At 66.0% G+C, this 55,792-nt stretch carries 54 protein-coding genes (1 of these 54 running past the window's edge); 22 read left to right on the top strand and 32 right to left on the bottom strand.

Annotation, left to right across the window (positions count from 1 at the left end; all coding sequences use genetic code 11):
• Positions 1-199 precede the first annotated feature (199 nt).
• Positions 200-685, top strand: a complete 486-nt coding sequence (locus tag ACO2Q2_RS02240; protein WP_423254145.1) for an asparaginase domain-containing protein — start codon at positions 200-202, stop codon at positions 683-685.
• Positions 686-822: 137 nt separating this feature from the next.
• Here ACO2Q2_RS02240 and ACO2Q2_RS02235 read toward each other — a convergent pair whose 3' ends face one another.
• The gene (locus ACO2Q2_RS02235; RefSeq protein ID WP_423254144.1) at positions 823-2,985 is read right to left on the bottom strand and encodes a M4 family metallopeptidase; all 2,163 of its coding nucleotides are present in this window, start codon (positions 2,983-2,985) and stop codon (positions 823-825) included.
• Between the two features lie 537 nt (positions 2,986-3,522).
• A complete protein-coding gene (sufT, locus tag ACO2Q2_RS02230) occupies positions 3,523-4,080 on the bottom strand; it encodes a putative Fe-S cluster assembly protein SufT (RefSeq protein WP_423254143.1) in 558 nt (185 codons plus the stop codon).
• A gap of 205 nt (positions 4,081-4,285) precedes the next feature.
• On the opposite strand from sufT, the gene ACO2Q2_RS02225 reads away from it, so the two are divergent.
• On the top strand, positions 4,286-4,711 hold the full coding sequence (locus ACO2Q2_RS02225) for a hypothetical protein (RefSeq protein ID WP_423254142.1): 426 nt from the start codon (positions 4,286-4,288) through the stop codon (positions 4,709-4,711).
• A 13-nt stretch (positions 4,712-4,724) separates the two neighbouring features.
• Here the strand turns inward: ACO2Q2_RS02225 and ACO2Q2_RS02220 are convergent, their stop codons facing one another.
• Positions 4,725-6,158, bottom strand: a complete 1,434-nt coding sequence (locus tag ACO2Q2_RS02220; protein ID WP_423254141.1) for an NAD(P)(+) transhydrogenase (Re/Si-specific) subunit beta — start codon at positions 6,156-6,158, stop codon at positions 4,725-4,727.
• Positions 6,158-6,469 carry an NAD(P) transhydrogenase subunit alpha gene (locus ACO2Q2_RS02215; RefSeq protein ID WP_423254140.1) on the bottom strand — a complete coding sequence of 104 codons (312 nt, stop codon included), beginning with the start codon at positions 6,467-6,469 and terminating at the stop codon, positions 6,158-6,160. Before ACO2Q2_RS02215 ends, ACO2Q2_RS02220 begins: the two co-directional genes overlap by 1 nt.
• 138 nt (positions 6,470-6,607) lie before the next feature.
• Here ACO2Q2_RS02215 and ACO2Q2_RS02210 point away from each other — a divergent pair, with 138 nt between their 5' ends.
• The 3 genes from ACO2Q2_RS02210 to ACO2Q2_RS02200 are packed head-to-tail and all read left to right on the top strand — an operon-like array spanning position 6,608 to position 8,127.
• Positions 6,608-7,201: an RNA polymerase sigma factor gene (locus ACO2Q2_RS02210; protein WP_423254139.1), complete on the top strand. Its 594-nt coding sequence runs from the start codon at positions 6,608-6,610 to the stop codon at positions 7,199-7,201.
• A complete protein-coding gene (locus tag ACO2Q2_RS02205; protein ID WP_423254138.1) occupies positions 7,198-7,590 on the top strand; it encodes a hypothetical protein in 393 nt (130 codons plus the stop codon). Before ACO2Q2_RS02210 ends, ACO2Q2_RS02205 begins: the two co-directional genes overlap by 4 nt.
• A 3-nt stretch (positions 7,591-7,593) precedes the next feature.
• Positions 7,594-8,127 (top strand): DUF3106 domain-containing protein, encoded by a 534-nt coding sequence (locus tag ACO2Q2_RS02200; RefSeq protein WP_423254137.1) that lies wholly within the window; start codon positions 7,594-7,596, stop codon positions 8,125-8,127.
• Between the two features lie 72 nt (positions 8,128-8,199).
• Here ACO2Q2_RS02200 and ACO2Q2_RS02195 read toward each other — a convergent pair whose 3' ends face one another.
• Positions 8,200-9,300: an NAD(P) transhydrogenase subunit alpha gene (locus tag ACO2Q2_RS02195; RefSeq protein ID WP_423254136.1), complete on the bottom strand. Its 1,101-nt coding sequence runs from the start codon at positions 9,298-9,300 to the stop codon at positions 8,200-8,202.
• A 163-nt stretch (positions 9,301-9,463) separates the two neighbouring features.
• Here ACO2Q2_RS02195 and cdd point away from each other — a divergent pair, with 163 nt between their 5' ends.
• From cdd to ACO2Q2_RS02170, 5 genes are all read left to right on the top strand, one after another.
• The gene (cdd, locus tag ACO2Q2_RS02190; protein WP_423254135.1) at positions 9,464-9,877 is read left to right on the top strand and encodes a cytidine deaminase; all 414 of its coding nucleotides are present in this window, start codon (positions 9,464-9,466) and stop codon (positions 9,875-9,877) included.
• Positions 9,878-9,890: 13 nt separating this feature from the next.
• Positions 9,891-10,478, top strand: coding sequence for a nitroreductase family protein (locus tag ACO2Q2_RS02185; protein WP_423254134.1), 588 nt, complete (start codon positions 9,891-9,893; stop codon positions 10,476-10,478).
• A complete protein-coding gene (locus ACO2Q2_RS02180) occupies positions 10,475-11,380 on the top strand; it encodes a 5'-3' exonuclease (protein WP_423254133.1) in 906 nt (301 codons plus the stop codon). The genes ACO2Q2_RS02185 and ACO2Q2_RS02180 overlap by 4 nt, the downstream gene beginning before the upstream one ends.
• A 188-nt stretch (positions 11,381-11,568) precedes the next feature.
• Positions 11,569-12,144, top strand: coding sequence for an NUDIX hydrolase (locus tag ACO2Q2_RS02175; RefSeq protein ID WP_423254132.1), 576 nt, complete (start codon positions 11,569-11,571; stop codon positions 12,142-12,144).
• 114 nt (positions 12,145-12,258) lie between these two features.
• A complete protein-coding gene (locus ACO2Q2_RS02170) occupies positions 12,259-12,606 on the top strand; it encodes a hypothetical protein (protein WP_423254131.1) in 348 nt (115 codons plus the stop codon).
• A gap of 16 nt (positions 12,607-12,622) precedes the next feature.
• Here ACO2Q2_RS02170 and ACO2Q2_RS02165 read toward each other — a convergent pair whose 3' ends face one another.
• Positions 12,623-13,696, bottom strand: coding sequence for a CBASS cGAMP-activated phospholipase (locus ACO2Q2_RS02165; RefSeq protein ID WP_423254130.1), 1,074 nt, complete (start codon positions 13,694-13,696; stop codon positions 12,623-12,625).
• A 245-nt stretch (positions 13,697-13,941) separates the two neighbouring features.
• Here ACO2Q2_RS02165 and ACO2Q2_RS02160 point away from each other — a divergent pair, with 245 nt between their 5' ends.
• The gene (locus ACO2Q2_RS02160) at positions 13,942-15,471 is read left to right on the top strand and encodes a DHA2 family efflux MFS transporter permease subunit (RefSeq protein WP_423254129.1); all 1,530 of its coding nucleotides are present in this window, start codon (positions 13,942-13,944) and stop codon (positions 15,469-15,471) included.
• Between the two features lie 117 nt (positions 15,472-15,588).
• Here the strand turns inward: ACO2Q2_RS02160 and ACO2Q2_RS02155 are convergent, their stop codons facing one another.
• From ACO2Q2_RS02155 to ACO2Q2_RS02120, 8 genes are all read right to left on the bottom strand, one after another.
• Positions 15,589-15,894 (bottom strand): STAS domain-containing protein, encoded by a 306-nt coding sequence (locus ACO2Q2_RS02155; protein WP_423254128.1) that lies wholly within the window; start codon positions 15,892-15,894, stop codon positions 15,589-15,591.
• 11 nt (positions 15,895-15,905) lie between these two features.
• Positions 15,906-17,087 carry a methyl-accepting chemotaxis protein gene (locus tag ACO2Q2_RS02150; RefSeq protein WP_423254127.1) on the bottom strand — a complete coding sequence of 394 codons (1,182 nt, stop codon included), beginning with the start codon at positions 17,085-17,087 and terminating at the stop codon, positions 15,906-15,908.
• Between the two features lie 14 nt (positions 17,088-17,101).
• Positions 17,102-18,193 carry a protein-glutamate methylesterase/protein-glutamine glutaminase gene (locus ACO2Q2_RS02145; protein WP_423254126.1) on the bottom strand — a complete coding sequence of 364 codons (1,092 nt, stop codon included), beginning with the start codon at positions 18,191-18,193 and terminating at the stop codon, positions 17,102-17,104.
• 321 nt (positions 18,194-18,514) lie between these two features.
• Entirely contained in the window at positions 18,515-19,183 is a 669-nt protein-coding gene (gene cheD, locus ACO2Q2_RS02140) for a chemoreceptor glutamine deamidase CheD (RefSeq protein ID WP_423254125.1), read from the bottom strand.
• The gene (locus ACO2Q2_RS02135; protein ID WP_423254124.1) at positions 19,180-20,073 is read right to left on the bottom strand and encodes a CheR family methyltransferase; all 894 of its coding nucleotides are present in this window, start codon (positions 20,071-20,073) and stop codon (positions 19,180-19,182) included. Before ACO2Q2_RS02135 ends, cheD begins: the two co-directional genes overlap by 4 nt.
• 3 nt (positions 20,074-20,076) lie before the next feature.
• Positions 20,077-21,807: a methyl-accepting chemotaxis protein gene (locus ACO2Q2_RS02130; protein ID WP_423254123.1), complete on the bottom strand. Its 1,731-nt coding sequence runs from the start codon at positions 21,805-21,807 to the stop codon at positions 20,077-20,079.
• An 11-nt stretch (positions 21,808-21,818) separates the two neighbouring features.
• Entirely contained in the window at positions 21,819-22,325 is a 507-nt protein-coding gene (locus ACO2Q2_RS02125) for a chemotaxis protein CheW (RefSeq protein WP_423254122.1), read from the bottom strand.
• Between the two features lie 184 nt (positions 22,326-22,509).
• Positions 22,510-24,606, bottom strand: coding sequence for a prolyl oligopeptidase family serine peptidase (locus ACO2Q2_RS02120; protein ID WP_423254121.1), 2,097 nt, complete (start codon positions 24,604-24,606; stop codon positions 22,510-22,512).
• Between the two features lie 158 nt (positions 24,607-24,764).
• Here ACO2Q2_RS02120 and ACO2Q2_RS02115 point away from each other — a divergent pair, with 158 nt between their 5' ends.
• The 4 genes from ACO2Q2_RS02115 (at position 24,765) to ACO2Q2_RS02100 (ending at position 30,459) form a co-directional block, all read left to right on the top strand.
• On the top strand, positions 24,765-25,190 hold the full coding sequence (locus tag ACO2Q2_RS02115; protein WP_423254120.1) for a pilin: 426 nt from the start codon (positions 24,765-24,767) through the stop codon (positions 25,188-25,190).
• A 350-nt stretch (positions 25,191-25,540) separates the two neighbouring features.
• Positions 25,541-25,960, top strand: coding sequence for a pilin (locus ACO2Q2_RS02110; RefSeq protein WP_423254119.1), 420 nt, complete (start codon positions 25,541-25,543; stop codon positions 25,958-25,960).
• Between the two features lie 419 nt (positions 25,961-26,379).
• Positions 26,380-28,305 (top strand): tetratricopeptide repeat protein, encoded by a 1,926-nt coding sequence (locus tag ACO2Q2_RS02105; RefSeq protein WP_423254118.1) that lies wholly within the window; start codon positions 26,380-26,382, stop codon positions 28,303-28,305.
• 96 nt (positions 28,306-28,401) lie between these two features.
• Positions 28,402-30,459, top strand: coding sequence for a tetratricopeptide repeat protein (locus ACO2Q2_RS02100; RefSeq protein WP_423254117.1), 2,058 nt, complete (start codon positions 28,402-28,404; stop codon positions 30,457-30,459).
• Positions 30,460-30,619: 160 nt separating this feature from the next.
• Here the strand turns inward: ACO2Q2_RS02100 and ACO2Q2_RS02095 are convergent, their stop codons facing one another.
• From ACO2Q2_RS02095 to ACO2Q2_RS02055, 9 genes are all read right to left on the bottom strand, one after another.
• Positions 30,620-31,261, bottom strand: coding sequence for a class I SAM-dependent methyltransferase (locus ACO2Q2_RS02095; RefSeq protein ID WP_423254116.1), 642 nt, complete (start codon positions 31,259-31,261; stop codon positions 30,620-30,622).
• A 185-nt stretch (positions 31,262-31,446) separates the two neighbouring features.
• Positions 31,447-32,385, bottom strand: coding sequence for a glycosyltransferase (locus tag ACO2Q2_RS02090; protein WP_423254115.1), 939 nt, complete (start codon positions 32,383-32,385; stop codon positions 31,447-31,449).
• The gene (locus ACO2Q2_RS02085; RefSeq protein ID WP_423254114.1) at positions 32,375-33,874 is read right to left on the bottom strand and encodes a lipopolysaccharide biosynthesis protein; all 1,500 of its coding nucleotides are present in this window, start codon (positions 33,872-33,874) and stop codon (positions 32,375-32,377) included. Before ACO2Q2_RS02085 ends, ACO2Q2_RS02090 begins: the two co-directional genes overlap by 11 nt.
• Positions 33,871-34,443 (bottom strand): acyltransferase, encoded by a 573-nt coding sequence (locus ACO2Q2_RS02080; RefSeq protein ID WP_423254113.1) that lies wholly within the window; start codon positions 34,441-34,443, stop codon positions 33,871-33,873. Before ACO2Q2_RS02080 ends, ACO2Q2_RS02085 begins: the two co-directional genes overlap by 4 nt.
• Positions 34,440-35,555: a DegT/DnrJ/EryC1/StrS family aminotransferase gene (locus ACO2Q2_RS02075; protein ID WP_423254112.1), complete on the bottom strand. Its 1,116-nt coding sequence runs from the start codon at positions 35,553-35,555 to the stop codon at positions 34,440-34,442. Before ACO2Q2_RS02075 ends, ACO2Q2_RS02080 begins: the two co-directional genes overlap by 4 nt.
• Positions 35,556-36,669: 1,114 nt before the next feature.
• Positions 36,670-37,626: a glycosyltransferase gene (locus ACO2Q2_RS02070; protein ID WP_423254111.1), complete on the bottom strand. Its 957-nt coding sequence runs from the start codon at positions 37,624-37,626 to the stop codon at positions 36,670-36,672.
• Positions 37,626-38,384 carry a methyltransferase domain-containing protein gene (locus ACO2Q2_RS02065; RefSeq protein ID WP_423254110.1) on the bottom strand — a complete coding sequence of 253 codons (759 nt, stop codon included), beginning with the start codon at positions 38,382-38,384 and terminating at the stop codon, positions 37,626-37,628. Before ACO2Q2_RS02065 ends, ACO2Q2_RS02070 begins: the two co-directional genes overlap by 1 nt.
• Positions 38,381-39,622, bottom strand: coding sequence for a glycosyltransferase family 4 protein (locus tag ACO2Q2_RS02060; protein ID WP_423254109.1), 1,242 nt, complete (start codon positions 39,620-39,622; stop codon positions 38,381-38,383). Before ACO2Q2_RS02060 ends, ACO2Q2_RS02065 begins: the two co-directional genes overlap by 4 nt.
• The gene (locus ACO2Q2_RS02055; protein ID WP_423254108.1) at positions 39,619-40,470 is read right to left on the bottom strand and encodes a glycosyltransferase family 2 protein; all 852 of its coding nucleotides are present in this window, start codon (positions 40,468-40,470) and stop codon (positions 39,619-39,621) included. Before ACO2Q2_RS02055 ends, ACO2Q2_RS02060 begins: the two co-directional genes overlap by 4 nt.
• Positions 40,471-40,660: 190 nt before the next feature.
• On the opposite strand from ACO2Q2_RS02055, the gene pilB reads away from it, so the two are divergent.
• The 4 genes from pilB (at position 40,661) to coaE (ending at position 45,350) form a co-directional block, all read left to right on the top strand.
• Positions 40,661-42,391, top strand: a complete 1,731-nt coding sequence (pilB, locus tag ACO2Q2_RS02050; RefSeq protein ID WP_423254107.1) for a type IV-A pilus assembly ATPase PilB — start codon at positions 40,661-40,663, stop codon at positions 42,389-42,391.
• Between the two features lie 135 nt (positions 42,392-42,526).
• The gene (locus ACO2Q2_RS02045) at positions 42,527-43,795 is read left to right on the top strand and encodes a type II secretion system F family protein (RefSeq protein WP_423254106.1); all 1,269 of its coding nucleotides are present in this window, start codon (positions 42,527-42,529) and stop codon (positions 43,793-43,795) included.
• Positions 43,796-43,861: 66 nt separating this feature from the next.
• Positions 43,862-44,719 carry a prepilin peptidase gene (locus tag ACO2Q2_RS02040; protein WP_423254105.1) on the top strand — a complete coding sequence of 286 codons (858 nt, stop codon included), beginning with the start codon at positions 43,862-43,864 and terminating at the stop codon, positions 44,717-44,719.
• 10 nt (positions 44,720-44,729) lie between these two features.
• Positions 44,730-45,350: a dephospho-CoA kinase gene (gene coaE / locus ACO2Q2_RS02035; protein WP_423254104.1), complete on the top strand. Its 621-nt coding sequence runs from the start codon at positions 44,730-44,732 to the stop codon at positions 45,348-45,350.
• 242 nt (positions 45,351-45,592) lie between these two features.
• Here the strand turns inward: coaE and ACO2Q2_RS02030 are convergent, their stop codons facing one another.
• From ACO2Q2_RS02030 to ACO2Q2_RS02015, 4 genes are all read right to left on the bottom strand, one after another.
• Positions 45,593-46,057, bottom strand: coding sequence for an REP-associated tyrosine transposase (locus tag ACO2Q2_RS02030; RefSeq protein WP_423254103.1), 465 nt, complete (start codon positions 46,055-46,057; stop codon positions 45,593-45,595).
• A 529-nt stretch (positions 46,058-46,586) separates the two neighbouring features.
• Positions 46,587-46,988 (bottom strand): 8-oxo-dGTP diphosphatase MutT, encoded by a 402-nt coding sequence (gene mutT / locus ACO2Q2_RS02025; RefSeq protein ID WP_423254102.1) that lies wholly within the window; start codon positions 46,986-46,988, stop codon positions 46,587-46,589.
• Positions 46,988-47,476: a dihydrofolate reductase gene (locus tag ACO2Q2_RS02020; RefSeq protein ID WP_423254101.1), complete on the bottom strand. Its 489-nt coding sequence runs from the start codon at positions 47,474-47,476 to the stop codon at positions 46,988-46,990. Before ACO2Q2_RS02020 ends, mutT begins: the two co-directional genes overlap by 1 nt.
• 124 nt (positions 47,477-47,600) lie before the next feature.
• Complete coding sequence (locus tag ACO2Q2_RS02015; protein WP_423254100.1) at positions 47,601-48,395, bottom strand: thymidylate synthase; 795 nt, start codon at positions 48,393-48,395, stop codon at positions 47,601-47,603.
• Positions 48,396-48,655: 260 nt separating this feature from the next.
• Here ACO2Q2_RS02015 and ACO2Q2_RS02010 point away from each other — a divergent pair, with 260 nt between their 5' ends.
• Entirely contained in the window at positions 48,656-49,666 is a 1,011-nt protein-coding gene (locus ACO2Q2_RS02010; RefSeq protein ID WP_423254099.1) for a TIGR00266 family protein, read from the top strand.
• Between the two features lie 176 nt (positions 49,667-49,842).
• Here ACO2Q2_RS02010 and lgt read toward each other — a convergent pair whose 3' ends face one another.
• From lgt to ACO2Q2_RS01985, 5 genes are all read right to left on the bottom strand, one after another.
• Positions 49,843-50,718 (bottom strand): prolipoprotein diacylglyceryl transferase, encoded by an 876-nt coding sequence (lgt, locus tag ACO2Q2_RS02005; protein ID WP_423254098.1) that lies wholly within the window; start codon positions 50,716-50,718, stop codon positions 49,843-49,845.
• Between the two features lie 60 nt (positions 50,719-50,778).
• Complete coding sequence (locus ACO2Q2_RS02000; RefSeq protein ID WP_423254097.1) at positions 50,779-51,282, bottom strand: TPM domain-containing protein; 504 nt, start codon at positions 51,280-51,282, stop codon at positions 50,779-50,781.
• Positions 51,282-52,181, bottom strand: a complete 900-nt coding sequence (locus tag ACO2Q2_RS01995) for a TPM domain-containing protein (protein ID WP_423254241.1) — start codon at positions 52,179-52,181, stop codon at positions 51,282-51,284. The genes ACO2Q2_RS02000 and ACO2Q2_RS01995 overlap by 1 nt, the downstream gene beginning before the upstream one ends.
• A gap of 4 nt (positions 52,182-52,185) precedes the next feature.
• Positions 52,186-52,806: a LemA family protein gene (locus ACO2Q2_RS01990; protein WP_423254096.1), complete on the bottom strand. Its 621-nt coding sequence runs from the start codon at positions 52,804-52,806 to the stop codon at positions 52,186-52,188.
• Positions 52,807-52,870: 64 nt separating this feature from the next.
• The gene (locus ACO2Q2_RS01985) at positions 52,871-53,245 is read right to left on the bottom strand and encodes a diacylglycerol kinase (protein WP_423254095.1); all 375 of its coding nucleotides are present in this window, start codon (positions 53,243-53,245) and stop codon (positions 52,871-52,873) included.
• Positions 53,246-53,532: 287 nt separating this feature from the next.
• Between ACO2Q2_RS01985 and ACO2Q2_RS01980 the strand changes: the two genes are divergently transcribed.
• Positions 53,533-55,092: a peptide MFS transporter gene (locus ACO2Q2_RS01980; protein WP_423254094.1), complete on the top strand. Its 1,560-nt coding sequence runs from the start codon at positions 53,533-53,535 to the stop codon at positions 55,090-55,092.
• Positions 55,093-55,126: 34 nt separating this feature from the next.
• Positions 55,127-55,792, top strand: the 5' portion of a protein-coding gene (locus ACO2Q2_RS01975; RefSeq protein ID WP_423254093.1) for an ATP-binding protein. It continues 612 nt past the right edge of the window; only the first 666 of its 1,278 coding nucleotides appear in the window; its start codon is at positions 55,127-55,129; its stop codon lies off the right edge, out of view.

Below are 55,792 nucleotides of genomic sequence, written 5' to 3'. Positions count from 1 at the left end.
CCGGCACATGGTAGGAGCCCACCCCTCGATCGAGTCGAGGGCAGGCTCTGTCGCGAATGCCTTTCGCTTTGATGCCGATCAGGAGCAAGAGCGTTCGCGCACAGGGTGCGCTCCTACAGCGACGAATGCCGCCGCGACGGAGCCCACAGGGTGCGCTCCTGCCGGCTAAAATGCGCTGTCTTCCACCTTGGCCACACGCATGCAGCACCTCACCATCGTCACCACCGGCGGCACCATCGACAAGATCTACTTCGACGACAAGTCGGACTACAAGATCGGCTCGCCGCAGATCGGCGAGATCCTGGGGCATCTCGGCGTGGCGTTCCAGTACGACGTGATCCCGATCCTGCGCAAGGACAGCCTGCACGTCACCGACGAGGACCGCGCGCTGATCCGCTCCACCATCGAGGCGCAGCCGCATCGGCACGTGCTGGTGACGCATGGCACCGACACCATGGTGGAAACCGCCAAGGTGCTGGCCGGCATCCCCGGCAAGGTGATCGTGCTCACCGGCGCGCTGAACCCGGCGCGCTTCCAGGGCTCGGACGCGGTGTTCAACATCGGCTGCGCGGTGGCCGCGGTGCAGACCCTGCCCGACGGCGTGTACATCGCCATGAACGGCCGCGTGTGGGATCCGGCCAGGGTGCGCAAGAACCGCGACGCCAATCGTTTCGAGCAGGCCTGAGCCACACGACGTCCGATGCCCTGCACGCCGGCCCATCCACGCCCGGAAAAAAACAGCGGCCCGGTCATCCTGACCGGGCCGCCGGGCTTCATGTGCAGCAGTTCGTCCCGAACCGCCTCAGCACACAATCATCGTGCTCAGTTCCAGGTGGCCTTGAGCGTCACGCCCGAGAACGCCGAGTAGCCGTTGAGCATGATGTAGTAGGTGCCCGTGGACGGCGAGGCGACGGTGCAGCTTTCGTTGTTGCCGGTGATGTACGGGCGGCAGTCGTAGCTGCTGGTGGTCGGTGTGGAGCCGAATTTCACGTACAGGTCCTCGTCGCCCGAACCGCCGGAGGTGGTGATCGCCAGGTTCCTGGCACCGGACGGGATCTTCACCGTGTAGTAAAGCTTGGTGCCCTTGGACCCGGACAGGTTGCTCACCGGCACCCCGTTCTGCAGCACGTTGGTACCGCCGCCACTGCTGGTGTTCCAGCTCGCCTTGATGGTCACACCGGAGAACGCGGCATAGCCGTGCAGCTTCACGTAGTAGGTGCCGGCCGAGGGCGAAGCCACGCTGCAGCTCTCGTTGTTGCCAGTGAGATAGGGCCGGCAGTCGTAGCTGCTGAGGGTCGGCGCCGAACCGAACTTGGTGTACAGGTCCGCGTCACCGGTACCGCCGGAGATCGCGATCACCAGATTCGACGCCCCCGTGGGCACGGCCACCGTGTAGTTGAGATCCGCGCCGGTCGCCGCAGCCTGGCCGGTCAATGCCACGCCGTTGGACAGCGAGGTCGTGCCGCCGCCACCGCCGCCCGAGCCTGGGCAGGTCACGCCCACGCCGGAGAACGCGGTGGCCACATTGGCCGCGCTGTAGCCCAGATCGGTGGCCGCCGACTCCACGCCGCAGGCGCCGGAGTCGAAGGTCGAGGTGGCGGTCCAGTACGACTTGTTGGCCAGCGCGAACACCTGGAACGCCTTCTTCACGTCCCAGCCGCTGGTCTTGGCGAGCAGGCAGAACGCCTTGTTGTACACGCCTGAGGAGTAGTGCACGTCGAGGCCGGAGGTGTAGTCGGCGGCGTTGTCGATCGAACCACCGTCCTGCGGCGGATTGCACATGTAGCGCAGTGCGTCGCCAATGCCGGCGCTGGTCTTGACGATGTCCTCGCCGACCTGGAAATCGGCGGCGCCGCGGTCATAGAACTCGGCCGCTTCGCCGGCGATGTCCGAGTAGGCTTCGTTCATGCCGCCGGACTGGCCGGTGTACTGCAGGTTGGAGTTCTGTTCGGTGTAGCCGTGGCTGATCTCGTGGCTGGTCACGTCCAGCGACACCATCGGGTAGAACGTGCTGGCGCCATCACCAAAGTACATCGCGGTGCCGTCCCAGAAGGCGTTCTCGTAGTTGGTCTTGTAGTGCACGTTCATGCGCAGCTTGATGCTCAGCGGCGCGGCGCCGGTGTAGGCCACGTACATGTCGTGCACCACGCCACCGAAGTGGTGGGCATCGTTTACCGGCGAATAGGCGCCGTTGATCGCATCGGTGTCGCTGTTCGGGCAGGTGAAGCTGACGATCGAGCCGCCGCTGGTGCCGTGGTTGAGGTTGTAGGTCACCACGTTGGCGTTGTTCAGCGTGCAGGTGCTGCCGGACTGGGTTACGTCGAGCGCGGCGTAGTCGGTGCCGTAGATGTACTTGCCGGTCTTCTGGTTGCCGCCCGGGCCGGTGGCGCTGGCGTAGGTCAGGCCGTTCCAGCTCTGGATCACTTCGCCGGTGTTGGCGTCGACGATCGCGGTGGGACGCGAGACCTGGCCATTGCCCGACACCACATAGGAGGTGCGGTAGACGAGCCGGGCCGGGCCGTTGTCCTGCGGATACACGAACAGATCGCTCTGCTCGTTGCGCACGGACACGCCAGCGGCCAGCAGGGTGTGGGCGTGGCTCTTGAGCGCGACAAGCGCCTTCGCCGGCGTGAGGCGCGGCGTCACCGAGACCAGATCGGCATCGATGTTCTGCGCCAGCTCCCCGGTGGCGCGCAGGGCGTGCCCGTTGGCGTCTTCCACCACGGCCACGCTGCGGCCGTACACCGGCACGCCGCGGTACATCTGCTGCTGACGAACCACATGGCGACCATTGGCCACGGCGACCGAGCTGCGCGCGACCAGCGCGCTGTTCGCGCCGAGGCCGAGGTGCGCCGCGAGCGATGCTGCCGGGACGGCACCGAGGTTCTGGGCATGGACGCTGTGCGTGGTGGCGGCCGTGGCGACCGACGCCGAGGCCATGCCGATCGCGGCGACCAGTGCTTTCAAGCGAAGACTGCTCTGCATTGCTGACTCCTGGATATTATTGGGACGAACGCGCCTGATGCGACCGTATCGACCCCATTCATGGGTTGCCGCAGATTCCTGCGGCGCCAAACTTCGTTGGATTGTCCAGCGATGCCTGTCGACCCGGCCGCGGCCTCCCCCGTGGCTTCCTGCCAGGACTCGCGGTGGATCCATGGGCGGATGCCGCCCCTTCCTACAGCTTCCACAGGATCATCCGTCAACCTCCCCGCCAACGGACCTGCCGACCATAGGCGGCCAGGACGACCGCAACAAGGTGAATAATTCCTATGGGGTCAACCACTTGAAGTTGCGTAGCGATCGGCGCGGCCGGTAAAAGTCCATGTACGGCAAGCCTTTGCACGTATTTTCTTTCACACCGCAAGCGCCGCGCCGGGCAGCGCGGGCACGAAGAAATGTGACTGCGGTCATGCGCATCCGGTGGCGGTGTTGCGCAACGGGAAAACGCGCCACGCATACCTCCGGCATGTCGGCCTGCGCGCATCGCGTCCGCCCCCGGACCGATGCGGGCGGGCGTCTTTAGAGCATGCCGGTTTCGAGCTTGGCCGCGTCGGACATCATCGAGTGGTTCCACGGCGGGTCGAACACCAGGTCCACGTCGGCCTCGGCCACGGTGGGGATGAGTTCGAGCTTGGTGCGCACGTCGTCGACCAGGATGTCGCCCATGCCGCAGCCCGGCGCGGTGAGCGTCATCTTGACGTACACCTTGCGCTGCTCGGCGTCGATGCTCTCCAGGCTCACGTCGTAGACCAGACCCAGCTCCACCACGTTGATGGGGATCTCCGGATCGAACACCGTGCGCAGCTGCTGCCACACCAGCTTCTCGACGTCCGCGTCGCTGGCGTCGTCGGCCAGTTCGATCGCCGGCGGCGGCTCCTTGCCCAGCGCGTCGGCCTCGCTGCCGGCGATGCGGAACAGGTTGCCTTCCACGTACACGGTAAAGCTGCCGCCGAGGGCCTGGGTGATGTAGCCGATCTGGCCGGCCGGCAGCACCACCGTCTCGCCCTGCGGCACCATCACCGCGGTGCAGTCCCGCTCGAGGGTGAAAGGTTCGCTGCTCAGACTGAAACCGCTCATGCCTATCCTGCCGATGCCGTCAATGCGCGCCAGCGGCGCGACGAGTTGCTCATTATGCGGCCGCCCCGGCCCGATACCCAATGCAGGTCGGGCTTCCCCGCGCGACAATCAAGGCGGTGCAGGCGTGCCGGCGGGCACGCGCTATGATTCGCGCTTTGCCCGGGACCCGTCGCACGATGCTGCCTTCGCTCCGGCGCGCTGCGCCATGACGCGGTCACGCCGCGCCCTCGCCAACGCCTTTGCCGCAGTGAGCGCGGCCATGCTGGGCCTCGCCGCCGGGGCGCTGTGGATGTTGCCGACCGCCTACCTGCGCGCGCGCCTGCCGTGGCTCGCGCTGCCGCTCGGTGCACTGCTCGGCTGGGCCGTGGCGCGCTGGGTGCTGCCACGGCCGGGCGCGGCGATCCTGGCGGCATGTGCCACGTTGCTTGCGGCCGCTTACGTCACGGCGCTGATCGCTGCGGCGCAGTTGGCCGGCAACATGGACATGGGCCTGACCGACGCCATGCGCATCGCCGGTGCCGGCATGCTGTGGTCGCTGATGCGACTGTCGCTCGACGTCGCCCAGCTGGCGTGGTTCGCCGCCGGCGCCGCCGTGGCGGCATGGACGGCGCATCGCAGCATCGGGCGCTGAACGCGCCCTGAGGTCAGCTCTCCAGCGTCTTGAGCGCGGTCACCAGCTCGCCGGCGGCGGCCTGGCCGTCGCCGTAGAGCATGCGGGCGTTGTCGGCGTAGAACAGCGCGTTCTCGATGCCGGCGAAGCCGGTGCCCTTGCCGCGCTTGACCACGATGACGTTCTTCGCCAGCGCCACGTCGAGGATTGGCATGCCGTAGATCGGCGAGGCCGGATCGGTCTTGGCCACCGGGTTCACCACGTCGTTGGCGCCGATCACCAGCGCCACGTCGGTATTGGGGAACTCGGGATTGATGTCGTCCATGTCGGCGATCAGGTCGTACGGCACGCCGGCCTCGGCCAGCAGCACGTTCATGTGTCCGGGCATGCGGCCGGCCACCGGATGGATCGCGAACTTCACCTTCACGCCGCGCTCGATCAGCAGCCTGGCGAGCTCCCACACCTTGTGCTGCGCCTGCGCCACGGCCATGCCGTAGCCGGGCACGATCACCACGCGCTCGGCGTAGGCCATCATCACCGCCACGTCGCTGGCCTCGATCGGCTTCTGGCTGCCCGTGATGGCCTGCGCCTCGCCGCCGACCGCGGCGCCGAAGCTGCCGAACAGCACGTTGCCGATCGAGCGGTTCATCGCCTTGGCCATCAGCTGGGTCAGCAGCGTGCCGGCCGCGCCGACCACGGTGCCGGCGATGATCATCGCCTCGTTGTCCAGCACGAAACCCTCGAACGCCACCGCCAGGCCGGTGAACGCGTTGTACAGCGAGATCACCACCGGCATGTCGGCGCCGCCGATCGGCAGCGTCATCATCAGGCCGAACGCCAGCGCCAGCACGAAGAACGCCACGATCACCGGCATCGTCAGATGGCCGGCCACCAGCCAGGCGCCGCAGGCCACCGCGCCGGCCAGCACCAGCAGGTTGACCACGCGCTGGCCGGGAAACACGAAGCGCTTGTCGAGCCAGCCCTGCAGCTTGGCGAAGGCGATCAAGGAGCCGGAAAAGCTCACCGCGCCGATCAACGCCCCCAGCACGCCCAGCACCAGCTGCGCCATGCCGGGCGTCGCGGTGGGATCGGCGCTGAACTTCGCACCGTCCAGCAGCACCACCGCGCTGCCGGCGAAACCGACCAGCTCGGCGGCACCGATCGCTGCCGCCGCGCCGCCGCCCATGCCGTTGTACAGCGCCACCATCTGCGGCATGTCGGTCATCGCCACGCGCTTGCCGGTCCACCACGCGGCGGACACGCCCAGCAGCACCGCCACGCCGATCAGGGCGCGGTGGTGCATGTCCGGCAGCGCAAAGGTGACCAGCACCGCCAGCAGCATGCCGTAGCCGGCCCACACGATGCCGCCGCGCGCGGTGCGCGGCGAGCTCATGCGCTTGAGGCCGAGGATGAACAGCACGGCGGCCACGAAGTAGCACGCCTTGATCAGGGTCGGCAGCCAGCTCATCAGTGGCTTCCCCCGGTCCTGGCGGCGCCCGGCTTGCTGGACTTGAACATCTCCAGCATCCGCTCGGTCACCACGTAGCCACCGGCGGCGTTGCCGGCGCCGAGCAGCACGCCGATGAAGCCGATCACCGTTTCAAATGTGGTATGCGCGTGGCCTAGCGCGATCATCGCGCCCACCAGCACAATGCCGTGGATGAAGTTCGAGCCGGACATCAGCGGCGTGTGCAGGATCACCGGCACCCGCGCAATGATTTCGTAGCCGGTGAACGCGGCCAGCATGAAGATGTACAGCGCCAGGAAACCGTCGATCATGACCCCTCCCTGCCGGAACGGCGTGGTTCCCGCATCATACGGTCGCCCGTCAACCTGTGCGAGCCTGCCGCGTTGAGTGCAGGCATCGAACCGATGGAACCGAACCGTGCGCCAGCGGATGCCGTGGATGTCGACCCGATGAACAGCCTCGCCGTGCCGATGACCGACAACGCGCTCGCCGAGGAGGCGGACGGACGCAGCGTGCCGGCCACGCTGGACGCCTTCCTGGCGCAGGTGGAGCGACGTGCCTTCCGCATGGCCGAGCTGCAGCTGGGCCACCGAGAGGACGCCTTCGATGCCGTGCAGGACGCCATGCTGCGGCTGGTCAGACACTACCGCGACAAGCCCGCCGGCGAATGGAGCCCGCTGTTCTGGGGCATCCTGCGCCGGCGCATCGTCGACCTGCAGCGCCGGCGCAAGGTGCGCTCCATCGTGGTGGGCTGGCTCGGCGGCGGCCGCGACGGCGACGGCGACGAACTGCCCGCGTGGGAGCCGGCCGATACCGGCCCGGGCCCGCTCGATCGGCTGCACGACGCGCAGTCCTGGCGAGACATGGCCGCTGCGGTGCGCAAGCTGCCGCAGCGCCAGCGCGAAGCCTTCATGCTGCGCGTGCTCGAAGGCCTCGACGTGGCCGATACCGCCCACGCCATGGGCTGCTCCGAGGGCAGCGTGAAAACCCATCTGTCGCGCGCCATGCACCATCTGCGCGACCAACTGGAGGAATGGCGATGACCTCGCCCGATGAACGCATCAAGCAGCGCGCCCGCGCGCTCTATCACCAGGCCAGCCAGCAACTCGATCCGGCCATCGCCGGCCGCCTGCGCGCGGCACGGCGCGAGGCCCTGCAGCCGGCGCGGCCCCCGCATCGGGTCGCCCGCCTGCTGCTGCCGGCCGGCGCCTTCGCGGTGATCGCGCTGGCCGCGCTGATGGTCTGGCAGCCGCATCGCGGCGCGTCGGCGCCAACCGTCCCGGACATGGCCGTCGCCACCGTCCCCGGTGCCGCCCAGGACGACAGCGACCTGCCGCCCGATGCCGACAGCGCCGATCCCAACCTGTACCAGAACCTCGACTTCTACGGCTGGCTGGCCGCGAACGACAGCACCGCCCCGGCCCGGCACTGAACCATGCTCCCGTCACCACGCCACCTCGCCTTCGTGCTGCTGACCGCGACCACCGGCCTGTTTGCCGGTCACGCCAGCATCCTGCACGCGCAAGACATCCCGCCCGCCTCCGATACACAGGCCGCACCGCACCCCTGGCGCTCGCTCAGCCCGGCGCAGCGCGAACTGCTCGCTCCCATGCAGGCAGACTGGGATGCCCTGCCGCCGCGCAGGCAGGCGCGCATGCTGGACAAGACCCGGCACTGGCTCACGCTGCCGCCCGCGCAGCAGGACAAGATCCGCCAGCGCATCGCGCGCTGGCACGCGATGACCCCGGAACAACGCCGCCTCGCCCGCGAGAACATGCGCAAGTTCCACCAGTTGCCGCCGGCGCAGCGCGAACAGCTGCACCACGCCTACCGGCAGTTCCAGCAACTGCCGCCGGCGCAGCGCGAGAAGCTCCTGCGCAAGTGGCGCTCGCAGACCATCGAGCAGCGCCAGCAGTGGCTGCGCGAGATGGGGCCGCGGCACCATCCGCCGCGCGAGGGGCGGCCCTGAGCAAGGCCCGACGCAGACGCCCCGCGGATCGCGGGGCGTCTGCGTTTCAGATGTGAGGAAAGGCGCGCAGACTCATCCGCTGAAGCGCGCGGTGCCGTCGCGGGTGACGCAGCTCTTGGCCACCAGCTCGTCGGCATCGTCCGGCGCCACCGCGTCGTCCTTGATCAGCAGCTCGACGAAATTGAACACGTTGCGTGCGTACATTTCCGACGCGTGCAGCGGCGCACCGGCCGGCAGGTTGAGCGGGCCCAGGATGCTCACGCCGCCCTGCTCCACACGCTCGCCCGGACGCGTCAGCTCGCAGTTGCCGCCGCTCTCGGCGGCCAGGTCCACGATCAGCGCACCGGGCTTCATGCCGGCCACCATCGCGGCGGAGAGGATCTTCGGCGCGGGACGACCCGGCACCGCGGCGGTCGAGACGATCACGTCGACGTTCTTCAGGTGGTCGGCCAGCGCCTGCTGCTGCGCGGCGCGCTCCTCGGCGGACAGTTCGCGCGCATAACCACCGCTGCCGGCGGCGCTGACGCCGAGATCGAGGAACTTGGCGCCCAGCGACTCCACCTGCTCGCGCGTTTCCGGGCGCACGTCGTAGCCCTCGGTCTGCGCGCCCAGCCGGCGCGCCGTGGCGATCGCCTGCAGGCCGGCCACGCCGGCGCCGATCACCAGCACGCGCGCCGGGCGGATGGTGCCCGCGGCGGTGGTCAGCATCGGAAAGAATTTCGGCGCCGACTCGGCCGCGATCAGCATGGCGCGATAGCCGGCCACCGCCGCCTGCGAACTGAGCACGTCCATCGCCTGCGCGCGGGTGGTGCGCGGCAGCAGCTCCAGCGCGTACGCGGCCAGCTTGCGCGCCGACATCGCAGCGATGCGCTCGCCCGCGCCGTAGGGGCGCAGCTGGCCCACCAGCACCGACTGTTCGCGCAGCCCGGCGATGGCGCCGTCGGCCGGCGGCAGCACGCAGGTCAGCACGTCGGCCTGGGCGCAGACCTCGGCGGCGCCGGCGAACTCGACGTCGGCATACAAGGCGTCCGGGAACCCGGCGCGGGCACCGGCGTCGCGTTCGAGCAGCACGCGCCAGCCGCGGCCGCGCATCTTCTTCGCCATCTCCGGTGTGATCGCCACGCGCCGTTCGCCGGCAGCGGTCTCGCGCAATGCGCCCACGGTGATCGCCATCGTGCATGCCCCATCGGATAAGGTCCGGGCATCGTAGTGCGGCCACCGACGCTTGGCGACTCCCGCCGGACCGACGCCGGATGAACCAGCCGTCCGTGCGCAGTAGACTGGCCCGCCAACGGTCGCCCGGAAGCGTCCCGCGGGGTCACGCGGAGACCTCCTGATGGCTGCCACGATCCTGCCCGTCGACGAACTGTTGAACCTCGCCCGCGCCGCACGCCAGCGCGCCTATGCCCCGTATTCCCGCTTCCAGGTCGGTGCGGTGGCGCTCACCCTCGACGGCCGCCGCTTCGACGGCTGCAACGTGGAGAACGCCGCCTACGGCCTGTGCAACTGCGCCGAGCGCACCGCACTGTTCGCCGCCGTGGCGGCCGGCTGCCGACCCGGCGACTTCGCCGCGCTGGCGGTGGTGGCCGACACGCCCGGACCGGTCAGCCCCTGCGGCGCCTGCCGCCAGGTGATGGCCGAGCTGTGCGACCAGGCGATGCCGGTGCTGCTGGGCAACCTCGGCCGGCACGTGCAGGAAACCACCGTCGCCGAGCTGCTGCCCGGCTCGTTCACGCTGCCCCTTCCTTGAGCCGAGTACCTCGATGCCCGCTTCGCCCACCGATGCCCTCGCCCTGTTCCACCGCCGCCGCTCCGTCCCTTCGCGCCAGCTCGGCGAGCCGGCGCCCGACGCGGCCACCCTCACCGCCCTGCTGGAGGCGGCGATCCGCGTGCCCGACCACGGCAAGCTGGTGCCGTTCCGGTTGATCGCCCTGCGCGGCGAGCACAAGCGGCGCTTCGGCGAACGCCTGGCCGCGCGCGCGATCGCCCGCCACCCCGAAATGTCCGAGGCCAGGCGCGACAAGGAGCGGTTGCGCTACACCTTCGCGCCGCTGGTGATCGTGGTGGTCAGCCGCATCGACCCCACCAGCGCGGTGCCGCCGATGGAGCAGCAGCTCAGCGCCGGCTGCGTGGCCTACAACCTGCTGCTGGGGGCCGAGGCGCTGGGCTTCGGCGCGCAGTGGCTCACCGGCTGGGCCGCCTACGACACCGAGGTGGCCTCGCTGCTGGGGCTGGCCCAGCACGAGCAGGTGATCGGCTTCGTGCATCTGGGCAGCGTGCAGATGGCCGTGCCCGATCGCGAGCGGCCCGCGCTCGGCGACCTGCTTCGCGACTGGAGCGACCCGCGTTGAACGCCGCCGTCGGCCATCCGTCGGCCCACCTCATCGACGGCAGCCTGTATGTGTTCCGCGCCTGGCACTCGATGCCGGACGAGTTCCACGACGCCGACGGCCATCCGGTCAATGCCGTGCACGGCTACACCCGGTTCCTGTGCGAGCTGCTGGAGAAGGCGCGCCCGAGCCGCGTGGCGGTGGCCTTCGACGCCTCGCTCACCAGTTCGTTCCGCAACGCCATCTACCCACCCTACAAGGCCAACCGCGAACTGCCGCCGCCGGATCTGGAGCGCCAGTTCGTGCTGTGCCGCGCGATCACCGAGGCGCTGGGCGTGAGCGTGATGATCGACCACAGCTACGAGGCCGACGACCTGATCGGCTCCACGTTGTGGAGCCTGCGCGGCCACGGCGTGCCCAGCGTGATCGTCTCGGCCGACAAGGACTTCGGCCAGCTGCTGGGCGAGCACGACGAGCAGTGGGACTTCGCGCGCAACCTGCGCTGGGGTCCGGCGGGCGTGCACGAAAAACTCGGCGTGCACCCGCACCAGGTCGCCGACTACCTCGCCCTGTGCGGCGACGCGGTGGACAACATCCCCGGGGTGCCCGGCATCGGCGCCAAGACCGCCGCCGCGCTGCTGGCCCATTTCGGCAGCCTGGAAACCCTGCTCGAACGCGTGGACGAGGTGCCGTTCCTGCGCCTGCGCGGCGCCGCCGCCTGCGCCGCCCGCCTGCGCGAATATCGCGAGCAGGCGCTGCTGTACCGGCGCATCACGCGCATCGCGCTGGACGCCCCGATCGCCGACGGCATCGACGCTCTGCGCCGCCAGCCGGCCCGCACCGACGCCATGGACACCCTGTGCGAACAGCTGCGCTTCGGCCCGCTCACCCGCGCCCGCCTGCGCGCCCTGGCCGACGCCTGAGGCTTTCCCGGAACGCCGCACCGGCATGCCATGTGGTCCAAAGGCACGTGTGGGAGGGGCTTCAGCCCGACGCTTCCGCCGGCCGGTGTCGGAGCTGAAGCCCACAGCGACATCCCTGCAGCTGAAGCCCCTCCCGCAACAGCGCAGCGGTGGTTGAGCGCAGCGCGGGCGCGGGGCACCATGCCCGGATGAATCCCGACACCCTGCCGACGCCGCCCGACGCCCACGCTCCCGTGGAAACCCTCTATCAGGGCCGCTGGCTCAGCCTGCGCCAGCGCGGCCGCTGGGAATACGCCGAGCGCAACCACTGCGGCGGCGCGGTGATCATCGTGGCGGTGACGCCCGAGGATCGGGTGCTGTTCGTGGAGCAGTACCGGGTGTCGATCCTGCAGCACACCATCGAGATGCCGGCAGGGCTGGTCGGCGACCTCGCCGGGCAGGCCGACGAGAGTGCGCTGATCGCCGCCGAGCGCGAGCTGGAGGAAGAAACCGGTTATCGCTGCGGGCGCATCGAGTTCATCCACCAGGGCCCGTCGTCCTCCGGCATGAGCACCGAGATGATCGTTTTCGCCCGCGCCCTGGATCTGGTGAAAGTGGGTGCCGGCGGCGGCGACGAGAGCGAGAACATCCGGGTGCACGAGGTGCCGCGCGCCGAGGCGGGAGGCTGGCTATTCGCGCGGGCGGCGGAGGGTTATTCGATCGATCCCAAGCTGTTTGCCGGATTGTGGTTCCTGGAGCACATCGCGGACGGCCACGTGCGTTGACCGTCGGAAAATGTGATGCGCATCACGGGCAAACCGCGAGGGCGCCCTAAAGAAATGCCGGCATGGGTCGATTCCTAGGGCGATGCTTTCAGTCCACCCGAGGAAATCCCGCCCATGAAGACCCTGCTCGCCTCCGCCATGCTGATGCTGGCCCCGCTGGCCGCCCATGCCGCCTGCGCGCCCACCGATTTCGCCATCCAGGATTTCAAGGTGACCGAGGGCGCGCGCATGACCATGAAGGGCCAGGTGATGAACAAGTGCGCCGAACCGGCCGCCGCGCAGATCATCATCATCGCCAAGGACGCCAACGGCCGCGTGATCCAGCAGAAGAAGGGCTGGCCGGCCGGCACCACCAACATCGCACCGGGTCAGGTGGTCAACTTCAACCTCGGCCGCCTGTTCCGCTACTCGCCAGACATGGCCACCTACACCGCAAGCATCGCCTCGGTGCGTACCTGGTAAGCAGCGAGGCGCGCGGTCAAGTCAGGCCCGAGGGCTCCTGTTCCTTCGCCGTGGCCGCGATAGACGCGCCGACGTGGTCAGGTCCGGCAGGATCCGGCACCGCCGCGCGCCAGCGTGCGTCGACCGCGTGCCCGCGCAGCAGCTCGATGAAACGCCGGATCGAGGGCTGCGCATAGGCCTCGCTCCACGCACGCTCCCCCAGCTCGATGAGCCGCCGCGATGCCGCCAGCGAGACGTTGTCGAACTGCAGCGGCACGTCGCCGCGAAGGTCGGGGACGCCGTCGATGCGCTGGTAGCGCTCCTCCAGGATGTGGCGCAGGATGTTGTCGGTCAGCTCGCGCTGCGCGGCTGACATCGTGGTGTAGAGGCGCCCGCCCTTGAGCCAGCCCAGCGCGCCGAGATCGCGCCGCTCGCGCGGCGTCAGCCGTGGCCGGGTGACGTGGGTACCCAGGCTCAGCACGTGGATCGCCTGCGTCGGCACCTTGCAGTAGTGGCTGGCCTCGTGCAGCCCGAACATCCCCGGTGAGTTGGCGAAGATGCCCGCATCCACGTAGAGCTGGTCGCGCAGGCTGGCGATCGGGAAGTAGGTGGGTGCCGCGGTGGCCGCCATCGCGACCTCGGCCAGGCGCAATTCGGCGTAGTACCAGTTGCGCTCGCTGTGCGGGGTCTTGATCACCTCCAGCCGGCCGGTCGACGCGTTGATCACCGGGATCACCAGCCGGGTGCGCGCCTCGCCCAAGGTGCGCTGGGCGCCGACAATGGCATCAACGGTCTCGCCCACCGCCTCGCCGCGGTAACGCGAGCGGAACATGTAGCGGATGCTGGACAGGTAGGCCAGCGGTCGGGACGCGCGCCACACGTGGCCCGGGAAGATGCGCGCCCCGTGCTGCAGGAAGCCGGCCTCGATGTCGCGCGCAGGGGTGCCGACCGCCAGCGCCATCGCAGTCACGGCGCCGATCGAGGAGCCGCAGATCAGGTCGAACGCCTCCGCAATGGGCCGGTGCAGTGCCCGCTCCAGTTCGCGCAGCAGCACGGCTTCGTGCAACCCCAGATAGCCGCCGCCCGACAGGGCGAGAATCGTGAAGGGCATGGATCACTCCTGCATCAGAAAGACGGCGGCTGCCTCGTCTCGGCGCGAACGCGCGGCCATCGCTCCAGCGCCTGTGGTTACGGGGATGCTCTCGCCAAAAAGCTGTCATGTCAATTATTGCCTTGACTGGTAATGCTTTGGCCTCTAGTCTTGCGCCCCGCGCCGGCTGGTCTTGTGCCCCTCGCCGGCCGTCCCGCGGTCGCCCCCGAATCGCGCTCCCTCACCCCTGGTTTTTCTTCCAACGCATGAGCAGCGCGTTCCGTCCACCCAACCTGGCGCTCGCCACGATCGGCCTGTCGCTGGCGACCTTCATGCAGGTGCTGGACACCACCATCGCCAACGTGTCGCTGCCGACCATCGCCGGCAACCTCGGCGTGAGCAACGACCAGAGCACCTGGGTGATCACCTCCTTCGCGGTGAGCCAGGCGATCGCGCTGCCGCTCACCGGCTTTCTCACCCGCCGCTTCGGCGAGGTCAGGCTGTTCGTCTCCTGCTCGCTGCTGTTCGTGCTGGCCTCGTTCCTGTGCGGGATCGCACCCAGCATGGGGTTGCTGATCCTGTTCCGCGCGATCCAGGGCGCGGTGGCAGGTCCCATGTACCCGATCACGCAGAGCCTGATGATCTCGATCTACCCGCCGGCCAAGCGCGGCATGGCGCTGGCGCTGTTGTCGATGGTGGCGGTGGTGGCACCGATCGCCGGCCCGATCCTCGGCGGCCTGATCACCGACAACTACTCGTGGCCGTGGATCTTCTTCATCAACGTGCCGATCGGCATCTTCGCCAGCTTCGTGGTGGCCAACCAGATGCGCGGGCGAGCCGAGGCGACGGTGCGCCCGAAGATGGACTACGTGGGCCTGATCAGCCTGGTGATCGGCGTGGGTGCGCTGCAGATCGTGCTGGACAAGGGCAACGACGAGGACTGGTTCAACTCCACCTTCATCGTGGTCGCCAGCCTCGTTTCAGCCATTGCGCTGGCGGTGTTCCTGATCTGGGAGCTGACCGACAGGGAGCCGATCGTCGACCTGCGGCTGTTCCGCCACCACAACTTCCGTTTCGGCACACTGGCACTGGTGCTTTCGTACTCGGCGTACTTTTCGATCAACCTGCTGCTGCCACAATGGCTGCAGCGCAACCTGGGCTATACCGCCACCTGGGCCGGCTTCGCGGCCTCGCCGCTGGGTATCGCACCGATGCTGCTCACCTTCCTGGTCGGCCGCTATGCGATGCGCTTCGACCTGCGCCTGCTGGCCACGGCGGCGTTCGCGGTGATGGGCACCACCTGCTTCCTGCGCTCACGCTTCTACCTGGACATCGACTTCGCCCACGTGGCGCTGATGCAATTGCTGATGGGCTTCGGCGTGGCGCTGTTCTTCATGCCCATGACGGTGATCCTGCTGTCGGATCTGCAATCGAGCGAGATCGCGGCGGGCTCGGGACTGGCCACCTTCCTGCGCACGCTGGGCGGCAGCTTCTCCGCCTCGCTCACCACCTTCCTGTGGGACCGCCGCGCGGTGCTGCACCATGCCCGCCTGGCCGAGGCGATCAATCCCTACAACCCCACGGCGCAGGCGGCGATCGAGCAGATCGGGCATGGCGACATGCGCGCCGGCGCGGTGGCGATCAACGGCATGATCACCCAGCAGGGCTACCAGATCGGCTTCGACGAGTTGTTCCACGCCCTCGGCTGGATCTTCCTCGCGCTGACGCTGGTGACCTGGCTGACCCGGCCGCCATTCACGCCCAAGAGCAGCAGCGCGACGGCCGGCGGGCACTAAGCACTAGCAGCCTGTCGGGCTTTGGTCGGCCGGGCTGCAAAAGCGCGTGGCTCTTATGCTGCATCCTTCTCCCCGCTGGGGAGCCAAGGTGCGGCGCCTCCAGCACAGCACATGACATCAGTGCAGCACGAACAGCTTGTCGAAGCCGGCGACCTTGAGCGTGCTGCGCAGGGCGCTGCCGGCGTTGACGATACGGATGTCGGCGTGGTCGACGCCGGCGTGTTCGCGCAGCAGCAGCAGCATGCCCAGCGCGGAGCTGTCCATGCGGGCGACCTCGCCGAGGTCGATGATGTAGCTGCGCGCGCGCGCGTCGGCGACCAGGCAGGCGTCGTGGAAGTCGCGGTGCACGGAGAAGTCGAAGCGCTCGCCCAGTTGCAGGGTGAGGCAGTCGTGTTCGCGGTCGTGGTGGACGGTCAGGCTCATGGCTCGGTTCCTCAGAAGAGTTCGATCTCGCCGGCATCCATCGAGCTCTGCAGCGCCGGACCGCGCGAGCGCAGGCGCGCCTTTTCGCGCTGGATCGCCAGCCGGCTGCGCACCTGCCCGGCGCGCTCGGCGAGCACCGCCGAATCCATCGGGTCGCAGGCGAGCCGCTCGATGTCGCGGGTGCATTCGGCGGTCACTTCCTGCAGCTCCACCAGCCGCGTGCGGGTCTGGTTGATCAGCTGGCTGAGGATGTCCTCGAACTGCAGCGAGCGCACGGTGGTGGCCACGTCGTTGCCCAGGCCGCGGTTGATCTCCACCACCTGGTCGGCCACCGAGGTGGTGCGCGCGTCGCTCTCGGTGACGTGGGCCATCATCGCGTCGATGCCGCCCTTGGCCGACAGCGCCACGTTGAGATCCTGCGAGGCCATCGTGCCGACCAGGCCGCGCAGCTGCTCCATCGCACCGCGGGCGCGCTCGACGTGGCTGCCGATCTGCTCGTTGAACTGGTTGGAATGGCTGGCCAGGTTGCGGATCTCGCCGGCCACCACCGCGAAGCCGCGACCGGCCTCGCCGGCGCGCGCCGCCTCGATCGAGGCATTCAGCGCGAGCAGGTTGGTTTCCTCGGCGATGGTGTTGACGTTCTTCAGCAGGCCGAACACCGCGTCCATCTCCTTCGCCATGCCGTCGATGCGGTAGACGATGCGCAGGCTCTCGCGCGACATCTGCACGATCATCCCGACGAAGTGCTCCAGCAGGTCCGAGGTGCGGTTGGCGAAGTCCTGCACCGACACCTCGCCGTTCTGCGCACCGATGATCTGCGCCAGCAGCGACTGCTGCTGGCCGGTCTTGCGCGAGAGGCCGTCGAAGCCGCCGCCCAGCTCCAGCACCGCATCGCGCAGCAGGTCCATCGCCTGGTGCAGCTCGCGGGTGGCGTGACCGAGCTCGTCGACCAGCGCACCGCGCACGTCTTCCAGCGCTTCGCGCACCGGCCCGGCGTGGATGGCCACCGCCGCTTCGACGGGCGCGGCGGGCGGCACGCGGCGGCTCTCGACGATCCACACCGCGGTGAGCGCGATCACCAGCAGCGGCGCCAGCCATACCGGATGCCAGACCAGGCACAGCAGCAGCGCCGCCATGCTGGCCAGCAGGCCGGCGACGAGACGGGAATGGAAGAAGGACACAATGGCAGCCATGGGGGTTCGCTCGGTCACGCGCCGACGGCGCTCTTGAAGGGTTGGCGCGCCAGCGTGAGCAGGCGCGCGGCAATGTCGAGCAGCGGCAGCGCCTCGCGCGCCGCGCCGAGTTTCCAGGCGGCGCCGGGCATGCCCCACACCACCGAACTGGCTTCGTCCTGCACCAGCGTGCGCGCGCCGGCCTGGCTCAGTTCCAGCAGGCCGCGCGCGCCGTCGTCGCCCATGCCGGTGAGCAGCGCCGCCACGGTGGAGGCGCCGGCGCTGGCGGCGAGCGAGCGGAACAGCACGTCCACGCTGGGCTTGTGCCGGTTCACCGGCGGACCGTCGTGCAGGCGGCACACGTGTCTGGCGCCGTCCCACATCACCAGCAGGTGCTGACTGCCCGGCGCGATGTAGGCGTGGCCGGGCTGGATCGGCTGACCGTCGTGCGCCTCGCACACGCGCATCGCCGAGCAGTGGTCCATGCGTGCGGCGAACGGGCCGCTGAAGGCGGCGGGAATGTGCTGGGTGACCAGGATCGGCGGCGCATCCGGCGGCATCTGCTCCAGCACCACGCGGATCGCCTCGGTGCCGCCGGTGGAGGCGCCGATCGCGATCATCGGGCTGCCCGCGCGGGTGCCCGCGCCGCTGGCGCGCGGCAGCACCGCGTCGGCCGAGAGTCGCGGCGGCACGTCGAGCTTGCGCACTTCGGTGCGCACGCGCGGCCTGGCGCCCGCGGCGGCGATCACCTTGGCGCAGATCTCCTGCGCGCCCTCGGTGAAGGTGTTGGCCAGGTCGCTGTTGGGCTTGGTGAAGAAATCCACCGCGCCCAGTTCGAGCGCGCGCAGCGTCACCTCGGCGCCCTGCTCGGTCAGCGAGGACACCATCACCACCGGCATCGGCCGAAGCCGCATGAGGTTTTCCAGGAAGGTGAGGCCGTCCATGCGCGGCATCTCCACGTCGAGCGTGAGCACGTCGGGGTTGAGCTGCTTGATCTTGTCGCGCGCGATCAGCGGATCGGGCGCGGTGCCGACCACCTCGATGCGCGGATCGGCCGAGAGCATGGCCGACATCAGCTTCCGCACCAGCGCGGAATCATCGACCACCAGGACACGCACTCTTTCCATTGCCTGTTCTCTCTGCCTGCTCGTAAACCTGTCGGCACCGCACAGTGCGTGTGACCGTTTGTTGCTGCGCGCGACGCACGGTGGGTTCCGTTCGAAGCGAGCGTCATTCCCGCGCAAGCGGGAACCCATTTTGATCTTGTGGCGCCTCCAAGATGGATGACCGGCTCCGCCGTTGAAAAGCACCTCCCGCTTTCGCGGGAATGACGGCTGAAGGTCTGAAGCTCGATTCGCCACTTCCCGCTTGCGCGGGAATGACGACCCAAAGCGTGAGGCCATGTCCGCCACCTTCCGGTTCACCCGGATGACGCCATGCAACCCACCTCAGAACAACTCCACCTCCCCCTTTATCGGATCGTTTGCCAACTGCTTGAGGTATTGCTTCTCGCGCGCCACCAGGGCGAACTCGTCGCGGCCGCGCATCTGCCGCACGCGGACCTTCCCGCTGACCGGAAAGAACTGCACCTGGCGCGGGTACACGTCGCCCAGGTCCGACGCGGTCACCGCCAGGCCTTCGGTGCGCAGGTAGCGCTGCACGAACTCGATGTTGCGGCTGCCCACGTCGGTCATCTGCGACAGCACGCGGCCGCCGCCGAACACCTTCACGTCCCAGTCCTCGCGCCGGCTGCCGGCCTTGAGCAGGGCGTTGATCAGGTGCTCCATCGCGTCGTTGCCGTAGCGCGCCGCGCGGCCCACCGTGGCCGACCAGCTGTCGCGCCCGGCGCCGCGCTCGGCGCTGGGCTCGGGCAGCATGAAATGGTTCATGCCGCCGAGCCTGAGCCGGCGGTCGTGGATGCAGGCGGACACGCACGAGCCGAGCACGGTGGACACCAGCTCGTCCTGCCGGCTCACGTAGTACTCGCCGGGCAGCACCTTGACCGTCATGCGCGCATGCGCCGGATCCCAGAAGCGACGCATGTGCTCGAAGCCGGGCAGCACGGCGCCGGCCCCGCTGCCCGGCACCGAGGGCAGCGCGGGTGCGACGGCGCTCATGGGCGTTTCCGGTAGACGGTGCGCCCGATCAGTTCGAAATCGTTGCTCAGCCCGTGCATCGACTCGGAATGACCGAGAAACAGGTAGCCGCCCGCCGGCAGCATCTGCGCGTAGCGGGCGAACAGCTTTTCCTTGGTCGGCTTGTCGAAGTAGATCACCACGTTGCGGCAGAAGATCGCGTCGAACGGGCCCTGCATCGGCCAGTCGTGCAGCAGGTTCAGCGGCAGGATGGCGACCAGCTCGCGCAGGCGCGGATGCACCGAAACCAGCCCGTCGTACTCGCCCTGCCCGCGCAGGAACCAGCGCTTGCGGCGCTCGTCGCTGACGCCGCCCAGGCGGTCCAGCGCGTAGACGCCCTTGCGGGCGACCTCCAGCGCCTGCGGCGAGAGGTCGGTGGCGAGGATCTTCGCGTCCACCGGGCCGCCGCTGCGTTCGAGCGCCTCGGCCAGCACCATCGCCAGCGCGTACGGCTCCTCGCCGGTGGAGCAGCCGGCCGACCAGATGCGCAGGCGATCGCCCTGCCGGCGCTTGTGCTCCAGCCACTCCGGCAGCAGCTTGTCCACCAGCAGGTCGTAGTGGTGCATTTCGCGGAAGAACGCGGTGACGTTGGTGCTGATCGCACTGGCCAGCTCGCCCAGCTCGGCGTCCGGCTCGCGCCTGAGCACCTCGCAGTACTCGCGGAAATCGCGCAGCCGCAGCGCGCGCAGGCGGCGCTGCAGGCGGCCCTGCACCAGCTGGCGCTTCTGCTCGCTCAGGGCGATGCCGCACTGGTCGTAGACAAACCGGCGCAGGAAGGCAAAGTCCGCGTCGCCCAGCGGCGGCCCGTTCATGGCCGTCGCGGCGCCTGCCGGGTCGGGGCGCACGTCATGCTGGGCCAGGCGTGCGGACATCGGTCAGAACTCCTTCCAGGCACCGGCGTCGGCGGTCTCGGCCGTGCGCTGCGCCGACCGGGCGGCGGCAGGGGCCGGCGCGCTGCGCACCGCGGCGAACACCGCCTCGGCCTCGGCCACCGCCGTCTTCGCCCGCGTGGCCACCGACGGCGCCACGTCGCCCAGGTGCTCGTCGAGCCGGAAGAAGCCCACCTGCTGGGTCAGCTCGGCGGCCTGCTCCTGCATGGCGCGGGCGGCCGCGGCGGCCTCTTCCACCAGGGCGGCGTTCTGCTGGGTCATCTCGTCCATCTGCAGCACGGCGTGGTTCACCTGGTCGATGCCGGCGGACTGCTCGGCGCTGGCCGCGGCGATCTCGGCCACGATGTCGGTGACCTTCTTCACGCTGTCGACGATCTCGGCCAGCGACTTGCCGGTCTGGTCGACCAGCGCGGTGCCGTTGTGCACCTTCTCGGCGCTGTCCTTGATCAGGCCCTTGATCTCCTTCGCCGCGCCGGCGCTGCGCTGAGCCAGGTTGCGCACCTCGGTGGCCACCACCGCGAAGCCGCGGCCCTGCTCGCCGGCGCGCGCCGCCTCCACCGCGGCGTTGAGCGCCAGCAGGTTGGTCTGGAAGGCGATCTCGTCGATCAGGCTGACGATGTCGGAAATCTTGCGGCTGGAGTCGTTGATCGCCTTCATCGCGACCACCGCCTGGGTCACCACCTCGCCGCCGCGCTCGGCCTGCTCGCGGGCGCCGCGGGCGAGCTGGTTGGCGTGGCTGGCGTTCTCGGCGTTCTGCTTCACGGTGGAGGTCATCTGCTCCATCGACGAGGCAGTCTCCTCCAGCGAGGAGGCCTGCTCCTGCGTGCGCTGGCTGAGGTCGTCGTTGCCGCGGGCGATCTGCTGCGCGGCCGTGCTGACCTCACCCGAGCCGTTGCGCACCTCGCTGACGATCGCCGACAGGCGCAGGTCCATGGTGCGGAACGCGTCGAGCAGCTCGCCCAGCTCGTCCTTGCGGTCGACCTGGATGTCGTGGCCCAGCTTGCCCTGCGCGATCTCGCGAGCAACCTTGCCGGCGTAGGCCAGCGTGCGGAGGATCGAGCGGCTCAGCGTCAGCGCCATCACGATGGCCAGCAGCAGGCCCAGCGCCAGCGCGCTGATGCTCACCAGGCGCACCCGCTTGAAGCGGGTCACCTGGTCGTCGTAGATCTGCTTCGCCTCGGCGCGCTGCACGTCCATCAGCCGGTCGAGCTTGTTCTGGCGGGTGAGCAGCAGCGGACGCACCTCCATCTCCAGCACGTCGGCGGCGCCGGCGTCGGCCTGGTTGAGCGCGTCCTCCATGTCCTTGCTGGCGGAACCGTAGTCGGCATCGTCGGCCTGGTACTTCTTGTACTCGGCCTCGACCGCGGGGTTCTTGGGCACCTTCGCGTACTCGGCCTTGAGCTTGGTCAGCTCGGCCTGCAGCGCGTTGTACTCGGCCATTTTCTGCTTGAGCTGGCCGGGCTTGTCGACCATGCCGCTGGCTTCGCTCATCAGGATGAAGGCGAGCAGCGACTTGTTGTTGATGCGCGACACCATGTTGGCCGGCACCATCTCGTCCTGGTAGACGCGGCGCAGCCCCTCGTTCTGCAGCTGCATCGAGCCGAAGCCGATCGCCGCGCCGATCAGCAGCATCAGCGTGAGCAGGCCGAGCACGATGCGCAGGCGCCAGCGGATGTTCAGGGAGGGAATCTTGAAGGCGAGCTTGGGCAATTTCATGTCAGGTCCTGTCAGGCAACGGCTTTCACATCGGCGACCGCCGGAAGGGCGGCTTCGAGCATCTGCGCGTCCTGCGGCTGAAGCAGCTTGTCCACGTCAAGCAGCAGCACCATCCGCTCGTCCACGGCGGTGAGGCCCTTGAGGTATGCGGTATCCACGGTGGTGCCCATGTCCGGCACCGGGCGCAGGTTGGCGGCGTCCACGTCGAGCACGTCGGACACCGCGTCCACCACCACGCCGAAATTGCGCCCGGCGACGGCGACGATCACGGTCACGGTGTTGGCGGTGTATGCCTCGCGCGGCAGGCCGAAGCGCAGGCGCATGTCGATCACCGGCACGATCGCGCCGCGCAGGTTGAGCACGCCCAGCACATAGGCCGGCGCCTGCGGAATGCGCGTCACCGGCGTCCAGCCGCGGATCTCGCGCACGGCGAGGATGTCCACGCCGTATTCCTCGTGCGCGAGGTTGAGGGTGAGGTACTGCGACGGCGGGGCGTCGTGTGGGGAAGCGTCGGACATGGAGGGCCTCGTCTGCGAGAGCGCCGCGCGGCGCTCGCTGTCCTGGAGCAGATCGACCGCATGCGGGGAAACTTGAGCCGAATCCCACAACCGCGCGCGCCCTGCAGGAGGGGCTTTCAGCCCCGACCACCTCACCACACCCACAGCGTCGCGGCTGAAGTCGCTCCCACACGAAACCCACGGCCTACGGGCTTGCGGCGCCCGCCGTCCACTTCTTCAGCCACGCATTCACCGCCTCATGCCACTGCACGCTGTTCTGCGGCTTGAGCACGAAGTGGTTTTCGTCGGGGAAGGTGAGGAACTCGCTGGGAATGCCGCGACGTTGCAGCGCAGTGAAAGCGCCTAGCCCCTGCGTGATCGGAATGCGGAAGTCCTTGCCGCTGTGCACCACCAGCATCGGCACGCGCCAGTCCTTCACGTGGTTGACCGGATTGAAGCGCTCGTAGTTCTCGGGGTGATCGAACGGCGTGCCGCCGTTCTCCTTTTCCTCGAACCACAGCTCTTCGGTGTCGTAGTACATGGCGCGCGTGTCGAACACGCCGTCGTGGTCGACGAAGCACTTCCACGGGCCATTCCACACGCCCGCCATCCAGTACACCATGTAGCCGCCGTAGCTGGCGCCGAGCGCGCAGGCGCGGTCGCCGTCAAGAAAGCGGTACTTCGCCAGGGCGGCGCTCCAGCCGGCCTGGAGATCTTCCAGCGGCCTGCCGCCCCAGTCGCCGGAGATGGCATTGGTAAAGGCTTGGCCGTAGCCGGTGGAACCGTGAAAGTTGACCGTGACCACGGCAAAGCCCTGCCCAGCATAGGTCTGCGGATTCCAGCGATAGCTCCAGCCGTTGTTCATCGCGCCCTGCGGCCCGCCGTGGATGATGAAGGCGACCGGATAGGTCTTGCCGCGCTGGTAGCCGACCGGCTTCACCACATAGCCCTGCACCGGCTCATGGTTGGCGCCGGTGAAGCTGAAGAACTCAAAGTCACCGACCTTCGCATCACGCATCCGGTCGACGTTGAAGTGGGTGACCTGGCGCAGGCCGTGCCCGCTCGTCTTGGCCACGTACAGATCGGCCGGGCGTTTGAGATCATCCCGCGCCAGCAGCAAGGTATTGCCCGTCACGGCATAGCCGCTGACCGTGCCGTCACCCACCAGCAGGTGCACCTTGCCAGTAGTTGGATCGATGGCAAACAACGGGTGTTGGCCGTGATCATCGGCAGTGGCGAGCAGCGTCTTGCCATCCGCAGAGATCGACAGACTGCCTGGTGAGCGATCCCATTGCGGGTCCACCTCGCGCGTGGTGCCGCTGGCCAGATCCATCGCCATGATCGCGAAGCGATCGGCCTCGAAGCCTGGCTCCTTCATCGCCAGGTAATAGAGCGTGCGGCCGTCCGGCGACGGCACCGGATAGGCATCCCATGCCGGGTTGGCCGCCGTGAGATTCTGCGGAGCGGCGGAGCCGTCCACCGGTGCGCGGTAGACATCGAAATTGGTCGACCACGGCTCGCTGCTGCCGGCGATGCGGGCTCCGAAATAGATGCTCTGCCCATCTGGCGCAAACGCCACCTCCTCCATGCCACCGAACGGCTTGCTCGGCACGTCGCCGTCCATGTCGCGGCTGACCAGCGTAGGTTCGGCCGGCAGCTGGCCGCGCGCATCGAAGCTCGCCACGAAGAGCTGGTTGCGCCGCCCGGTCGCCCACGCACCCCAGTGGCGCACGAACAGCTTTTTGTAGAGCGTGCCGGTGGATTTGTCCGACGCGTCGCCGTCCATGCGCTCCTTCGTGCAGGCCAGATCGGCGCAATCGGGATAGACCTCATAGGTCATCGCCACGCGCTTGCCATCCGGCGAGAGAGAGAAGCCGCCCAGGTCCAGCGGGCCATGACTCACCTGGACCGGCGTGCCCGACGCCACACCGTGCTTGCCGATCGCCAGATTCACGCGCCACAGCTGGTCCACGCCGGCGGCCGGGGCCACGTAGAACAGGCTCTTGCCATCCGCCGACCAGCGCGCAGAGCTGCCGCCACTCACCACCTTTACCGGCGCCGCACCGCCGTGCAGGTCCAGCACATAGACCGAATTGACGCCCTTGTTCGCGGCGTAGTCTGTGCTGCGCAGGCTGAAGGCGGCGAAGCGTCCGTCAGGCGAAAGCTGTGGATCGCTCACGCGGTCGAGCATTACCAGGTCATGCACATTGAAGGGATGAGCCCCCGCTGGCGCCGGCCGGGAGCCCGCAGTGGCGACCCATGGTGCAAACACGAGAACCAGCAAGATCGGCAGGCTTTTCATCGCAGACACCCTGTTCCGGAAATGGCTCGGGCATTGTCGCCACTTTTCGCCCCCCTGCCAGCCGGGGGAGCTCTCCGTTCTGTCGAGGTGGTCACGTTCGTCCCTGTGGCTTGGTACAGAACGTGCCTTGTTCCGGGAACTTCCAGGGGGATTTCCACATGCAGCGCTATCGAGCGTCCAACGGCTTTACGTTGATCGAGTTGATGATCGTCGTAGCCATCATTGCCATCCTCGCGGCTATCGCACTGCCGCTTTATAGCGATTACACGGCAAGGTCCCAGGCTGCCGCCGCGCTGGACGAACTCACCCCCGGCCGCACAGCGTACGAAGCCCGGGTAAACGATGGCGACACCGATGCGGCCCTCTACGAGACTGTTGGCAATCTCGGTATGAGTGCAACAACCGAGCGTTGCAACGTGAGCGCCGTTGCTCCAACAGGCGGCGCCGGAAGCCTCAGTTGCAAGATCAAGGGCAATCCTGAAGTTGACGGCAGAACGATTACCTGGGCCAGGAACGGATCAGGAACATGGCGGTGCCAGACCGATCTCGACGCCCGCCAAACCCCCAAGGGCTGCGGCCCCTAGGCGCAAAGCGGAACGCAGATGCGCGGAGAAACGCAGCCAAGAAATGACCTTTCGCGTCCACTTGTGACGCAGAAGGTCTCTCGGCGTCGCAAGTTGCTGTCACGGCGCTGATGTCACGTTCCGCGCCTTCAAGCTTCGCTTGTGAGCTTTCGTGACTCCATGCACAATCGCCGGCGGGGCACCTGTGAGCAAATACCCATGCGGCAGGTATGGCATGTAATCTGCTTCAGTTGCCGCGAGCTTCCTGGTCTTTCCTGACCACGTGAAAAGGGGAACCAGACCCAACAGGGGTATCTGGGCCTGGGGCTCAGGGGGCGTTACGGTTAGTCAACTTGGAAAGAGGAACTCTCATGAAGAACCAGAAGGGCTTTACCCTTATCGAACTGATGATCGTGGTCGCGATCATCGCAATCCTGGCGGCCATTGCGCTGCCGCAGTATCAGAATTATGTGGCCCGCTCGCAGGTGACCGCCGGCCTTGCCGATATCACCCCCGGCAAGACTGCGTTCGAAGAGGCTGTCAACAATGGCGCGACCACCGCACTGACCACCGCTGCGGATATCGGCCTGCAGTCGCCGACGACCCGCTGCAGCACGATCGCTGTGACCCACACTGTCTCCTCGGGCGTGGGTTCCATCAAGTGCACCATCGCCGGCAATCCTAAAGTGTCGGGCAAGACCGTCGAGTGGGATCGCAATGCGAGCGGCTCCTGGAGCTGCGTGACCGGCGGCAGCCTTGACGCGAAGTTCAAGCCGAAGGGCTGCTCATAATAGCTTGCGTCTTAGTTGTCCAGAAGGAGGGACTTAGTCCCTCCTTTTTTTTGAGTCGCGCAACGAAATCTATTGGGCCAACGTGGCGCAAAACTGCCAATCATTAGATTCAGAGGTAAGCGGACGATCTCCGACGGACAACCCGACCACCCGACTCACCGCTCGCCGATGTGGACATCTCAGGATGGCGCGAGTCGGACAAGCTAAATCTCCACCTACAAGTCTTCTGCCGCGAGCTGTTGCCGCATGCCAGCGTGCGCAGTGCGATATCAAAGTCCTTTTGCAACATGAGAGCGTCACTATCCATTTTCCTTTGCGAATATATGTAGCGTCGGGAGGCCAAGTTTTGGCCAGCAACGGAAGCGCCCTGTTCGCCAAGCAGATAAAATCCGTCATCGGGTAGGGCAAGAGAATCTTCTATGAAAGTCCCCGGCATCACGAAGCGATCGATTATCTATTTTGCTGGATGCTTCGCTCTGATCTGTTTTACTTACATGCCGGCGCTGTACGGGACTTTCATATTTGACGACTACCCCGTATTTGCCGACAACAAATTGATTGAGAACGCCAGCTGGACCTGGGCCTACTGGAAAGATGTAGTCCTCTGGTCAAACAGCAACCTTCATCGCCCCCTAGCCATGCTCAGTCTCGCGTTGAATTTCGCCCTCGGCAGCAGCGCATGGGGATTCAAGGCCACCAATCTCGCAATCCACCTTGCGAACGCTTGGCTGCTGTTTCTTCTGGCGAGGCGACTACTGACGATCGCTTGGCTCCGCTACGCGGAGCAGGCTGCCCCGGATCAACCTTCGCACATAGCTGCCTGGGCATTGGTGGTAACCCTGGCATGGGCCGTCCATCCGCTGCAGGTCTCCAGCGTGATGTATGTGGTACAGCGCATGGAGCTTCTCGGCTTCACCTTCACCCTGGTCGGCCTGCTCAGCTACGTGAAGGCGCGTGACAACCAGATGCGTCACGCGCGGGCATGGCCGTGGCTAGTAATTACAGCCCTTTCCGCGGTAGTGGGATACACCGCTAAGGAGACGGCAATTCTAATTCCGGCATACACCTTGATACTGGAATTCACGCTTTTTCGTTTCAAGGCGCATAGCATTGGCGCCTCCAGGGGATGGAAGTTATTTTACGCCAGTGGGTGTGTAGCTGCAGTCGCTGTCCTAGTACTTTACGGGTTACCTCACTACGCCACGCCGGCAGCGTTTTCCGGCCGGAGCTTCAGCGCTTGGGAGCGCACATTGACCCAATTGCGGGCCCTGTGCCTGTACTTGGGATGGATCGTGTTTCCGCTGCCTGGCCACATGCATTTTTATTACGACGGCTACGCTGCCTCCAAAGGCTGGCTCGAGCCCGTCTCCACGCTTGTCGGCGGCTGCTTCCTGCTCGCGCTCGTTGTTGCGGCGCTGGCATTGCGGCGGCGACGACCCTTATTTGCCGTGGGCATTCTATGGTTCTTCGTGGCGCACGCACTCACCAGCGCGCCACTGCCGCTGGAACTAGTGTTTGAGCATCGCAACTACCCGGCCATCTTTGGCATCGTGCTAGCCATCGCTGACATCCTTTGGCTTGTCACACGCAGTGCGCACCCCAAGCTGCCGCAAATACTGGGGATCATCTCGATTGCCGCCCTATGTTTCTTTGCCGTCATTCGCGCAGCCACTTGGGGCAACCCACTGCAGTTGGCGCTGACTCTGGCTGAGGACAATCCATCATCGTCGCGGGCCGGCTACGATCTAGCAACCCGATACATGATGATGTCCGGTGGAGATCCGGCTTCACCGATGTATGCCCGCGCCGTATCCGAGTTGGAGCGGTCGTCGGCACTCCCCAATGCTTCGACCCTGCCCGACCAGGCACTGTTGCTAATGGCCTCCGGCGGCGGGGTGAAACTGGACCCGACCTGGTGGGATCACTTTCTCAGCAAACTGAAAACGCGCCCTGTAGGCCCAGAGGAAAGGAATTCATTGGCGAGGCTCGGTAGGGTTCGCGTCGACGAGGGCAACCAGGGCATCGACGCAAGGAAGCTGGCGATGGCCTACGAGATCGTGCTCGATCGGGCGCCGAGCAGCGAGCTCTATGTGCAGTACGCCGACTTGGAAAGCCTGGTACTGCATGACCAACCTAAAGCCGATCAAGCTCTGAGGCAGGCTGTGGCCTTGAATCGCGCAACCCCCCGCTATGCCGTTCTGCTGGCGAACTATTTCGTTCAGAGAGATCGCCCGCACGAAGCGCTGGTAGTTCTCACCGAAGCAACTCGTCTGACGCCTGCGCTAGATAAAGACAAGGATCTGATCAAGCTGAAAGCGGAGGCCTCATCAAAGACCACCCTATAGCCAATGACACCATTGTCTACCTGGCCGCAATGAACGCACCGCTATGCTCCCAGTAGGATAGGTGGGGAACGCTTACGAGCCTGAAAAGTGCTACCAATGACGACGAAATGGCTACGACAGCGCGCCCCGGCTTTCTGGCTGGTCATGGGGGGGGCGCTGCTAACCGCCGTAGTTTACTGGCCCGGGCTCTCCGGCAGTTGGCTGTTCGATGACTTCCCGAACATCGTCGACAACAGTGGTATTCATTCTTCTAATTTAAGCTTGGCGTCACTGGTGAATGCCGCACTGTCGTCGCCGGCAAGTCAATTCAAGCGCCCACTGGCGTCACTGAGTTTCGCCGCCAACTATCTCGCAACTGGCCTTGCCCCATTCAGTTGGAAGGCAACCAACCTCGCCATCCACCTGCTCAATGGATGGCTGGTCTTTCTGCTCACAAGGGCCCTGCTCTTCTCTGTAGCAGCAAACGCCGCGCGCGACCACGCCCCATCGGAGGAAACCCCATCACCCACACCGGGAAATTCCAGGCGGGTCGGAATAGTCGCCGCACTGACCTCCACCAGCTGGATGCTTCTACCGATCAACCTCACCGGCGTGCTCTACGTCGTGCAGCGCATGGAAAGCCTGGCCAACCTGTTCGTGCTGATCGGCCTGCTTGGTTACGTCGTCGGACGACAGCGCATGATAGGTGGTCGCCGCGGTCCATGGCTGTGCATTTCCAGCGTATTGATGGCGACCGTCCTTGGCTTGCTTGCCAAGGAAACAGCGGTGATGCTCCCGTTGTATGCCTTTCTGATCGAGTGGCTGGTGTTCCGCCTCGCCTCTAGCCGCGGCCTGCATGAGGGCAGGTGCGAACATCGCGGACTGAAATGGTTTTTTGCCCTAGCACTCGCCTTGCCCATGAGTGCAGGCCTGGCCTGGTTGTTGCCTGGCCTGCTAAAGCCATCCGCCTGGGCTACCCGCGACTTCACCCTCGGCACCCGACTGCTGAGCGAATCGCGCATCGTGAGCGACTACGTTGTGTGGACGCTGCTGCCCACGCCCGGAGCTCTATCGTTCTATCACGACGACTTCCGGATCTCGACGGGACTGCTCTCGCCCTGGACAACGCTGGCGAGCATCGCCTTTCTTACAGCCCTGGTCACCGCAGCATGGATGCAGCGCCGACGTCGCCCACTGGTGGCATTGGGCTTGGCGCTCTACTTGGGCTGCCATCTGCTGACCGGCACTATCCTGCCGCTGGAGCTTATCTATGAGCACCGCAATTATTTCGCCAGCTTCGGCTTGCTGCTAGCGCTCATCCCGCTTCTCGCCGCTCCTCGTGGATCGGCTCAGACAACGGCGACAGCACAGCGGGAGCTTGACCGACCGAATCCGTTCGATCTGCCACTGCCCCTGTCACTGCCCAGACATATCGTGCTCGCGGGGCTTATGCTGCTTTGGACAGTCGAAACCTCGCAGACCGCAACCGCCTGGGGCAATCCACTGAGCCTCGCACAGGACCTTGCAACACGTGCACCCGCCTCGCCGCGCGCCCAGTATGAGTTGGGCCGCACCTATATCATCTATTCCCGCTACGACCCGCTTTCGCCCTTCGTCGAGTCTGCCTATTCCGCACTGGAGAAGGCGGCCGCCCTACCGAACTCCTCGATTCTCCCCGAGCAGGCGCTGATCTTTATGAATGCTCGCATGGGCCTATCGGTCAAAGACTCCTGGTGGGACAGCCTCATCGCCAAACTAAGTGCCCACCCAGCCGGCGTACAGGACGAAAGTTCGCTCGGCGCGCTTACAAAATGCTCTCGTGAAGGCGCTTGCCATCTTCCTCAAGGACGCATGATGGACGCCTTCCGCGCTGCGATTTCGCACCCGGATCCCAGCGCCCGACTGCTGGCGACTTACAGCGATTACGCGTGGACTGTCGTTGGTGATCACGCGCTTGGACTGAGCTTAATCAAAAGGGCCATAAGCGCTGCGCCCGCGGAGCCCGTGTATCGCACCACCGTCATACGCATGCTTATGGCAAGCGGAAAGTACGATCAGGCTCGGCAAGCGCTTCAGAAGCTGGAGGCCTTAAATTTCGGAGGGCGCCTCAATGGCAGCATTGCCGAGCTTCGCGCCAGATTGCCTCCCATTGAGCGACCACATGGTTGCCAATAGCCTAGGGATCATCACTACCTAGAGCCAGGCGTTGACCGGCTATTGCCCCCACAGCTGTGGAGCGAGTGACGCTGGACGCCTCTTCTGAGCCTGCCCCTCTTTGACGCGCAATCGGTCGTCGTCGACCCTCCACTGCTACTGAAGCTGTTTCACCTTTCGGTCAATCTGCTAAGACTGTCCGATCCGCGGGGCGTGTGAACAACATCAGATCTTCCTCCGGATTGACGCCGTAGAGATCGGGGTCGATGTCCCGCAGCACCACCTCGTGCGGCATCGGCAGGGCCTCAAGCCCGCTCATTCCAATGCGTGCGTAGACATCACGGCCGAACAGACGCACATGGTCTTCCTGACCATACAACTGGACTCGCGCCTCTGGCGACTGGACGCCAGGGTCATCAAGCGTTGCCGCGAGACCGCGGCACCACGGGGTCTGCAGAACCGCGATGCCGCCAGGCGCAAGCACACGGACGATCTCGCCCGTGGCGTGATCGAGGTTGCTAACGTGCTCTAGGACATGGTTGGCGATCACGACGTCGAACGCTCCGTCGCTGAAGGGAATCTCTTCTAGGTTGATGCGCCAAACTTCTGGGCGCGCAGGATACAAGTCCGCCAGCACGTGCAACGCGGGCCGCATGGTGGCGATCCACGCCTTCAGCGGCGCCTCCGGCGCAAAATGGAGAATCCTCGCCCCTCGAAGTCGCTCCGCGACGCCGCCGCGTTCGAAGTAGAGCCGCAGGTGCCGGTCGCGATCGTTGGCGCCGCAGCGCGGACACGCGAAATGGTCGAGGTCACTGCCCACCATGTGTAGAGCCCGCATCAATGGAGGCGCAGCTGTCGAGCCGCCGCGCCAAGGCAGGAAGGCGGGAACGCGACGATCACACACGACGCAATAACGCCAGCGCCCTCCAAGGGCGCGAGCGCCGCCAACGGCCATCGCGATCGCCGAAGCCCTCCACCAACCCAACCTGCCGTTCATTTGCGTCGTTCTCACGGAAAATACACGCCTCGCTTGCGCGACATGGTCGAGCGCACGGCGCTCCACGGCGCGAGCATCGCCTGCGCAAAGCGCCAGCGGAAGCCCGCATGCAGGTCCGGTATCGCACTAATTCTGTCTGTGAAATAGCGTAGGTCGGCGAAGTCGTGCGCGATGCAAGCTTGCACCAACGCCTTGCCCCAAGCGTGCCCCGCCGTGCGTCGCACGGCTGCGGAGGACGCTCCGGCGTCAAGCGCTTCGCGGAAGGCGTCGATCTGGCCATCTGTCACGGCGCGAGGCATCGTCCCGATCATCGAACCGGGAGTCCGCCAACGATGCACGACAAGAGGTTCGTCGACATAGGCAAGCGCACCGCGCGCGGCGAGGCGCATATGCAGACGGTAGTCGATCCAGGGTGGCGACATTCCGAGCACAGCGTCGCGCGCTTCGGCACGGTAGAGCAGCGAACTATGGTTGAGGAAATTGCCGCGGCGGAGAAGCTCGGCGAGATCAATCCGGGACGGAACGCCAGAGTTGAAGACGCCGAGCGGATGATCTTCCGGCGAGATGAGTTCCGCGTTCGTGTAGATCGCCACGATGTCCGGCGAACGCGCCAATACGGTGCATTGCGCGCGCAGCTTCCCCTGTCGCCATGCGTCGTCACCGTCGAGGTGCGCTATCGCGCGACCTTTCGCGCGAGCGACCAGCGATGCCAGGTTGCCACTAGGGCCGAGATTGCGGGACTGGAAGACCGGCACTACGCGTACATCGCGCGTCGCGATGTCGGCAATTATGTTGCGCGTACCATCAGTCGACCCATCGTCACCGACGAGCAATTCGATTTCGCCGTCGAAATCCTGCGCAAGTACCGACTCGAGGCATTGGCGTACATAGGGGGCATGACGATAGGTCGTCACACATACGCTGACGGCGGGTGCGGCATCAACTTGCATGAGCACCCATCCAAGTCTTTACGACCACCCGAGCATCCGCGTCCATCGATACCGCGGCAGCGAAAGTCGTTCCCGTGCCACATGCGAGAGCAACGACGCCCCAGACCCAACCACCCGGCAATGCGTGCGCGACGTGGATGGCAGCGGTGCCGATCACCACTCCCGTGACCAGCGCTGGCAACAGATGTCGCGACATCCAACGCCAGTGCCCACCGGGTAGAAAGCGCGCGTGTACAAACGGCAGCCACACGAGCGCGAACGCCCAGTTGACAAAAGCGAACATGACCGCAGTACGGACCGCATCGCCGCCGGATGCCGACCATGCGACGAGCGGCACCTGCACGAGCATCTGTAGCACCGTGCCGATGGCATGCATGCGCAAAACGCCCCGCGCGTTCTGCAACTGGTAGGCCATCGCCAATAGCGCGGCACCAGCATTGCCGATGCCGTACAGCCACGCGATCCGCATGGGATCGATGCCGTCGACTGAAACGCGCAGCGATGGGACCAACATCCTGGCACCGATGGCGATCGCCACGACAACGGCGCAAGCCATCGCCACCGTCAATGTCGTAGCAATTCCATACAGCTCACCGAGCTTCACTTCTTCCTGGCCCGCGACGTGCCTCGTCATGCGCGGCAGTACCGCGCCATGCACGGATCCGACCGCGAGCAGGATGACGGAGGCGACATGCACCCCGAGCGAGTAAGCACCATACCCCCGCAACCTGAGGCTTTCGGCAAGCAGCGCCTTGTCAATCTGCGATGTCAATAACCACATAGCCGACAGTCCAGCTATGCCAAAGGCGAAACGCAGGTGGCGTGACAGGTCCGCGCGTGCCACCGGCATCGGTTCGACTGGCAGCGCGCGACGCAACGCTCGTTGATACGCGATGTACTCGGCGAAGGAAATCGGCACCTGCAAAGCAAAGAAGCCGATGACCCCGGTACCCGTCGCCATGGCGAACAGCAATGCACCAAACGTGCGCGCAACAGCCGCAGCGGCCTGCACCGCATTGGCGCTCGATTGCAGTTCAAGCGCCATCAGCGACGCACGCCCAAGTCCAGCCACCAGGCGAACGGCCAGGGCGCCCGCCATCCACCAGAGCGCCAGGCGCACAGTTCTGAAGGGGATAGTCGAGTCGCCAAGCCAATGCCGGGCCAGTGGATCGGCGCCGAACGCGGCGACAAAGACGAACACCACTGCCAACGCGGCTATCGGACGCAGCGCTGCCTGCACCAGTGTGCGCACTTCCCCCAGCGAACGTTCGCGATGCCACGCGACAGCGCGCGCGAGCCCCGCTGTGATGCCCGCATCAAACAGCGGCATGAGCGTCTGTAGCAGCACATACACGCCGACCAGCCCGTACGCACCCGCCCCCATCCAGCGATAGATGAGCGGCGCCGAAAGCACCGCCACCCCGGCGGCCACCGCCGTGCCCGCGAGGTTCGCGACAACGTTGTCGCGTAGGCGAGTCCGTCCGATCACGCGCTTCCTTTGTCCCGCAACTTGCGCTCTAGTTCCAGCAGCGTGCGCTTACGTTCCCCGATTCGTCTCGCCGGGGTGCCCGCATAGATAGAGAATGGCTCGCAAGACTCGCGCACGAGCGACAAAGCTCCGATCGCGGCCCCTTCGCCAAGTTCGACACCCGGCAGGATCACGCTTCCGCTCCCGACGATCACGTGCCGCCCGATGACGACATCCGCGTGCTGGACGCCAGTGTAGGCCCCCGGAACCATCGGGTTGGTCATCGTCTCGCCAGAATAATCATCGTTGCTCGAATAAATCGACACACGTGACGAGATGTTGGCGTAGTCGCACAGCTGGATCCGCCCCTCGCCGATCAAGCTGGAGTAGACGGCGATGTGGACGCGGTCGCCGATCGCGATGCCGCGCTTGCCTGCGCTGAGCACGCAGAAGTCGTCGATTCGGACGTGGTTGCCGAGACGAATACGCTCCGCACCATAAAAGGACGCCTTGCGTGAAATGCGCACGTCCTCGCCAAAGCCCCCGAACCCCGCTTCGCGCAGTTCCTGGCGGGTCAAATGTGCATTCATGCGTTTGCGCGCCTGACGCAATCGATGATGCGTTGCTGATCCGCCTCCTGCAGTTCCGGATAAATCGGCAGGCAGATCACGGAGTCCGCGACTTGGTGCGCGATCGGGAGGCCGGCCCTCGCCGCTGAAGGACGTCCGCGATACATGGGGAAATCGCTGATCAGCGGATAGAAATAGCGACGACCATGTATGCCCGCTTCGCGGAGATTCGCGTAGAGAGTGTCGCGCTCGATCGGGTAATCACGACCAATGAAGATCGGGTAGTAACTGAAGTTCGGGATGTAGTGGTCAAGCGCGCCCAGCACGTCGATGCCGACGACATCGGCGAAAGCAGCATCGTAACGCCGCGCCACTTCGCCGCGCCGAGCTATGCAATCGTCGATGTACTTCAACTGCAATAGGCCCAGTGCCGCCTGGAACTCGCTCATCTTGCCATTTATGCCCGATGCAACCACTGTGGTCTCGCCGGCGAAACCGAAGTTCTTCAGGTAGTCAATACGCTGCTTGGTCTGCGCGTCACGCGAGACGATCGCTCCGCCCTCGAAGGTGTTGAATACCTTCGTGGCATGGAAGCTCAGCACCGAGAGGTCGCCATAATCGGCGAGGGAGCGGCCGTTGTATTGCGCGCCGAAACCGTGGGCCGCGTCATAGATGATGCGCAGCCCATAGGTATCGGCGATCCGCTGCAAGCCGTTGACGTCGGCCGGACGGCCGTAGACATGCACCGGCATGATCGCAGTCGTGCGCGGCGTGATCGCCTCTTCAACGCGTGCGGGATCCAGGGTAAGTGTTTGCGGGTCAATGTCGGCGAACACTGGCTCGACGCCGTTCCATAACAACGAGTGCGCCGTAGCAACGAACGAGTACGGGGCCGTAATAACCTCGCCCGTGATGCGCAGGCACTGTAGCGCTGTTACCAACGCGATGGTCGCGTTGGTGAACAATGACACGTAGGGTACTCGGAGGTACTTCGCCAACGCCTCCTCGAACTCGCGATGAAATGCTGCGCCGTTGGTGAGCTCACGCGTCGCCCAGATGCGTTCGAGCGATGGCAGCAGCTCGTCAAGCGGCGGAAGGAACGGTCGCGTTACGTAGATGGTTTCGTCAGTCACTTAGTTTTCCCGTACGCTCCGCGCGTCAACCGTTCGCCACACCCTGCCACATCACCTTGGTCTACCGCCCAAACACAGCATAGGAGCAGAGCAGGGCGTCATCACCAGCTTCACCACCGCCCGTGCCTCGAAAATTCGGGGGAACATAGCGTTGGTGCATCAGGCGTACCGCGTTCCGGGACAGATAATGGCGCTGCAACGGCGAACGATACGGCCGGACGCCACCCGCTACCAGAACAGCCACACCCTCTCGCCGATACGATGCCTAAACGCAACGCTGGGGTGCATCGTACAGGCCAAAGCCAATCACCAGAATGTCCCGCCCTGCATGTCATCCACATTATCGCCCGCCCCCCCTGACCAGAACCCCTTCAGCGGAGCCGTCTCCCTGAACGATGGCGGCCGCGATCTTCGAGATGACTAGTGGATAGCCGCCGGCTGGCTGCAACATGTATTCGATATCCGACGGTCCTGTAGCGTCTCGTTGAACAGGCCGTCATCGTCCATGACGCTCTTGCGAAAAAGCGCGCTTATCCAACCCGGCATGCTTCCCCGCAGCATCCATAACAAACCGCCCGGCGAAGACGACGCCGTCTCTGCGCCAATCCGCCACGCCGGTACTGACTAAGCTTCCGTCCAGCGGGAGCGACACCGTCACTCCGCGCCAGAACGAGACCCCGGAAAAAGTTTCAAGTCCGGCAACTGCACTTTTGAGAAGCCGGGAAAGAGCACATCATCATCCGACAGGAACGAGAAATAGCTCGCTTCTACCCTGAGTCAGGCCGAACTGGAAATTGGCCAGCACGCCGATATTCTCTGGATGAGAATGGAAAGTAACCCTGGGGCCATTCGCCGCTAGCTACGTCACGAGATCCCCGGTCGCCTCGCTCGACGCATTGCAGAAAACAGTCATTCGAGCCGACGAACCCGCCTGCGCCAAGGCACTCAATACCGCGCGCCGGAGCAATTCCGGACGTCTGCAGGTCGGAATGATCGTGGTGATCAATGGATAGTCATCTGCGGACATTCGGTCGCCTTCACATGATCAGCCGGGGCCGCTCGGCGGTGACAAGCCGGCGCCGAAACGCCTATAGGGTCACGAGCCAGTCCGTCCTCAATTCTCTCGTCGCAACCCATCCCTGACACCGGCAAGCATATTTCGCAGTTGCGCCGCGCGTGCTGGATCAAACACCAGGTGCGTCAGAAGGGTCAGCGCCGATTTTAGTAGCGCCCATGCTTTCCACACACGTGGAACGTATGGCCGACGCATCAGTCGCATTGTGTTTCGAAACAGGTAGTAGTGCCGCTGCGGTGAGCGCTCCGGCCATACCCTCCAGCCGAACAACCAGAACCGCAAACTTCGGTCGCCCATGCGGTGGCGGAACGACACGTCGGGCACGGCATAGAGGCCATGGCCTGCAGCGCGGACGCGGAACGCCCACTCCGTATCGACGTGATCGATGAACAACTCCTCCTCCAACCCGCCGAGTGCCTCGAACAGGAAAAACGGCATCAGCGTGCCACTTCCGTTGAGATTCGCCACGGCCAGTGGCTCCCGGCTGGTCGATGCGGGATAACGCCGGATCCAGAGCCAGCCCTGCTGCTGGTGAAATCCGTGCTCGAGGTTCGTCTGCACGTCAATCAGGCGAGGACCGATGCAACACGCCGTTCCTGCCAGCGCTTCAATCTCCGCGTAGCGCGCGACCAGGCGCTCTACCGCTCCGTCGTCCGGCTCGCTGTCCTGATCCAGCAAGAGAAGAAATCGGCTGGATGGAAGTAGGGTACGCGCATGCCGGGCGCCCTGATTCAGGGCCGCCGCCAGACCGACATTGACGTCGTTCTGAACAAGCACCGCACCGTGCCTGGCCGCGATACCAGCGATCCGCTCCCGCAACTCGGGCGTGGAGCCATTGTCCACGAGGACCTTCAATGCAACTGGCGGAAGCAGCTGTTGCTGCCGGGCCAGTATTTCCGGATCCGGATTGTAGGTAACGGTGACCGTGACCAAGCCGGTACCGTCGGGGTGATGGGGCAGCTTCACGTCCCCGAATTCAGGCAAACGGACCGACATCAGCCGCGCCCCGGCGCGCCATTGTCTGGCCGGTGCAATTCATAGATCAGGGTCGGAATGAGCCGGCGCAGCATCCGCAAAGGGGTATCCGGCAGGGCGCGAAGCAGCCTCGCACCGGGGGTGTATGGCCGTTCGATCTCGAATGTGGCTCGCAATGCCTCGACGCTGAGATTGCGGTGTTTGAATCCGGCGTTACCCAAAAGCCTTTCCAAATGAGGCACCGTAAGCGGTACGCAATCGTAGTTTTCACCCCGATGCATTGCTCGCAAATAGGGCGTCCGCCATGCCTCGGGTAACCAGCTCAGGAACATCAAGCGGTAGTGAGGCTCAGTAAGCATCCAGCGATTGGGTACGGCTAAGTAGCCGACGCCGTCCTGCTTCATCACGCGGCGGATTTCGGATAAGTGCTGTGCCTGCGCACTGACATCCCCTACATGCTCAATAACATGATTACTGATAACGACATCGAAATTCGCATCAGCAAAGGGTAACGCCACTCCCTTCACCAAGTGAAACTCGTAACCATCGCTCACACTCCTATTGTCTACAACATCCACGGCGACAACCTCGCATCGCATGGAATCATGATCTGCAAAATATTGCGCAATGCCTCCAGATCCTGTGCCAATTTCCAATAAACGCAGAGGCTGTGGTCGATTAACAAGATTCAGCAGCCGCTCAATCTTGAGCGCTTTGGCACTACGAGAGGCCGCGTCTAACACGGCGTGGGGCCGTCGCTCAGGCATACTGGTGATCATGCGACGTTCTCAGGAGAATCTAAATCCGGATCAACAACCCCTAGCAATCCACTTATTTCTCGACCGAACTCACTCCAAGCAAATTTCTGCGCAAAAACCTGGCAACTATCCCTCAACGCTTCTGATTCGCTAAGCGTCCTTAACACCGATTGGGCGAAGCCAAGATAGTCCCCGCTTTTGACCAGGTGGCCCGACTTCCCCTCAGCGACCGCATCCACAATGCCACCCGTACTGAAGGCCACTGTAGGCAATCCATGAGCGGCCGCCTCTACTGCCACCATCCCGAACCCCTCCGGATCCCCCCTAATATCGCGCACCGGAAACACGTGCACGTCAGCTGCGAGATAAATCGACCCGAGCACTTGATAGTCGGTGATTGTGCCCAAGAATCTCAGGTTCGCCCCTAGATCAGACAGCTCAGCAACCGCTTGGATGCTTTCGCGTGATTGCGCTTGTGCACCTAGTGCATCTTTCGGCTCATCGCCCACCACCAGGAGCAGCACGTCCGGGTAAACGGCAGCAATGCGTGGTAATGCCCGCTCCACGAATTCACGCAATCCTTTGCGAGTGGATAAGCGGCCAACCGAGAGCAAGACTGGTCGGTTTCCGAGTTGGTAATTCTTCCGAAATTCCAACCGGTCCATCTGCACGCGATCGTCTTTCGGCACTCCCTCATATTTGCCGACCTCCAAGGTCTCGCACTTAGATGAAGTCGGATCGATCGGCAAATCGACCCCAGGATTTACGATGCCAATGCGCCTCTGCTCAATGCCGATGTCTTGTGCCAACGCTGCCGTGGAGCGGCTGTTAGCGATTACGCAATTCATATGTCGCAATGCAGGACGCCACAGACAACGGTAAACCGGGTGGTGCGCAGCAAGGTCCAGCCCATGCACATACGCCGCCGACAGGGCATCAGATCCACGCGAGGCAAGCCAAACCGCCGGAGCGGTCAGGCCGCTACCTGCGAGAACAACGTCAGCCTTCCACGTTCGCGCCACCCGCCAAGCAACCCACTGCGCCTTGACCAGGAATTTCCAAAGCGGATTGAGAGGCACCTCGTAAACTATTAGTGACGCTGGGGCACTCGCCGCCGCGCCTGTAGGTGCGACGACCCGCACATCGGCGTGGCGTGACAACTCATCGGCCATATGCCAGTTCAGCCTCTCCATCCCCCCCACTAGAGGTGGAAGATTGCGAGTAACCAGCAGAACACGTGGACGCCTTGACTTGCTCATTGCGCCCGATATATCAATGCCGTGATCTGCTCTGACACTAGGCCGATCAGAAATATGATCACCGCCGCACTCCACAGCAACGTGCTTCCGTTTGTGAGGCGCCCAGACTGCAGGAAGGTCCAAAGGTAGTTGCTACAGCCCAGTACAAAAAAGGCAAAGCTCACCGGCACGAACAGCTTGAGCGGCGAGTAAAGTGTGGCGATCTTGAAGATGATCAGCAAAAAGCGCAGACCGTCGCGCAGCGGCCGGATGTGGCTAGTGGTGCCGTCGCGCTGCGCCACGTGGATAGGCTCGTAGGCTACCGCGTAAGCGCTGCGGAAAAACGCCATGGTACTGGTGGTGGGGTAGCTGAAGCCATTGGGCAGCAGGTGCAGGAACTCGCGGAACTTGTCCGCCCGCACGGCGCGGAAGCCGGAGGTGAGGTCGGCCACCGGGTGCCCGGTCATGCGGGTGGCCAGCCAGTTGTAGAAGGTGTTGGCCATGCCGCGGCCGACGCCGGCCTGGCCCTCCCAGGCGCGGGCGCCGACCACCATGTCGTAGCCCTCGTCCAGCCGGGCCAGCAGGCGGGCCACGTCGGCCGGATCGTGCTGGCCGTCGCCATCCATGAACACCAGCACGTCGCCGCTGGCCGCACGCGCGCCGCGCTTGATCGCGGCGCCGTTACCCATGGAGTACGGCGAACCCAGCCGGATCACCCCGGCCTGCGCACAGACCCCGGCGGTGTCATCGGTGGAGCCGTCGTCCACCACGATGATCTCGGCCTCGGGGTGGCGCTGGCGCAGCGACGGCAGCAACTGGGCCAGCGCAACCGCCTCGTTCTTGGCGGGCAGGATGATGCTTGGATTCAACGGCGGGCTCCCCCGAGTCTGGCCCGGGATCATAGCGCGCAAGCCGGCCCTTACGCTGTGATCGGCGCCATCCGGCAGGACCCGCCCAGCCTATCCGCAACGCCTCGCCCGATGGCGCTTGCAGCGGATGACCGCGCTGGTAGAGTGGGGTAAATTCCCCGCCAATCAGCGGGCTGGAGCAGGTTTCACCATGGCATCTCAAGTGCAGCCGGCGTCGCTTGCCGGGCTATCGGGCATGGCCCGTCGACTGGTGTCCGAGGGCGTGGTACCCGAGGCCGAGGTGCGCAAGGCCGTCACCGAGTCGACCCAGGCCAAGGTCACGCTCGCCTCGTGGCTGCTCGACCACCAGATGGTCGACAGCACGCGCTTCACCCAGGTGGCGTCGGTGGAATTCGGCATGCCGATGATGGACGTGTCGGCGCTGGCGCCGTCCGGCATGCCGCTGAACCTGATCAGCGAGGCGCTGATCACCAAGCACCGCGCGCTGCCGCTGTTCCGCCGCGGCAAGCGGCTGTACGTGGGCATTGCCGATCCCATGCAGTCGCACGCGCTGGACGAGATCAAGTTCCACTCCAACTGCATGGTGGAACCCATCCTGGTCGAGCGCAGCCAGCTGCAGCGGGTGATCGAGACCGCGCTTGCCGCCGCCGGCAACACGATCTCGGACATGGGCGGCAGCGAGCTGGACAACCTGGAGCTGGAAACCAGCGGCGGCGAGGAGGAGGCTGAATCCAGCGGCATCGATGCCACCGGTGGCGACGATGCCCCGGTGGTCAAGTTCGTCAACAAGGTGCTGGTCGACGCCATCCGCCGCGGCGCCTCGGACATCCACTTCGAACCGTTCGAGACCCAGTACCGCGTGCGCTTCCGCATGGACGGCATGCTGCGCGCGGTGGCCAGCCCGCCGATGAAGCTGGCCAGCCGCATCTCCTCGCGACTGAAGGTGATGGCCCAGTTGGACATCGCCGAGAAGCGCGTGCCGCAGGACGGCCGCATCAAGCTCAACCTGTCCAAGAGCCGTGCGGTCGACTTTCGCGTGAGCACGCTGCCCACGCTGTTCGGCGAGAAGATCGTGCTGCGTATCCTGGACGGCTCGGCCGCCAGGATCGGCATCGAGAAGCTCGGCTACGAGCCGGAGCAGCAGAAGCTCTACGTGGACGCCATCCACAAGCCCTACGGCATGGTGCTGGTCACCGGCCCCACCGGTTCGGGCAAGACGGTGTCGTTGTATACCGCGCTCAACATGCTCAACACCGCCGAGCGCAACATCTCCACCGTGGAAGACCCGGTGGAAATCCGCGTGGAAGGCATCAACCAGGTGCAGCAGAACGTGAAGCGCGGCATGACCTTCGCCGCCGCACTGCGCTCGTTCCTGCGCCAGGATCCGGACGTGATCATGGTCGGCGAAATCCGCGACCTGGAAACCGCCGAGATCGCGATCAAGGCCGCGCAGACCGGCCACATGGTGCTGTCCACCCTGCACACCAACGACGCCTCGCAGACCATCGCGCGCCTGATGAACATGGGCATCGCGCCCTACAACATCACCTCGTCGGTCACCCTGATCGTGGCGCAGCGCCTGGCCCGCCGCCTGCACGACTGCAAGAAGCCGATCGAACTGCCGCCGGAGACCCTGCTGGCCGCCGGCTTCACGCAGCAGGACATCGACGAGGGGCTGACCGTATACGAAGCAGTCGGCTGCGACAGCTGCAACGAGGGTTACAAGGGCCGCCTGGGCATCTACCAGGTGATGCCGATGCTGGAGGAGATCCAGAAGATCATTCTCAAGGGCGGCAATGCCCTGCAGATCGCCGAAGCAGCCAAGGCGGCGGGCATCGACGATCTGCGCGCCTCGGCCCTGCGCAAGGTGAAGCAGGGCTTGACCAGCCTGACCGAGATCGATCGCGTGACGAAGGATTGATGGCGGCGCCCGATCCGTGGTCCCGGACACAGCGGACCTGCGGCTCGTGCCACGGATTCTGGCGCTGGAAATGCAATAAGCTGGCGAGGTTCGACCGGCCTCAGGCCGGTCCGGGGCAGGATTGAGGGGGAGCACATGGCCACGGCTACTGCAGCGGCAAAAAACGCACGCGACTTGGGCGCCCAGCGCGCGCAGGTCAGCCAGACGACGGTGTACGAGTGGGTGGCGCTCGACAAGCGCGGCAAACTCATGAAGGGGGATATGCCGGCGAAGAATGCCTCGCTGGTCAAGGCCGAACTGCGCCGTCAAGGCATGAACCCGCAGAAGGTGCGCGAGCGAGCCAAACCATTGTTCGGCTCGGCGGGCAGTACGGTGAAGCCCCGCGACGTGGCGATCTTCAGTCGCCAGATCGCTACCATGATGGCGTCTGGCGTGCCCATGGTGCAATCGTTCGAGATCATCGCCGACGGCCAGAAGAACGTCCGCTTCAAGAACATGCTGGTGGACGTGAAGCAGGGTATCGAGGGTGGCGCCTCGCTCCATGAGGCGCTGGCCAAGTATCCGGTGCAGTTCGATGAGCTCTACCGCAACCTGGTGCGCGCCGGTGAGTCGGCCGGTGTGCTCGACACCGTGCTGGACACCGTCGCCACCTACAAGGAGCGGATGGAGGGCATCAAGAGCAAGATCAAGAAGGCCTTGTTCTATCCGGTGATGGTGCTGGCCGTGGCATTGCTGGTGAGCACGATCATGTTGCTTTTCGTGGTGCCAGTGTTCGCCACGACCTTCCATGATGCAGGCGCAGAGCTGCCCGCCCCAACCCAGATCGTGATCAGCGCGTCTGAATTCATGCAGAAGTACTGGTGGGTTGTACTTGGCGGCATCATCGGCGGCATTGTGGCGCTGGTGATGGCGAAGAAGCGCTCGCAGAAGTTCGCCCATTTCCTCGATCGGGTGATGCTCAAGCTTCCCGTGATCGGCAACATCCTGCGGCAGTCTGCGATCGCCCGCTTCGCACGTACCCTGGGTGTCACGTTCCGCGCTGGCGTGCCATTGGTTGAGGCACTGGATGCGGTAGCCGGGGCGACGGGCAGCATCGTCTACGGCGATGCCGTTCGACTGATGCGGGATGACATCGCCGTCGGCCACCAGTTGCAGTTGGCGATGCGCCAGACCGGCCTGTTTCCGAACATGGTGGTGCAGATGACCGCCATCGGCGAGGAATCCGGCGCGCTGGACAACATGCTGTTCAAGGTGGCGGAGTTCTACGAGGAGGAGGTCAACAACGCGGTCGACACGCTGTCCACCCTGCTCGAACCGCTGATCATGGTGATCCTGGGCGTGCTGGTGGGCGGCATGGTGGTGTCGCTGTACCTGCCGATCTTCAAGCTGGCTGCAACGGTGTAGATTCGCGACTCCGAGCCCCTCTCCCGCCGGGAGGGGGGCTTTTTGTTTTGTGCTGCGGGAACGTGCATGTCCGAACTTCCTCTGTCGATCTGGATCGGTGTTGCTGCCGTGCTGGGGCTGCTGGTGGGCAGCTTCCTCAACGTGGTGATCCTGCGCCTGCCTGCCCGGCTGGAGGCGATGTGGCGCAGGGAAGCCCACGACGTGCTGGATCTGCAGGCCGATCCGATCGAGCTTCCGCCGGGCATCGTGCGCGAGCCCTCGCACTGCCCGCACTGCAGGCATCGGCTGGCCGCCCACGACAACATTCCGCTGCTCGGCTGGCTGCTGCTGAAGGGGCGCTGCCGCTACTGCAACGCGTCGATATCGATCCAGTACCCGCTGGTGGAGTTGCTGAGCGGGCTGTGCAGCGCCGCCATCGTGTGGCGCTTCGGCATCGGCTGGACGGCCGCGGCGGGACTGCTGTTCACCTGGATGCTGATCGCACTGTCCGGCATCGACTTCCGCACCCAGCTGCTGCCCGACCAGCTGGTCTATCCGCTGCTGTGGCTCGGCCTGTTGCTGTCGCTCAAGCCGCTGTGGGTGTCGCCGTCGGCGGCCATCCTGGCCGCGGCCATCGGCTATCTGAGCCTGTGGAGCGTGTACTGGGCGTTCAAGCTGCTCACCGGCAAGGAGGGCATGGGGCATGGCGACTTCAAGCTGCTCGCCGCGCTGGGTGCCTGGATGGGGCTGAGCTGCCTGCTGCCGGTGGTACTGCTGTCGTCGCTGATCGGCGCCCTGGTGGGCGGCACGATGATGGCGCTCAAGCGCCACGAGCGCGACGTGCCGATGCCGTTCGGCCCGTTCATCGCGGCCGCGGGCTGGGTGTGGTTCGTGGCCGGCGACCGGATGCTCGACGCCTACCTGCACTTCACCGGACTGCGCTGAGGTCCACACGATGGCGCGTTATGTGATTGCGTTGACGGGCGGCGTGGCCGCCGGCAAGAGCGCGGTGACCCGGTGCTTCGAGGCGCTCGGCATTCGCGTGTACGACGCGGACACCGCCGCGCGGGAAGTGATCGAACCGGGCACGCAGGGGCTGGCCAGCATCGTCGAGGCCTTCGGCAAGGAAGTGCTGGGCAGCGATGGGCGGCTGGACCGGCCGGCGATGCGGCGGCGCATTTTCGCCGACCACGATGCCCGCCATACCCTGGAGGCCATCGTGCATCCGCGGGTGCGCCAGTGGCTGCGCGATCGCGCCGATGCGGACCCGGGCCCCTACTGCCTGCTGGCGATCCCCCTGCTGGTGGAAAACCTGGCGCACTACCGCTGGGTCGACCGGGTGCTGGTGGTGGACGTGCCGGAAGCCGAGCAGATCCGCCGCCTGATCGCCCGCGACGGCGTGGACGAGACGCTGGCCCGGCGCATGCTCGCCAGCCAGGCCTCACGCAGCGAGCGACTGGCGATTGCCGACGACGTGATCGACAACAGCGGCGCGCTGGATGCAGTGGCCGCGCAGGTGGCCACGCTGGACGCACGGTACCGGGCGCTGGCGGCCTCCGCCCAGGCCGGCCGCTAGTGGCGCCGCGTGGGCCGGATCGCCCCGGAACCGGTCGCGCTCCTGCGGGCGCGATGGCTTGAAACCGGTCGCGCACAGGGTGCGCTCCTACAAACGTGGGGGCTTGAACCGGTCGCGCACAGAGCCTGCCCTCGACTTGATCGGGGGGTGCGCTCCTACAAACGTGGTGGTGTGTAGGAGCGCACCCTGTGCGCGACCTCCCCCCTCCGAAGCGCAAGCCTGCCCACGCTCGAAAACCCTGTCTACATCCACGCGCAGTCCCAATACGGATAATCCCCCACCCGCGCCACCAATCCCGCCCGCACGGGGTTGGCGATGACGTAGCGGGCGACCGCTCGAACGTCGTCCTGCCGCCGCAACGCCCGGTCGTGAAACCCATGCGACCACAGGCGCGTCTGCGGTGCGACCTCGCGAATACGTTTGCTGACGAGCGCCTTGAACCGGTTCATCACGCATGCAAGGTCGTCACGGTCGCCCAGCTCGATCAATCCGTGCCAGTGATCCGGCATGAAGATCCAGCAGAGCGGTGTGGCATCACCCCACGTGGCGGGATCGATCATCTGCCGGCACGCCGGTCTGGCCAAGTCGGGATCGAGAAACCATGGGGTACGAAGTTCAGTGACGGTCGTGAGCAGGTAGGCCTGGCCGGGAATGGATACGCGACCTTTGCGCAGCGCGCGATGGCCTGGCGGGTCGAGAACGGTCATGTATCGACCATCGACCAAGGGACGTCGTGACGGTAGGGGAAGGGCACCCGCTGCGACGTAGGCAGAGGGCGCATCCGAGGCGCATCGGTCGCTCACAGGGCCTGCCCTCGACTTGATCGGGGGGTGAGCTCCTACACGTCATCGCGTCTGTAGGTCGCGCACAGGGTGCGCTCCTGCACGGCATCGGGTCTGTAGGAGCGCACCCTGTGCGCGAACACGCCCCCGTCCGATGCACAACGGAAACGTTTTGTAGGAGCGCACCCTGTGCGCGACCACAGCGTAAAGGCCCCAGCGACCCCGGCGGTCACCAGCGCCATCATGGGCGGGCAGGCTCATCGGTCGCGCACAGAGCCTGCCCTCGACTTGATCGGGGGGTGAGCTCCTGCACGGCATCGCGTCTTCCGTAGGTCGCGCACAGGGTGCGCTCCTACACGGCATTGCGTCTGTAGGTCGCGCACTGAGCCTGCCCGGACTCGATCCCGGGTGGGGATGAACTCCGGCGGTTGATGGAGGCGGTAGGCGGGCTGGATCAGTCGGCCAGCCAGCGTCGCAGCAGTTCCCGGTCGGCGGGCGCGAGGCGATCGGGCGCAAGCGTGCGCGGATCGATCCAGTCCAGCCGCTGCCCTTCCCGGGCGTGCGGCTCGCCGTGCCAGCCCAGCACGCGCCAGGTATCCAGCCGCAGCTCCAGCGCGTCGTACTGCCACGGCAGCACCAGCCAGGGTTCGGCGCGCCCGACCGTGATGCCCAGTTCCTCGGCCAGTTCACGCCGCAAGCCGTCGAGCGGCGTCTCGCCGGGCTCCAGCTTGCCTCCCGGGAACTCCCACAGCCCGGCCAGATGCTTGCCGGCGGGACGCTCGGTGATCAGCACCTGTCCGTCGTGACGGCGCAACACGCCGGCCATCACGTGCAGGGGCGAGGACGCCACGGACATCAGTGGTTGCGGATGTACTCGACCATGTCGAAGTCGTAGGCGTGCTCGGCGTCCGCCTTGTGGTGGGTGCGCGAAACCTCGGTCCATTCGCTGAAATGCACGCCGGGGAAGAACGCGTCGACGCCGTCCACCGCCGCATTCACCCACGTCAGATACAGCCGCTGCGCCTCCGGCAGCGCCGCGGCGTAGACCTGCCCGCCGCCGATCACCATCAGGCCGGTGCCGCCAGCGCGCGCCCGCGCCTCTTCGATCGAGCGCACCGTGGTCTGCCCGGCAAACGGCGCCTCGTGGCGCCTGGACAGCACGAGATTGGTGCGCCCCGGCAGCGGCTTGCCGATCGCCACGGCGGTGTTGTAGCCCATCAGCACATACTTGCCGAGCGTGAGCTCCTTGAACCAGCGCAGGTCGTCCGGCAGGTGCCAGGGCAGCTGGCCTTTGCGGCCGATGGCGAAGTTTTCATCGAGGGCGGCAATCAGCGAAACAGCCATGGCAATCCTTGGACCTGAAGGGGCGACGTGGCGCGTCGAACCGCGCCTCTCAACCCTGCCATGGTAGCGCGCGGCGGCGGCGCGGGCATCCGCAAGATGCTGCAGGATGCCGGGAGCGATCCCGTCAGACGGCCACCGGCGCCTTGATCGCCGGATGCGACCGGTAGCCCTCGATCGCGATGTCCTCGTAGCGGAAATCGAAGATCGAGCGCACGTCCGGGTTGAGCTTCAGGCGCGGCAGCGGCAGCGGCTCGCGCGTGAGCTGCAGCTTCGCCTGCTCGACGTGGTTGTTGTACAGGTGGGCGTCGCCCAGCGTGTGCACGAAATCGCCCACCTGCAGGCCGCACACCTGCGCCACCATGTGGGTGAGCAGCGCGTAGCTGGCGATGTTGAACGGCACGCCGAGGAAGATGTCGCCCGAGCGCTGGTACAGCTGGCAGCTCAGGCGGCCGTCCGCCACGTAGAACTGGAACATCGTGTGGCACGGCATCAGCGCCATCTTCGGCAGCTCGCCCACGTTCCACGCGCTGACGATCAGCCGGCGCGAATCGGGGTTGCGGCGGATCTCGTCGACCACCCAGCGGATCTGGTCCACCGCCCCGCCGTCGGCCGTCGGCCAGCTGCGCCACTGCGCGCCGTAGACCGGCCCGAGGTCGCCGTTCGCGTCGGACCACTCGTCCCAGATGCTGACGCCGTGCTCCTTGAGGTAGGCGATGTTGGTGTCGCCGCGCAGGAACCAGATCAGTTCGTGCACGATCGACTTGAGGTGCAGCTTCTTGGTGGTGACCAGCGGAAACCCTTCGCGCAGGTCGAAGCGCATCTGCCAGCCGAACACGCTGCGCGTGCCGGTGCCGGTGCGGTCGGATTTTTCGGTGCCGTGCTCCAGCACGTGGGCAAGCAGGTCGAGGTAGGCGCGCATCCGGTCATGGTAATGGGTAGGAGCGCACCCTGTGCGCGACGGTCCACCCGGCGTACCGGGTGGTGCGCCGGTCGGCCACAAGGTGGCCTCCTACAGGCGCGATCCGGAGCGCACCCTGTGCGCGACACGCTTTCCCCCCCCACGTGACGAAAAGCGTTCGCGCACAGGGTGCGCTCCTACACGGGGGGAGGGAGCGAACGTTGGCGCACGGGGCGGGCGTTCCGGCCTAGACTCCCGGTCTTTCTCCAGGAGGCATGGACATGGCTCAATGGTATTTCAGCTACGGCAACAACACCGACCGCGTCGGTCCGCTCGACGATGCCCAGGCGCGCGAACAGGCCCGGCGCCAGCCCGACGGCTACTGCTGGCGCGAGGGGTTCACCGAGTGGCAGCCGATCCGCTCGGTCGCCGAACTGGGCGGGTCGGCCGCGATGGCCCCGCCACCGGCGCCGCCCGCGCGCGGCAGCTCGGCCGACGAGGTCGACTACCGCATCGTCGGCACCGACATGCAGTTTGTCGAGATCGAGCTGGACCCGGGCGAGAGCGCGATCGCCGAGGCCGGCGCCCTGATGTACAAGGAATCGGCGGTGCAGATGGACACCGTGTTCGGCGACGGCTCGACCGCGAGCCAGGGCGGCGGCCTGATGGACAGGCTGCTGTCGGCTGGCAAGCGCGTGATCACCGGCGAGAGCCTGTTCACCACGGTGTTCACCCACACCGGCGGCGGCAAGGCCAGGGTGGCGTTCGCCGCACCCTACCCCGGCACGGTGATGGCGATGAAGCTGTCCGAGCACGGTGGCCGGCTGATCTGCCAGAAGGATTCGTTCCTCGCCGGCGCGCGCGGCGTGCAGTTGGGCATCTTCTTCCAGCGCAGGATCCTCACCGGCCTGTTCGGCGGCGAGGGCTTCATCATGCAGAAACTCGAAGGCGACGGCTGGGTGTTCGTGCACGCCGGCGGCACCGTGGTGCAGCGCGAGCTCAAGGCCGGCGAGCGGCTGGACGTGGACACCGGCTGCGTGGTCGCCTTCCACGACACGGTGAGCATGGACGTGAAGCCGGTGGGTGGCATCAAGAGCATGTTCTTCGGCGGCGAGGGCATGTTCCTGGCCACGCTGACCGGCCCGGGCACGGTGTGGCTGCAGTCGCTGCCGTTCTCGCGCATGGCCGGACGCATGCTGGCGGCGGCGCCGCAGGGCGGCGGCCAGCGGCGCGGCGAGGGCTCGATCCTTGGCGGGCTGGGCGACATCCTGGGCGGCGACCGCAATTTCTGACTGCAAAACCGGGCGTGCAGAACCCAATGGGAGGGCTTCAGCCCCGACAGCCTCTCGCCCCAAGCCACCAAGTCGCGACTGAAGTCGCTCCCACAAGACCCGCAGCCAAGCTACCCCTGTGGGAGGGGCCTCAATCAGTCACTCCGCTGCATCGTGGCTTTCTGTCATGCGGCCTGTCATGCGGCGAGCGGCAGCACCGGCGCGCGCCGCGAGATCGCGATCAGCACCAATCCCACCGCGATCAGCGGAATCGACTGCACCTGCCCCATGGTCAGCCAGCCCCAGGCGAGATAGCCCAGCTGCGCATCGGGCACCCGCACGAACTCGACCGCAAAGCGGAAGCACCCATACATCAGCGCGAACAGCCCCGAGATCAGGTAGCGCGGCCGCGGCTTGAGCGACACCAGCCACAGCACCGCGAACATCGCCACGCCTTCCAGCGCCAGCTCGTACAGCTGCGAAGGGTGCCGCGGCAGGCCGCCGAACTGCTGCAGCCGCTGCGACAGGTCGGGATGACCCGACGCCAGCGCGATGTCCTCGTCGCGCGAGCCCGGGAAGATCATCGCCCACGGCAGATCGGTGGGCTTGCCCCACAGCTCGCCGTTGATGAAGTTGCCCAGCCGTCCCAGGCCCAGGCCCAGCGGTACCAGCGGCGCCACGAAATCGATCGTGTCGAACGGATGCAGCCGATGGCGCCGCGACCACCACCAGCCGGCCAGCACCACGCCGAGCAGGCCGCCGTGGAAGCTCATGCCGCCGTCCCATACCTTGAACAATGCCAGCGGCTCATGCCAGATCCAGCCGATGCCGCCGGCGTAGTAGAACAGCATGTACCAGACGCGCCCGCCCACGATCACGCCCATCATCCCGTAGAAGAACAGGTCGCCCAGCGCATCGCGGCTCACCGGCAGCCGCCCGCGCCGGCGCCGGTACTCGCCAAGAACGGCCACCAGCGCAAAGCCCAGCAGGTACATCAACCCGTACCAGTGCACCTGCAGCGGGCCGAGCTTGAAGGCAACGGGGTCGAACTGGACGACGAAGGGAACGGACATGGCGGCGCGTCGGACAAAGAGCGCCAGTGTACCGGCGGGCGACATGCAATCACACGCGCATCAGAGCAGTACCGGGCGATCGGGCAATTCATCCGGATTGTCCAGGCCGCCGCCCGGAAAGTGCGCCTCGGCCAGCGCGTGCACGGCGGCGATGCCGGCCAGGCTTCCCTCGCGCCAGCGGCCGGCGGAAAAATCCTGCTGCATGCGGGCGCAGATCCGCGCCCAGGCGTCCGGACCCACCCGCGAGGCCAGGCCGCGATCGGCCACGATCTCGATGCGCCGCTCGGCGAGCAGTACGTAGATCAGCACGCCGGTGTTGTGTTCGGTGTCCCATACGCCGAGCTGGGCGAATACCTGGTGCGCGCGCTGGCGGGCGCTCAGTCCGGCCCAGACGGCGCCGGGAGACAGCCGCGACTCCACCGCAAAGCGCAGCTCGCCGAGATGCCGCCGCTCGCCCTCGCTGATCGCCCGGGCCAGCGCATCGAGCAGTTCCGGCGGAAAGCATCGGCGCAGCCGGAACCAGCCGCCGAAGAGGTTCACTGCCAGGCGCTGCAGCCGTTCCATCACCACCTCCCCGAGGAGCCGCCGCCGCCGAAGCTGCCACCGCCCCCACTGAAGCCACCGCCACCGAATCCGCCGCCGCTGCCCCCGCCGAATCCGCCGCCACCGAACCCACCGCCACCCAGGCCGCCCCAACCGCCCCAGCCACCGCCGCCGATCGATCGACCGCCGCCGCCGGGCAGCAGCATGATGACGGCACCGATGATCGCTCCGGTGATGCCGGCGCCGGCCGCGGCGGCAAGCAGCCACATCAGTCCGCCCGTGAGGCCGGCACCCAGCGGCGTGCGCAGCAGGAGCGGAACTCGTCCGAACAGGTTGCGCAGGAAGATCGCCACGAACACGGCGATCATCAGCGCATGGCCGAAGTCCAGCCCACGCCCCTCGCGACGCCGTGGCTCTGGCGGTGGCAGCGATTCACCGTCGATCAAGGTGATCAGTGCCTCCACGCCGGCGTCGATGCCGCCGTAGAAGTCGCCCTGCCTGAAGCGCGGCTCGATGAACTCGCGCCGGATCCGCGCCGTGGCCGCATCGGGCACCGCGCCCTCCAGGCCGTACCCGACCTCGATGCGGTCGCGGCGGTCGTCCTTGGCGATCAGCAGCAGGATGCCGTCGTCGGTGCCCTTGCGACCGATCCTGTTGGCCTCGGCCACCGCCAGCGAGTAGCTCTCGATGTCCCGGTCGCCGGTGGTGGGCACCATCAACACCACCAGCTGCGCGCCCTTGCGCTGTTCCAGCGCCACCAGCCTGGCGTCGAGCGCATCGACCTGTTGCGCGGTCAGCGTGCCGGTGAGATCGGTGACGTGCCGCGTCAACGCCGGCACATCCACGGCCCACGCCGGTGCCATCCAGGCCAGCGCCACCACCAGCAGCAACAGGCGCGACAGGCGCGACAGGCGTTGCATCATCTCAATGCGCCGAGGCGGGTGCGGCCGGAGCACTCGTGCCGAAGTCGACCTTCGGCGCGGTGGAGATGGCCTGCTCGTTCTCCACGCTGAAGTTCGGCTTCACCTTGTAGCCGAATATCCTGGCGGTGAGGTTGTTGGGGAAGGTGCGGATCATCGAGTTGTATGCCTGCACCGCCTGCACGTAGCGATTGCGCGCCACGGTGACCCGGTTCTCGGTGCCTTCCAACTGGGCCTGCAGGTTCTGGAACAGGCCGTCGGCCTTGAGCTGGGGATAGTTCTCGCTGACCACCATCAGCCGCGACAGCGCACTGCCCAGCTGGCCCTGTGCCGCCTGGAACTGCGCCAGCTTCTGCGGATCGTTGACGGTGTTGGCGTCGACCTGGATCGAGCCGACCTTGGCGCGCGCCTCGGTCACTTCGGTGAACACCTTCTCCTCGTGCTGGGCATAGCCCTTCACGGTGTTGACCAGGTTGGGCACCAGGTCGGCGCGCCGCTGGTACTGGTTGAGTACCTCCGACCACGACGCCTTCACCGCCTCGTCCTGGCGCTGGATCGCGTTGTAGCCGCAGCCGGACAGGCCGGCCACCAGCAGCAGGAGCACGCAGGCACGCACGAATTTCATGGCAATCACTCCCTCGACGGAACGGATGACGATACTCACGGACACTCTGCACGAGTGCCCGATACTAAATCCAGCGCGGCACCAGGATCAGGCCCCAGCACAGCATGGTGAACACCAGCAGCAGGAATACCGCCGCCGACCCCATGTCCTTGGCGCGGCCGGCCAGCTCGTGGAACTCGGGGCTGACCTTGTCCACCACCGCCTCGATGGCCGAGTTGAGCAGTTCGCCGGAGAGCACCAGCACCGCCGGCAGCACCAGGGCGATCTTTTCCAGCGCGCCGTGGCCCAGCCACAGGCCCAGCGGCACCAGCACCACGGCGAGCATCGCCTCCAGCCGGAACGAGGCCTCGTGGCGCCAGCCGGCCTGCAGCCCTTTCATCGACCAGAGGAAGGCGTTCCACAGCTGACGGGGGTTGCCGCGAAATCCGCTGCCGGGCATGGGGCGCTGTCTCCTGTGATGAAAGTCCGCCAGGCAGCTCGCCCGCTGGCAACCTCGGGGCGCTGGTTCGCGCATGGATCCACCGGCGGATGATGCCATAGCGCCCGGCTCCACGAATGGTCCGCCGGCGCCGCCGCGAGCGTCTGCATCGGAGCGGTCGCCATGGCACGGCGCAACGACGTGCACAAACCGGATCGGGTACGCTTCGGCGGTTGTGGCCCGTCGACGGGCCCACTCGGGGGCACCGCCGCGCGCGCTGCCGCGGCTCGAACCTGCCTGGAAACAACATGGTCCTCCAAAACCCGCCCGTCTCCCGGACGCGCTCCTTCAGCACGGTCTTCCTCATCGAAATGTGGGAGCGCTTCGGCTTCTACGGCATGCAGGTGCTGATGGTCACCTACATGATCAAGAAACTCGGGTTTGCCGACACCAAGGGCAATCTGGTGTGGGGCGCCGCGGCGGCGCTGATCTACGCCACGCCCGCCATCGGCGGCTGGGTTGGCGACAAGCTCATCGGCACGCGCCGCACCATGCTGACCGGCGCGGTGGTGCTTGCACTGGGTTATGCCATGTTGTGGGTCCCCTCGGACAGCGAGTATCTGCTTTACGTCTCGCTGGGCGTGATCATCGTCGGCAACGGCTTCTTCAAGCCCAATGCCGGCAACCTCGTACGCAAGATCTACGAGGGCGACGACACCAAGATCGACAGCGCCTTCACCATCTACTACATGGCGGTCAACATCGGCTCGACCGCCTCGATGCTGTTGACGCCGTGGATCCGCGACCACGTGGGCGCCCGCTATGGCGCCGTGTGGGGCTGGCACACTGCCTTCGGTGTGTGCGCGATCGGCCTGCTCCTGGGCCTGGCCAACTATGCCCTGATGCACCGCACGCTGGCGCATATCGGCTCGCCGCCGGACAGCACCCGCCTGTCGATGAAGCGGGCTGCCGGGGTACTGTTGGCTGCGGTGGCGATGGTTTTCGTCTCGGCCTTCATCCTGCAGAGCGAGAACGTCGCGCGCATATGCGTCTACGCCGCCGGCGTGGTGATCCTCGGCATCTTCATCCACCTCATCCGATCCAGCGAGAGCAACGAACGCGCCGGCCTGGTGGCGGCTCTGGTGCTCACCGTGCAGACCATCTTCTTCTTCATCTTCTACCAGCAGATGTCGACCTCGCTGAATCTCTTTGCCCAGAAGAACGTGGACCTCTCGTTCAACCTGTTCGGATGGCATCTCTTCGACTGGATCCCCGAGCAGTTCCAGTCGCTCAACGCGATCTGGATCGTGGCGCTGAGCCCCGTTCTGGTGTGGGCGTACAACGGACTGGGCCGCCTCGGCAAGGATCCGTCCGTGGCCGCCAAGTTTGCGTGGGGATTCGGCGCAGTGGCCGCGGGGTATTTCATGTACGGACTGGGCTCGCACACTGCCGTGAACGGCCAGATTTCATCCTGGTACATGGTGTGGGGCTATGGTCTCTATTCGCTTGGCGAACTGCTGGTGTCGGGCCTGGGCCTGGCGATGATCGCCCGCTACGTGCCCGCACGCATGGGCGGCTTCATGATGGGGGCGTACTACGTGGCCTCCGGCATCTCGCAATACCTGGGCAGCGTAGTGGCCAACTTCGCGAGCATCCCGCGGGACGTTTCCGATCCGCTGGTGTCCCTGCCGATCTACACCAGGCTCTTCAACCAGCTCGGTTTTGCGGGCGTGGCATGCACGCTGATCGCCATGGCGATGCTGCCGCTGATGCGCAGGCTGTCGGCCAGCCATTCCGACGTGGCCACCCACCACGATCCGTTCCCCGCCTCGCGCAGTGAAGAGGGCTACGACAACCCGATCCACTGATCCCGCCCGCGTCCCTTCGACGACCCTTCTCCCCATGACCTCCCTGCACTTCGCCTCGCCGCAGCGCTTCGCCCCCTCCGCCCTGACCCGCACGCTGGCGTGGCTGCGCCTGTGCGCGATCACCGGGCAGAGCAGCGCGGTGCTGGTGGCCGCGCTGTGGATGGGCATGGACGTGCCGGTGCTGCCGCTGATGGTGGCGATCGGCTTCCACGCGGTGTTCGCCGCGTTCGCCTCGTGGCGGCTGACCCAGCCGTGGCCGGTGCGCGAGTGGGAGACGATCGGCCACATCGCGGTGGACACCGTCGTGCTGTGGTGCCTGCTGTACTTCACCGGCGGCGCCACCAACCCGTTCGTGACACTGCTGCTGATGCCGATCGCACTGGGCGCGGCGGCGCTCACGGTGCCGGCGTTGCTGGTGGTTTCCGCGCTCACCGGGCTGGCCTACCTGACGCTGCTGGTGCACTACGTGCCGCTGCCGCCGATCATGGAAGGCCCGGCCGGATTCGCCCTGCACGTGATCGGCATGGCGGTGAACTTCGTGATCACCGCGGCGCTGCTGGGGTTCTTCATCAACCGGCTGGCCACGGCGGTGCGCGCGCAGCAGGGCGAAGTGCAGCGCGTGCGCGAGCGGGCATTGCGTGACGAAGGCATTCTCGCCATCGCCACCCAGGCCGCGGGGGCCGCGCACGAGCTCAACACG

Source organism: Dyella sp. KRB-257 (genome assembly GCF_049445995.1).
Classification (GTDB): domain Bacteria; phylum Pseudomonadota; class Gammaproteobacteria; order Xanthomonadales; family Rhodanobacteraceae; genus Dyella_A.
This window is presented reverse-complemented; position numbering and strand designations above follow the sequence as displayed.

Coding starts and splice junctions, on each gene's coding strand:
- ACO2Q2_RS02240 (WP_423254145.1), top strand. CDS start 200: ATGCAGCACCTCACCATCGTCACCACCGGCGGCACCATCGACAAGATC.
- ACO2Q2_RS02235 (WP_423254144.1), bottom strand. CDS start 2,985: ATGCAGAGCAGTCTTCGCTTGAAAGCACTGGTCGCCGCGATCGGCATG.
- sufT (WP_423254143.1), bottom strand. CDS start 4,080: ATGAGCGGTTTCAGTCTGAGCAGCGAACCTTTCACCCTCGAGCGGGAC.
- ACO2Q2_RS02225 (WP_423254142.1), top strand. CDS start 4,286: ATGACGCGGTCACGCCGCGCCCTCGCCAACGCCTTTGCCGCAGTGAGC.
- ACO2Q2_RS02220 (WP_423254141.1), bottom strand. CDS start 6,158: ATGAGCTGGCTGCCGACCCTGATCAAGGCGTGCTACTTCGTGGCCGCC.
- ACO2Q2_RS02215 (WP_423254140.1), bottom strand. CDS start 6,469: ATGATCGACGGTTTCCTGGCGCTGTACATCTTCATGCTGGCCGCGTTC.
- ACO2Q2_RS02210 (WP_423254139.1), top strand. CDS start 6,608: ATGAACAGCCTCGCCGTGCCGATGACCGACAACGCGCTCGCCGAGGAG.
- ACO2Q2_RS02205 (WP_423254138.1), top strand. CDS start 7,198: ATGACCTCGCCCGATGAACGCATCAAGCAGCGCGCCCGCGCGCTCTAT.
- ACO2Q2_RS02200 (WP_423254137.1), top strand. CDS start 7,594: ATGCTCCCGTCACCACGCCACCTCGCCTTCGTGCTGCTGACCGCGACC.
- ACO2Q2_RS02195 (WP_423254136.1), bottom strand. CDS start 9,300: ATGGCGATCACCGTGGGCGCATTGCGCGAGACCGCTGCCGGCGAACGG.
- cdd (WP_423254135.1), top strand. CDS start 9,464: ATGGCTGCCACGATCCTGCCCGTCGACGAACTGTTGAACCTCGCCCGC.
- ACO2Q2_RS02185 (WP_423254134.1), top strand. CDS start 9,891: ATGCCCGCTTCGCCCACCGATGCCCTCGCCCTGTTCCACCGCCGCCGC.
- ACO2Q2_RS02175 (WP_423254132.1), top strand. CDS start 11,569: ATGAATCCCGACACCCTGCCGACGCCGCCCGACGCCCACGCTCCCGTG.
- ACO2Q2_RS02170 (WP_423254131.1), top strand. CDS start 12,259: ATGAAGACCCTGCTCGCCTCCGCCATGCTGATGCTGGCCCCGCTGGCC.
- ACO2Q2_RS02165 (WP_423254130.1), bottom strand. CDS start 13,696: ATGCCCTTCACGATTCTCGCCCTGTCGGGCGGCGGCTATCTGGGGTTG.
- ACO2Q2_RS02160 (WP_423254129.1), top strand. CDS start 13,942: ATGAGCAGCGCGTTCCGTCCACCCAACCTGGCGCTCGCCACGATCGGC.
- ACO2Q2_RS02155 (WP_423254128.1), bottom strand. CDS start 15,894: ATGAGCCTGACCGTCCACCACGACCGCGAACACGACTGCCTCACCCTG.
- ACO2Q2_RS02150 (WP_423254127.1), bottom strand. CDS start 17,087: ATGGCTGCCATTGTGTCCTTCTTCCATTCCCGTCTCGTCGCCGGCCTG.
- ACO2Q2_RS02145 (WP_423254126.1), bottom strand. CDS start 18,193: ATGGAAAGAGTGCGTGTCCTGGTGGTCGATGATTCCGCGCTGGTGCGG.
- cheD (WP_423254125.1), bottom strand. CDS start 19,183: ATGAGCGCCGTCGCACCCGCGCTGCCCTCGGTGCCGGGCAGCGGGGCC.
- ACO2Q2_RS02135 (WP_423254124.1), bottom strand. CDS start 20,073: ATGTCCGCACGCCTGGCCCAGCATGACGTGCGCCCCGACCCGGCAGGC.
- ACO2Q2_RS02130 (WP_423254123.1), bottom strand. CDS start 21,807: ATGAAATTGCCCAAGCTCGCCTTCAAGATTCCCTCCCTGAACATCCGC.
- ACO2Q2_RS02125 (WP_423254122.1), bottom strand. CDS start 22,325: ATGTCCGACGCTTCCCCACACGACGCCCCGCCGTCGCAGTACCTCACC.
- ACO2Q2_RS02120 (WP_423254121.1), bottom strand. CDS start 24,606: ATGAAAAGCCTGCCGATCTTGCTGGTTCTCGTGTTTGCACCATGGGTC.
- ACO2Q2_RS02115 (WP_423254120.1), top strand. CDS start 24,765: ATGCAGCGCTATCGAGCGTCCAACGGCTTTACGTTGATCGAGTTGATG.
- ACO2Q2_RS02110 (WP_423254119.1), top strand. CDS start 25,541: ATGAAGAACCAGAAGGGCTTTACCCTTATCGAACTGATGATCGTGGTC.
- ACO2Q2_RS02105 (WP_423254118.1), top strand. CDS start 26,380: ATGAAAGTCCCCGGCATCACGAAGCGATCGATTATCTATTTTGCTGGA.
- ACO2Q2_RS02100 (WP_423254117.1), top strand. CDS start 28,402: ATGACGACGAAATGGCTACGACAGCGCGCCCCGGCTTTCTGGCTGGTC.
- ACO2Q2_RS02095 (WP_423254116.1), bottom strand. CDS start 31,261: ATGGTGGGCAGTGACCTCGACCATTTCGCGTGTCCGCGCTGCGGCGCC.
- ACO2Q2_RS02090 (WP_423254115.1), bottom strand. CDS start 32,385: ATGCAAGTTGATGCCGCACCCGCCGTCAGCGTATGTGTGACGACCTAT.
- ACO2Q2_RS02080 (WP_423254113.1), bottom strand. CDS start 34,443: ATGAATGCACATTTGACCCGCCAGGAACTGCGCGAAGCGGGGTTCGGG.
- ACO2Q2_RS02070 (WP_423254111.1), bottom strand. CDS start 37,626: ATGTCGGTCCGTTTGCCTGAATTCGGGGACGTGAAGCTGCCCCATCAC.
- ACO2Q2_RS02065 (WP_423254110.1), bottom strand. CDS start 38,384: ATGATCACCAGTATGCCTGAGCGACGGCCCCACGCCGTGTTAGACGCG.
- ACO2Q2_RS02060 (WP_423254109.1), bottom strand. CDS start 39,622: ATGAGCAAGTCAAGGCGTCCACGTGTTCTGCTGGTTACTCGCAATCTT.
- pilB (WP_423254107.1), top strand. CDS start 40,661: ATGGCATCTCAAGTGCAGCCGGCGTCGCTTGCCGGGCTATCGGGCATG.
- ACO2Q2_RS02045 (WP_423254106.1), top strand. CDS start 42,527: ATGGCCACGGCTACTGCAGCGGCAAAAAACGCACGCGACTTGGGCGCC.
- ACO2Q2_RS02040 (WP_423254105.1), top strand. CDS start 43,862: ATGTCCGAACTTCCTCTGTCGATCTGGATCGGTGTTGCTGCCGTGCTG.
- coaE (WP_423254104.1), top strand. CDS start 44,730: ATGGCGCGTTATGTGATTGCGTTGACGGGCGGCGTGGCCGCCGGCAAG.
- ACO2Q2_RS02030 (WP_423254103.1), bottom strand. CDS start 46,057: ATGACCGTTCTCGACCCGCCAGGCCATCGCGCGCTGCGCAAAGGTCGC.
- mutT (WP_423254102.1), bottom strand. CDS start 46,988: ATGTCCGTGGCGTCCTCGCCCCTGCACGTGATGGCCGGCGTGTTGCGC.
- ACO2Q2_RS02020 (WP_423254101.1), bottom strand. CDS start 47,476: ATGGCTGTTTCGCTGATTGCCGCCCTCGATGAAAACTTCGCCATCGGC.
- ACO2Q2_RS02015 (WP_423254100.1), bottom strand. CDS start 48,395: ATGCGCGCCTACCTCGACCTGCTTGCCCACGTGCTGGAGCACGGCACC.
- ACO2Q2_RS02010 (WP_423254099.1), top strand. CDS start 48,656: ATGGCTCAATGGTATTTCAGCTACGGCAACAACACCGACCGCGTCGGT.
- lgt (WP_423254098.1), bottom strand. CDS start 50,718: ATGTCCGTTCCCTTCGTCGTCCAGTTCGACCCCGTTGCCTTCAAGCTC.
- ACO2Q2_RS02000 (WP_423254097.1), bottom strand. CDS start 51,282: ATGGAACGGCTGCAGCGCCTGGCAGTGAACCTCTTCGGCGGCTGGTTC.
- ACO2Q2_RS01995 (WP_423254241.1), bottom strand. CDS start 52,181: ATGCAACGCCTGTCGCGCCTGTCGCGCCTGTTGCTGCTGGTGGTGGCG.
- ACO2Q2_RS01990 (WP_423254096.1), bottom strand. CDS start 52,806: ATGAAATTCGTGCGTGCCTGCGTGCTCCTGCTGCTGGTGGCCGGCCTG.
- ACO2Q2_RS01985 (WP_423254095.1), bottom strand. CDS start 53,245: ATGCCCGGCAGCGGATTTCGCGGCAACCCCCGTCAGCTGTGGAACGCC.
- ACO2Q2_RS01980 (WP_423254094.1), top strand. CDS start 53,533: ATGGTCCTCCAAAACCCGCCCGTCTCCCGGACGCGCTCCTTCAGCACG.